This is a genomic window from Pseudomonas sp. GXZC, assembly GCF_026967615.1.
Lineage (GTDB): Bacteria > Pseudomonadota > Gammaproteobacteria > Pseudomonadales > Pseudomonadaceae > Aquipseudomonas > Aquipseudomonas azotoformans_A.
This window is the reverse complement of sequence record NZ_CP114115.1, coordinates 6,702,888-6,758,569: the sequence shown is the minus strand read 5'-3', so window position 1 is coordinate 6,758,569 and position 55,682 is coordinate 6,702,888. Positions and strand designations below refer to the sequence as shown.

The following is a 55,682-nucleotide window of genomic DNA, read 5'->3' as shown; positions in this document are numbered from 1 at the left end:
CCAGGTTACCGTTGATCGGGATCGGAATCGGCAGGCGAATCGAGTCGCGGGCCGGCGCCAGGCCACTTTGCACCACGATCAGCACGTCGGTTTCATCGACGCCGACCTTGGATTTGTCCAGATCCAGCAGGGCCTGTTCCAGCAAGGGGGTATTGGGGCGCAACTCGGCCGCCTTGCGATAGCCAGGCGCGGCCAGGTCCTTCTCGCCCAGGGCTTCGTAGACGAAACCGGCCAGGTAATGGCTGAACGCACTCTGGTAACTGTTCTTCAGACCGACCACTTCCGGCGCGTCGAGGGCTGCCACCGGGTAGCCGCGCAGGTCTTTCATCTGGGTGGTCACGCCTTCACGCTCGGCTTCGTCCTCGCGCTTGAGGTATTCCTTATCCCGCAGGTCCGCGATCACCGCTTCGCGTTCGTGGGTCTTCTTGATCTCGGTGCGTGCGCCGTCGAAGTCGTTCAAGGCCAGCAGGTTCAGCGCCATCTGCGTGGTCAGCATGACTTTTTCGTAGTCATAACCTTCGTAGCGCCGCACCTTGTCGTTGGCAAGGAAACTGCCGAACTGGGCCAGGTACTTGGCGCTGTCGAACTTGACCGCCTCTTCCCATTTGTAGACTTGCAGATCAGCACTGCGCCAGGCGGTCTGGCTGCCGCTCAGATCACCCTTGGCCCGCAGCAACTCACCCTTCTCGAAGAAATAGAGCAAGTCCTTGTCTTCACCGGTGTTGTTCTTCTCCAGCAGCGTCAACGCCGCGTCGACATTCCCGCTGGCCAACTGCTGATTGGTCGCCTGCAACTCGGTGTCATAGCTGCGAAACATCGAACAGCCCGACAACAACGTCACCGCCGAGAGCGCAAGCAAAGGTAAAGCGCGAAATGCCATGCAGCCTTCTTCCCTGAAAGTAGTAACCACTGTGGTAATTCCTCATAAAAACAAGGAACGAAATTCCCTTTCGCACTAACAGGGCGCGGCATTATAAGCACCATTACTGGCAAAACAATGGCTATTTGCCCTCCAGAAAGGCCAAAGCGCCACTAGCCCGCTTCTAAAAATGCCTCGCCGTCACCAACACCAAATCACTTTCGCCTTGAGTCAAACCCTTTAAGCCTTAACAATGTGTTACTTCGTATTTCCATTTGAGATTCGTTCATGACTGCCCCCTTCCGTTTTCTCGCCTGGCTACTGCTGCCAGCGTTGATGTCGTGCAGCGTCAACCTGTTGGCCGCAACTGCCGAGGGCGCCCCGCAAGCCCTGCATTTGCTCGACTACATTGGCGCTGACTACCCACCGACGGTGGAGGCGGGCAAGGTTATCGATGAATCCGAATACCGCGAACAGGTGGAGTTTCTCGGGGTGTTGCAAGGGCTGGTGGCAGAGTTGCCTCAGCGCCCGGAGCGCGCGGCGTTGGTCAAAGGTGTCGATGAACTGTTAGCGGCTGTAACTGCCCACCAAGACGGCGCAACGGTTGCTCGGCAAGCCCGGCAATTGGGTGCCCAACTGGCCGTGGCCTATGAAGTCAGCCAGGCTCCGGCAATCACCCCTGATCCAACCCGCGGCGCACCGCTCTACGCCCAGCATTGCTCGGTGTGTCACGGCACCGCGGGCGCCGGTGATGGCCCGGCCAGCGTCGGCATGACACCGCCACCGGCCAATCTGCGCGACCCTGTGCGCCTGGACCGCTTGAGCCTCTATGCGATCTACAACACCCTCGGCCTGGGCGTCGAAGGCACCGACATGCCGTCCTTCGCCGACCAACTGGACGACCGTCAGCGCTGGGACCTGGCCACCTATATCGCCGGTTTCACCGCAGACCCGGCCGCCGCGAAAAGCGAGCAACCGTTCAACCTCGCCGACCTGGCCCGCCAGACGCCGAACGAAGTCCTGGCCGCCAACGGTGAAGCTGCCGCCACGACGTTCCGTGCCCAGCGTGCGCAACCGCCGCAGGTCAAGCGTGGCCCGGCGCAGCTGCTCGACTACACCGCCACCACCCTGGACAAGAGCCTGGCCGCATTCCGTAACGGCGACCACGAGCAGGCCTACGACCTGTCGGTAGCCGCGTACCTGGAAGGCTTTGAGCTGGTGGAAAGCTCGCTGGATAACGTCGACGCCAACGTGCGCAAGGACACCGAGAAGGCGCTGATGGCCTATCGGCAGTCGTTGCAGGACGGTTTGCCGGTCGAGCAAGTGCAGCAACGCCTGGATCTGGCCAAAGGGAAGCTCACCGAATCCGCTGGCTTGCTGGGCAGTGATGGCCTGAGCTGGTCGCTGAGTTACATCTCCGGCTTGCTGATCCTGCTGCGTGAAGGCCTGGAAGCCATCCTGGTGCTTGCCGCGATCCTCGCGTTCCTGCGTAACACAGGCCAGCAGTCGGCGGTGCGCAGCGTCAACGTGGGTTGGGGCCTGGCGTTGCTGGCGGGTCTGGCGACCTGGGCGTTGGCCGCGTATGTGATTGACGTAAGTGGCGCGCAGCGCGAACTGCTGGAAGGCTGCACGGCGCTGTTCGCCAGTGTGATGGTGCTGTGGCTCGGCGTGTGGATGCATGACCGCCGCCACGCGGCCGCCTGGCAGGACTACATCAAGAGCAGCCTGGTAGGCGGCGGCGGACGTTTTGGTTTCGCGATGCTGGCGTTCTTCTCGGTGTACCGCGAGCTGTTCGAAGTGATCCTGTTCTACGAAACCCTGTGGCTGCAAGCCGGCCCGGCCGGGCACAACGCCGTGCTGGCGGGTGGTGCGACGGCGTTGGTGCTGTTGGTGGGCCTGGCATGGGTGATCCTGCGCGGTTCGGCGAAGCTGCCGCTGGCGTTGTTCTTCGGGATCAACGCGGCATTGCTGTGTGCGTTGTCGGTGGTGTTCGCCGGGCATGGTGTGAAGGCGTTGCAGGAAGCCGGGATATTCGGCACGCGGCCGGTGGCGTTCTTTGACTTCGATTGGTTGGGCATCCACGCCGATGCGTACTCACTGAGTGCACAGGCCGTGGCGATCCTGGCGATTGTGGTGCTGTATGGCCGCAGCCGCCTGGCCGAGAAGCGCCGAGTGGCGGCCTGACATGCGCGTGTGGATCGATGCCGACGCCTGCCCTCGGGCAGCCAAGGACCAGGTGGTGAAATTCGCCCTCAAGCGTCAGTTCGAGGTGGTGCTGGTGGCCGGGCAGAGCCAGATCAAGCCGAGCTTCGCGTGTGTGAAGCTGATCGTGGTGCCCAGCGGCCCGGATGCGGCGGATGACTACCTGGTGGAGCACGCGGTGCCGGGCGAGTTGGTGATCTGCAGCGATGTGCCGTTGGCCGACCGCCTGGTGAAAAACGGCGTCACCGCCCTCGATCCACGGGGCAAGGAGTTCAGCCCGGCGAACATGAGCGAACGCCTGGCGGTGCGTAACCTGTTCACGGATCTGCGGGAGCAAGGCCAGATGGGCGGCGGGCCACCGCCCCATGGCGAGAAGGAAAAGCAGGCGTTTGCCAATGCCCTGGATCGCATTCTCACAAAGTTGATGCGTCCGGCTTGACCCTATGGTGATCCGGTTTCTTGTGGGGAGAGGGCTTGTTGTGGTGAGCGGGCTTGCCCCGCGCTGGGCGGCGAAGCCGCCCTAATCCAGGCAATGCGGTAAGTCAGTTAGAACACGGTTGTATGTTTTAGGGCTGCTGCGCAGCCCAGCGCGGGGCAAGCCCGCTCACTACACAAGCCCGCTCACCACAGTTGGGGGTAATCAGTCGTTTTCGTGGGTGAGTTCCAACACCCGGTCCACCAGCTTGTTGATCCCCGAAGCGACCTCGCTGATGTTCTTGCCGAGCATATAGGCCGGCGTGCTCACCAACTTTCGCGCCTTGTCCTCGACGATATCTTCCACCGTGCACTCCTGGTGGGTGGCGCCCATCTTGTCCAGCGCTGCAGCCGTGTCGGCACAGTTGCCAATGGTGCAGGTCACGCCTGGGCCGTAGATTTTCGCCGCCAGGGCCGGTGAAATACAGATCAGCCCCACCGGCTTGCTCGCTTCGGCAAAGGCTTCGGCCAGTTCCAGCACCTGTGGGTTGACGCTGCAGCCGGCGCCTTCCACGGCAAAGTTCGACAGGTTCTTCGCCGCGCCAAACCCGCCGGGCACGATCAGCGCATCGAAGTCTTCGGCATTGGCTTCGCGGATGTCTTTGACCTCACCGCGGGCAATTCGGGCCGACTCCACCAGTACGTTGCGTGACTCGGGCATTTCTTCGCCGGTCAGGTGGTTGATGACATGCAGTTGCGCGATGTTGGGGGCAAAACATTGGACCTGAGCGCCGCGCTGGTCCAGGCGCAGCAAGGTGATCACGCTTTCGTGGATCTCTGCGCCGTCATACACGCCGCAGCCGGAAAGGATCACTGCAATCTTTTTGCTCATGGGCATTTCTCCTGGGGTCTTGGCGTTAAATGTCTACTAATTTGTCATCTGTTGCCAATGGGATCTCGCGTCGCTGCACCTAATCTTGATGTAACAAAAATAGACCGGACCAGACCATGGACTTCGTGCCTTACGCGGTACCGTTTTTCATCGCCTTGATCGTGGTGGAGCTGCTCGCCGACCGCTGGCGCGGCGAGCGCAACTACCGGGTGGCGGATGCCATCAACAGCCTCAGTACCGGTGTGTTGTCCACCACCACGGGGCTGCTGACCAAGGGCGTTGGGCTGTTGACCTACGCCTTTGCTCTTAAACATCTTGCATTGATTGATCTCCCGGCCCAAAGCGTCTGGACCTGGGTGTTCGCCTTTGTGTTTTACGACTTCTGCTACTACTGGCTGCACCGTATGGGCCATGAACGCAATATCCTGTGGGCCGCGCATTCGGTGCATCACCAGAGCGAGGACTACAACCTCAGCACCGCCCTGCGCCAGACCAGCACCGGCTTCCTGCTGAGCTGGATCTTCTACCTGCCCCTGGCGGTCCTTGGCGTGCCATTGGTGGTGTTTATCAGCGTGGCGTCGCTCAATCTGCTCTATCAATTCTGGGTGCATACCCGGCATGTGCCGAAGCTTGGCTGGTATGAATGGTTTTTCGTCACGCCGTCCAATCATCGGGCCCACCATGCGCAGAACGCTCTCTACATGGATCGCAACTACGGCGGGGTGTTCATTATTTGGGACCGGCTGTTCGGCACCTTCCAGGAAGAAGATGACAACGAACCAGTGATTTTCGGCGTGACCACGCCCTTGGCCAGCTGGAATCCGCTGTGGGCCAACCTGCAGTTTTATGCGCAGTTGTGGAGTGATGCGCGGCGTACCCAGCGCTGGTGGGACAAGCTGCGCATCTGGTTCATGCGCACTGGCTGGCGCCCGGCGGACGTGAAGGCCAAGTACCCGTTGGCCAAGCATGACCTGACCCAGTTCCGTAAATTTGAAGTGCCGCTGGATGTTCGCCAGCAGGTCTACATCGCCCTGCAATTTGCGGCGTATGTGGGCTTTGGCAGCTATTTGATGAATTTCGGCGAAGGCTTGCCCACGGCGGCGCTGATCCTGGGGTGGAGTGCCATGGCGCTGGGGTTGTTTACCTTGGGGGTGGCCCTGGAGAATCGCCCGTGGGCGCTGAAGGCCGAGCTGTCGCGGCTGGTGCTGAATGTGCCGCTGGTGTGGCTGGCGCCGTTAGTGGGACTTTGGCCCGCCAGCAACCTGGGTTGGCTGGGCCTGCTGAGCTACAGCCTGCTCAGTGTGATCGGCCTCTACTGCTGCAGAAGCCGGTTTACTCGACTGGTGTCTTAGGCGTTTCGACCGGGACCGGCTCGGCCGCGAGCCGGGCCTTCGCCTCGGCGCAGGCCTCGCGGGCGATGCGTGCATTCTTGATGCGGCGGCGCAGCCACAGGCCGAAGCCCAGTAGCAGCAACGCGCCCAACACCCACAGCTCGTATTTCTTGATGCTGCCCAGCATACCTTCCAGCACCGCGCCGAAGTGATAGGCCGCCGCCCCCAGGGCCAACGCCCAGATCGCGGCACCAATGCCGTTGAGGATCAGGTAGCGCAAAGGCGGATAGCCGGACAGGCCGATCGCCACCGGCATGACCGTGCGCAAGCCGTAGACGAAACGGAAGCTCAACACCCAGATATCCGGGTGCTTGCGGATATGCTCCAGGGCCTTGTCGCCCATCAATTGCCAGCGCGGCTTGCGCGCCAACAGCTTGCGGCCGTGCTTGCGGCCCATGTAATACCAAAGCTGATCGCCGGCGTAGCTGCCGAAAAAGGCAACGACCACCACCAGGTTGATATCCATGTAGCCACGGAACGCCAGGAAGCCTGCGAGGACCAGGATGGTCTCGCCTTCAAAGAAGGTGCCCAGGAAGAGCGCAAAGTAGCCGAAGTCATGCAGAAATTGTTGAAGCATGGTCTGGGGTGCTGGCGAAATGAACGCGCAGCCTACGCCTTCACGAAGATTCATGAAAGTATCGAGATGTGTCACGAAGTGAACAATTCCTACGTGGATGACGAATGCGACTACAGGTCGCATGCTTAAGCACAACTGTCATACCTTCGTCATAATGGCCGCTTATAACTGCAACGCTCGCCCGTGAACCCGGGCTCAGGAGTCTGTCGTGAGCTTTACCCCTGCCAATCGTCTGTTCCCTGCCACCCGTCTGCGTCGCAATCGTCGTGATGATTTTTCTCGCCGCCTGGTGCGTGAAAACGTACTGACGACTAACGATCTGATCCTGCCGGTGTTTGTGCTGGACGGGGAAAATCGTCGGGAAGCGGTGGCTTCGATGCCCGGTGTGGAGCGTTTGACCATTGATCTGCTGCTTGAAGAAGCTGCAGGTTGGGTTGAGCTGGGTATTCCAGCGTTGGCACTGTTCCCGGTCACACCGTCTGAACTCAAGTCCCTGGATGCTGCCGAAGCCTGGAACCCGGACGGGATCGCCCAGCGCGCCACCCGTGCCCTGCGCGAGCGCTTCCCGGAGCTTGGGGTGATCACCGACGTGGCGCTGGACCCGTTCACCACCCATGGTCAGGATGGCATTCTGGACGAAGACGGCTATGTTCAAAACGACATCACCGTCGATGCGCTGGTCAAGCAAGCCTTGTCCCACGCCGCCGCTGGCGCCCAGGTGGTTGCACCGTCGGACATGATGGACGGGCGCATCCAGGCGATTCGCGAAGCCCTGGAGCTGGCCGGTCACGTCAATGTGCGGATCATGGCCTATTCGGCCAAGTACGCCAGCGCCTACTACGGCCCGTTCCGCGATGCGGTGGGCTCGGCGTTGAACCTGGGCAAGGCCAACAAGGCTTCGTACCAGATGGACCCGGCCAACAGCCATGAAGCCCTGCACGAAGTGGCGGCCGACCTGGCCGAAGGCGCTGACATGGTGATGATCAAGCCGGGGATGCCGTACCTGGACATCCTTTACCGGGTCAAAGAAGAATTCAAAGTGCCGACGTTTGTCTATCAGGTCAGCGGCGAGTACGCGATGCACATGGCTGCAATACAGAATGGATGGCTGAGTGAAGGGGTGATCCTAGAATCCCTGACAGCCTTTAAACGCGCCGGGGCTGATGGCATTCTGACCTACTTCGCCGCCCGCGCCGCCCAATTGCTTAGAGAGCAACAATAGCCCTCACAGGAACATTCAATGAATACCGAAGGACTCTCAGAAGTTGCCGTAAAAGACGCTCACCCGGTGGTTGAACAAGTCACCGAGACCCCGCCGGAGCATGAGCCCGCCGCGCCTGCCGTGGTGGCCGAGCCGCCCGTGCCGGCCCCGGTGGCGGCGGTGACCAACCTGGATGACAGCAGCCTGTACATCCACCGCGAGCTGTCACAACTGCAATTCAACATCCGCGTGCTGGAACAGGCGCTGGATGAGTCCTACCCGCTGCTGGAGCGGCTGAAGTTCCTGCTGATCTTCTCCAGCAACCTGGACGAGTTCTTCGAGATCCGCGTCGCCGGCCTCAAGAAACAAATCACCTTCGCCCGTGAACAAGCCGGCGCCGACGGCCTGCAGCCGCACCAGGCCCTGGCGCGCATCAGCGAGCTGGTGCACGGCCATGTGGACCGCCAATACGCGATCCTCAACGACATCCTGTTACCGGAACTGGAGAAACACCAGGTCCGCTTTATCCGTCGCCGTCACTGGACCACCAAGATCAAGACCTGGGTGCGTCGTTACTTCCGTGATGAGATCTCGCCAATCATCACCCCGATCGGCCTCGACCCGACGCACCCGTTCCCGTTGCTGGTGAACAAGAGCCTCAACTTCATCGTCGAGCTGGAAGGTATCGACGCCTTCGGTCGCGATTCCGGCCTTGCCATCATCCCGGCCCCGCGCCTGTTGCCACGCATCATCAAGGTACCGGAAGAGGTGGGGGGCGCTGGCGATAACTATGTATTCCTTTCGTCGATGATCCACGCCCACGCCGATGACCTGTTCCAGGGCATGAAGGTAAAGGGTTGCTACCAGTTCCGCCTGACCCGTAACGCCGACCTGGCGCTGGACTCCGAAGACGTCGAAGACTTGGCCCGCGCCCTTCGTGGCGAGTTGTTCTCACGGCGCTACGGCGATGCGGTGCGCCTGGAAGTGGCCGATACCTGCCCGAAACACCTGTCGGACTACCTGCTCAAGCAGTTCAACCTGGCCGAATCCGAGTTGTACCAGGTCAACGGCCCGGTCAACCTGACGCGCCTGTTCAGCATCACCGGCCTGGACAGCCATCCGGAGCTGCAATACACGCCGTTCACGCCGCAGATCCCGAAACTGCTGCAAAACAGCGAGAATATTTTCAGCGTGGTGAGCAAGCAGGACATCCTGCTGTTGCACCCGTTTGAGTCCTTCACCCCGGTGGTCGACCTGCTGCGCCAGGCCGCCAAGGACCCGCATGTATTGGCGGTACGCCAGACGTTGTACCGTTCCGGCGCCAACTCGGAAATCGTCGATGCCCTGGTCGACGCTGCGCGTAACGGCAAGGAAGTCACCGCGGTGATCGAGCTGCGTGCGCGGTTTGACGAAGAATCCAACCTGCAACTGGCCAGCCGCCTGCAAGCGGCCGGTGCAGTGGTGATCTACGGCGTGGTCGGCTTCAAGACCCACGCCAAGATGATGCTGATCCTGCGCCGTGAAGCCGGTGAAATCGTGCGTTACGCCCACTTGGGCACCGGCAACTATCACGCCGGCAACGCCAAGCTCTACACCGACTACAGCCTGCTGACCTCCGACGACGCCCTGTGCGAAGACGTCGGCAAGTTGTTCAGCCAGCTGATCGGCATGGGCAAGACCTTGCGCATGAAAAAGCTGCTGCACGCGCCGTTCACCCTGAAGAAGGGCATGCTCGACATGATTGCCCGCGAGACCCAGTTCGCCCTCGACGGCAAGCCGGCACACATCATTGCCAAGTTCAACTCGCTGACCGATCCGAAGATCATCCGCGCGCTGTACAAGGCCAGCCAGTCCGGCGTGCGCATCGACCTGGTGGTGCGCGGCATGTGCTGCCTGCGTCCGGGCATTGTTGGGGTGTCGCACAACATCCATGTGCGCTCGATCATCGGTCGCTTCCTGGAACACACGCGGGTGTTCTACTTCCTCAACGGCGGCGAAGAGCAGATGTTCCTCTCCAGTGCCGACTGGATGGAGCGCAACCTCGATAAGCGTGTCGAGACGTGCTTCCCGGTGGAAGGCAAGAAGCTGATCATGCGGGTCAAGAAGGAGCTGGAAAGCTACCTCACCGACAACACCCACAGCTGGAGCCTGCAGTCGGACGGCCGCTACGTGCGCAACACACCGACCGGTAACCAGAACCCGCGCAGTGCGCAGGCGACGTTGTTGGAGAAGCTGGGTAGCCCGATTTTGACGGTGAACTAACTCAATGTGGTGAGCGGGCTCTTGTGGCGAGGGAGCTTGCTCCCGCTGGGGTGCGAAGCAGCCCTAAAACCAAACGCCGCATTCTGTCAGACAGAATGCGGCGTTTTTATTGGGGCGGCTTCGCCACCCAGCGCGGGGCAAGCCCGCTCACCACAGCAAACCCGCCGTTCGTTAGATCGCGTTAGCGCAGGTTCAGGCTGAACCCCACCCGCGTCAACCACTCGGCTTCCTGGGCAAAGTCCGCCTGGGTCAGTTGGTTTTCATCCAGCCAGCCTTTCGGGAACACCACATCCAGGCTGTCGCCATTGGCGCGCAGGGTCACCTGGGGCATTTCCTGGGTGCCACGGATGTGGTGGAACAGGATCGCAAAGCGCAGCAGCACGCACAGGCGGATCAGCTTGATACCTTCGTCACCGAACTCCGCGAACTTGTCCTTGGGGATGTTACGGCGATGACCACGCACCAGCAGGGCGAGCATTTGCTGGTCTTCGCGGGAGAAACCGGCCAGGTCCGAATGCTCGATCAGGTAGGCGCCGTGCTTGTGGTAATGATAGTGGGCGATGTCCAGGCCTACTTCATGCACCTTGGCGGCCCAGCCCAGCAGCTCGCGCCAGACGCCGTCCTCCAGGTCCCAGTCCTCGGCCACCTGGTCGAAGGCGTGCAGGGCTTTGCGCTCCACGCGGGCGGCTTGTTCCAGGTCGACGTGATAACGCTCCATCAACGACGTGAGCGTGCGCTCACGCACGTCTTCGTGATGGTGGCGACCCAGCAGGTCATAAAGCACGCCTTCGCGCAGGGCGCCGTCACAGTGGTCCATGCGTTGCAGCTCAAGGGCGTCAAAGATCGCCTCAAGAATCGCCAGGCCGGCTGGGAAAATGGTGCGGCGATCGGGCTTGATGCCATCGAAGTCGATTTTCTCGGCATCCCCCAGCTTGAACAGCTTGCGCTTGAGCCATGCCAGGCCTTCGGCGTTGACTTCGCCGGTGCCATGGCCGCCGGCTTTCAGGGCCAGGCCGATGGCGCGAATGGTGCCGGACGAGCCGATGGCTTCATCCCAGGTCAGGCGGTGCAGGGCGTGCTCGATGCTCATGATCTCCAGCCGCGCCGCCGTGTAGGCCTGGGCGTAGCGCGCCGGGGTGATCTTGCCGTCCTTGAAATAGCGTTGGGTGTAGCTGACGCAGCCCATCTGCAGGCTTTCGCGCAGCAATGGCTCGAATCGTTGCCCAATGATGAATTCGGTACTGCCGCCGCCGATGTCGGCGACCAGGCGTTTGCCGGGGGTGTCGGCCAGGGTGTGGGACACGCCCAGATAAATAAGACGGGCTTCTTCACGACCGGAGATGACTTCGACGGGATGCCCAAGAATCTCCTCGGCGCGGCGGATGAATTCGCCACGGTTGCGCGCTTCGCGCAACGCGTTGGTGCCGACGATTCGCACGGCGCCCAGGGGCATGCCGTTGATCAACTGGGCAAATCGCTTGAGACAATCGAGCCCGCGCTGCATGGATTCTTCATTGAGCTGACGCTCGTCGTCGATGCCGGCAGCCAGTTGCACTTTCTCGCCGAGCCGCTCAAGGATGCGGATTTCGCCGTTCTGGGCCTTGGCCACGACCATGTGAAAGCTGTTGGAGCCCAGGTCGATGGCGGCGATCAGGGACAGATTCTTGGCTTGGGATTGCGGCATGGTAAGGGGGTCTCGGTCGATAACCCAGCCATCGTGCCACGATCGACCTTTGGTGCCAACGCGTACGGCTTCGGTAATTTTTCTGCGGGTGTCTGTGAGGGATTCTTGTGGGAACTGTAGGGCGGTTTTCTAAGTTTAAAGAGAATGGGGTTTTATCTTTGTAGGAGTTATTAACGACTTGCGGAAGTTGTGACGTTTATGACTTTGCCTACACGGTGGAGGTTGTTGGCTTATCGGGTTTGAGTTTTAACCTACTCGGCACTTAAGTTTGGCCCACTTTTTATTTTTACGCCTCCCACATTTATTGGCGTGTTCTCTGATTCATTAATGAGGTGCCGAAGCCACAGACTGTCATTCGGCAATTTCGCCGTGGTGTTATTTATTTATGGTCGGACGTTTCGGCTGTCGTAAATGCACCTACTCATTACAGATGACAGGTTGAATATGAAAAAAATGCTTGGTGTGACAGTGGGTGCTCTTTGCTTGGCCGCAAGTATTGGGGCCCAAGCAGCCGATGTTGCTGAACTGATTGTACGAGGGACTATCAAACCGGTGGCTTGCAACCTTAGCCTCGCCGGTAGCGGCATCGTCGATTACCAGACAATTCCCGCCTCAAGCTTGTCTCCGACGAACTTCACTCCTCTTGCAGCGAAAACGGTGGGCTTGAACATCAGTTGTGGCCAATCGCCGGCGCAGTTTCGAGTGGCGCTAACCGACCTGAAAACCGCCAGCAAGGTGACAGGCATCCTCGGTGGCGGGTTCAGCGAGGCGCAGAACTACGGCCTGGGCCTCGCCAACGGCAAGCGTACCGGTGGGTACTCCGTTACGCTCAAAAACCTGCAATCGTCCAGCGGCGCCCTGAGCCCTATCATGCGTAGCAGTCAGGGGGCGTCCTGGCAGAACAGTGACGGTGTAGTCGCCCAATCGCCTGTCCAGTATTCGTGGCGAAGCGGTACCACTGCGGTACCTGCATCCATCACCAGTCTTACGGGCACCCTTGAAGTAAAAGCCGTTATCAACCGCACGCAGGACTTGGACCTGACCCGTGATGTGACGCTGGATGGTCGCACCAGTCTGTCAGTGGATTACATCTAAGTACGTCATTAATAGCCGACATAAAGCAACGGTGCTCGCCTGCCTTTGTTAAGTGTCGGCTGTTTTGACGTGTGCGTTTGTTGATGTTCGATTTTATGGCTGTGGGGAAAATCGGTGAATGCTCTATCAATAATCATGATGTCGTTGCTGCGCTATATAAGCTTGTGCCTTTTTTTGTGCGGTATGGCAGTAGCGGACGGAATGCAGCCCGAGACAACCGTTGTCATTTTGAATGAAGAAGAGGGTGAGGCGACGCTTAACGTCAAAAATACGGACCCTGGTCCTGCGTTGCTTCATTCGGTCATATTAAACCTACCCGAAGATCCGGAACCCTTGCTGATTGTAACGCCCCCGATTACGCGGGTCGAAGCGGGCGACACCCAACTTGTCCGCTTTATCAGTACCGCAAAGCAACCGCTCAAGACCCAGCGTCTGAAACGAGTGTCCTTTGAAGGTATCCCCGAAGCACGTGCACCCGGCGGTGCGACCATTGGTATCACTCTGCGCCAAAGCCTGCCATTGATCCTGCACCCCAAAGGCTTGCCCAAACATGATGCGCCCTGGCAGCTACTGACATGGAAGCATGAAGGGGGTCAGTTGAAGGTCCACAACAACAGCGCTTACGTCGTGCGCATGGGGATGGAAGTACAGCTGCACCCACAGGCAAGCGTGGCAACCTTGCCGCGAACCTACATCCTGCCGGGTGAGGTGCTGACGCTATCGTCGGCAAGCCCGGTGGCGGGAGTGGTGGCCGTGGAGATCAAGCCGGCCACGGTCTACGGGTTTACGGTGGACAGTTACCGCGCGCCCGTTACGGCTGATGCGGATTGACGGGCCTATGAAAAAGATCAGGCATACCCGTCGATCGGCCAATAGCGTGCCGAGCACTATTTCCCTGGTTCGCTCCAGAGTTCTATTGGGGCTTGCGACGCTGTGGAGCCTGCCAGGCACCAGCGCAGCGGTTGGGCTGGGGCAAGGTTTTGATCTGGTCGCGTTGAATTCCCTTGGGATTGATCCGCAGGTGTCTGAATACTTTCGCAGCGCAGCGCGCTTTCGCGAAGGTGTCCATGTGGTCGGACTGCGAGTCAATGGTACGCCGCTGGGGTTGGTTGACGCCCGTTTCGATTATCAGGGGCAGTTGTGCTTCACCCCTGCGTTGCTGGCAAAAGCCGGTCTGGTTACCCCGTCCAGGCTGCTGCGCGAGGGCATCACCCCTGACCAGGCCTGCCATGATTTTGTTGGCGAATATCCGGCGACCATGGTGCGGCTGCGCCCCAGTAGCGACGAGGTCACCCTGGTGGTGCCGACCCAGTCCCTGCGTGCGCCGGAGTGGGAGGGCGGGAGTTTTTCCGAGGGTGGCGCGGCGGCCATCTTCAACTACGACATATTGGGTTTCGATACCCAGTCGCGCAGTGGGTCAAGTCGCTTCGTATCGGCCTATACCGAGGCAGGATTCAACCTGGGTAATTGGATTGTACGCAGCCGCCAGTTTTATGTTTCCGACAATGGCAGGTCGCGCACCGAGCAGGTGAACGCCTATGCCCAGCGTGACATCGCGGCGTTGCAGTCGACCTTCCAGGTGGGGCAGATTTCCAGCAACAACCCTATCTTTGGCGGTGTACAACTGACGGGCTTGCAGTTCTTCCCGGATGGCCAGCAGCGCACCGGTGGGGGCGACAGCAATGTCGTGGTTGAAGGACTGGCTCAAAGCCAGTCACGCGTCGAAGTCCGTCAGTCGGGCGCATTGATCCACTCTACGCTGGTGCCGGAAGGCCCGTTCAGACTGACCGGTTTGCCCTTGCTGAACAGCACCAGCGACCTCGACGTGAGCGTGATTGACGTGCGTGGGGCAAAGCGCAGTTTCGTGGTGCCCGCTGCGTCCTTCCGGGGTGGGGTTCCGGTGGCGCCGGGGTACTACTTTTCCCTTGGCAAGGTGCGTGAAACGGCCATCGACAACCAGGATTCCCCGGTGGTCGCCATGGGCAGCGGCACCTGGGGGCTGGGTCAACGCTCGTCGCTGGGCTTCGGTTTGCTGAGTACCGACGAGTATCAGTCGGCAGGCGGCTCCCTGAGCAGTGTGTTTTTCCATCAGGTGAACGTGGGCGTGCGTCATAACCTGTCCCGTGATGCTCAAGATGAGGTGGCCGGCGCGCGTAGCACGCTGTCCTTGGGGACGCCGTTATTTGCCAACCTGGATATCAACCTGAGTGCCTCGGCACAGAGCCGCGGCTACCGGGAGGTACTGGATGCGGGCCAGGCGTCGCGGGGGTACAACCTCGATGCGCGTTTCAAGCGCCAGTACACGGCAGGTTTGAACTGGGCGGCCCCGTCCCTGGGCGGTTTCTCCCTCGGTTTCACCCGTAGCTCGCAATTTGACGGGCAATCCAGCGATCACCTTTTTGCCTCGTGGAACAACACGTTCAACGGCGTGGGTGTCGCACTGATCGCCGACGCTCAGGTAGGGGCGACCGAGCCTCGGCGCTTGGAGCCGGTTCGGGGCGGCCGCCGCGATGAGCGGCTGGACGAAGGCACGTCTGTCAGGCTGCAGGTCACGGTGCCCTTGGGGGCTGATCGGAGTGTGAGTTCTTACGTCAGTCGTCGAGGTGACCGGCTGGATGCCGGCACCGCCCTCAGCGAGCGGGTCAACGACTATGTGAATTACGAAGTCGGTGTTGATCGGGACGTGAAAGAGCGAGAGCAAAGCGTGCGCGGTCGTGTGGACGTCTTGCCGCTGTATACCCGCGTGAGCCTGGGCATAGACCGTGATCCGTCGAACACCAACTATTCCGGGCAACTGCAAGGTGGCATCGTGGCCCATGAGCACGGCGTGACCTTCTCGCCGTATGCGGTGCAGGACACTTTTGGCATCGTCTCGGTGGGTGATATCGGCGCGGCCAAGGTCTCGACGCCCCAAGGGCCGGTATGGACCGACTTCAGCGGCCAAGCGGTGATCCCCGGGCTGCAGGCCTACGGCAACAATCATCTGCAGGTGCAGACCCAGTCGTTGCCCAAGCGCGTCGACTTGAAAAACGGCACCAAGGTCCTCGCTGCCGGTCGGGGGTCGGTCAATATTCTCAATTTTGATGTGGTGAAAGTCCGTCGTCTGTTGCTTGAAGCCCAGGACGAAGAGGGTCGACCACTGCCGCAAGGTGCCGCGGTGTTCGGCGAAGGCAACAGCTTTGTAACCAGCGTAGTGGGTGAGGGCATGATTTTCCTGAGCAATATCGATGGGCCGCAAACCCTGAAGGTTTCACTGCCGGACTCCAAATCCTGCCTGCTGAAAGTCAACCCGGAGCAAGAGTCTGACGATGACAAACTCTACGACAGCGCACCGGTGGTGTGCCATGCACAATAAGCCTATGAGCCGCTGGCGAACCGGCAGCCTGTGCCTGTTGTTGCTCGCCCTGTTGGTGAACCAGGCGCACGCTGAAAACTGCCGGATGAGCTTGAGCGAGCCCCGCGTTGACTACGGGGTGATTCGCCCTTCGCAAGCATCGTCCGGCAGGGCGACAATGACGCTGGATACGCAACGTACGTTGCACTTGAGCGTGCTTTGCACGGACCCCTCGGCGATGGCATTGCGCTTCAGCGGTGTAGCCGCCGATGCGCAGGGCTTTCAGTTCGGGCGGCAGGGGCGTTTTACCTTGAACCTGAGGCAGGCCCAGGTCGACGGCCGGCCGGTGGCGTGGCAGCCCGATGACACCGCCAGCGGGCTGCTGTTACCGGGGCGTGTGTTATCGGCGAGCGCAGGCGGTGCGCCGGTGATGGGCCGTCGGCTGACGGCCCAGGTGGAAATAGCGGTTCAATTGCCGGCCGATGCCCTCTCGGTACGTCGGGAGGTGCTGCTGGAGGGGCGTGGCCAATTCGAACTGGTCAGCCCGGCTGTTCCGTAGAGCCGATAAAGTTGGCCAGCTCGGCGGTCTGCGGGTTGGCAAACAACACCTTGGGATCGCCCACCTCGTGCACCTTGCCCTGGTGCATGAACACCAGCTTGTCGCCGACTTCACGGGCGAAGCGCATTTCGTGGGTCACCATGATCAGGGTCATGCCGTCCTTGGCCAGTTGGCGCACCACGCTGAGCACTTCATTGACCAGTTCCGGGTCGAGGGCCGAGGTGATTTCATCGCACAACAGCACCTTGGGCGACATGGCCAGGGCGCGCGCAATCGCCACGCGTTGTTGCTGGCCGCCAGACAGGCGATCGGGGAAGGCGTCGAACTTTTCGCCCAGCCCGACGCGCTCCAGCATTTGCCTGGCCAATTGAGCCGCCTTGGCCTTCGGCACTTTTTGCACAACCTGCGGCGCAAGCATGACGTTCTCGCCCACCGTCAGGTGCGGGAACAGGTTGAACTGCTGGAACACCATGCCGACTTTCTGCCGCAGGCTGCGCAGGTCGGCGCGGGCGGCATCAAGGTATTCGCCATCGACTTCGATCACGCCGTCGTTGATCGACTCCAGGCCATTGAGGGTGCGCAGCAAGGTGGATTTGCCCGAACCGCTGCGGCCGATGATCGCCACCACCTGGCCTTCTTCAACGCTCAGGTCGATGCCCTTGAGTACATGGTGATCGCCGTAATACTTATGCAGGGCGGAAATTCTAAGCAGAGGCATGCAGTCTCCTTTCCAGGTAGCGCGCACTGAGGGACAAGGGGTAACAGAGCAAAAAGTAACCAAGGGCCACCAAGCCGTAGACCATGAAGGGCTCGAAGGTGGCGTTGGCGAGCATGCCGCCGGTCTTGGTCAGTTCGGTGAAACCGATGATCGAGGTCACGGCGGTGCCTTTGACCACCTGCACCGAAAACCCCACGGTGGGCGCGACGGCAATCCGCAGCGCTTGGGGCAGGATCACGTAGCGCAGTTGCTCAAGCGGATTGAGCGCCAGGCTGGCCGAGGCTTCCCATTGCCCGTGGGCGATGGAGTCGACACAGCCGCGCCAGATTTCGGCGAGGTAGGCGCTGGTGAACAAGGTCAGGGCAATCGCCGCCGCCAGCCAGGGCGAGATATCCACACCGAGCAGGGCAATGCCGAAAAACACCAGGAACAGCTGCATCAACAGCGGCGTGCCCTGGAACAGTTCGATATAGGTGCGCGCCAGGTTACGCGGGAAGGCCTTGCGGCTGATGCGCATCGTCATCACCAGCAAACCGATCACACCGCCGCCGACAAACGCCACCACTGATAGCAGCAAGGTCCACTGCAGGCCCGTAGCCAGGTTGCGCACAATGTCCCAGAACGAAAAATCACTCATCGGCTGTTCCTCATCACGAAGCGGCGGCCGATCCAATTAGGTAACTGGCGAATCATCAGCGCCATGCACAAGTACACCAACGTGGTCAGGGCATAGGTTTCGAACGCACGGAAGTTGCGCGACTGGATAAAGTTGGCGGCAAAACTCAACTCTTCGGTGGCGATCTGCGAACACACCGCCGAACCGAGCATCACGATGATGATCTGGCTGCTCAATGCCGGCCACACCTTGCCCAGCGCCGGCAGCAGCACCACATGGCGGAAGGCTTCGAAGCGTGTCATCGCCAGCGCGGCGGCGGCTTCCAGTTGTCCGCGCGGGATGGCTTGAATGCCGGCGCGGATGATTTCCGTGGAGTAGGCGCCCAGGTTGATCACCATCGCGAGCACGGCGGCTTGCCATTCGGTGATCTTCAGCCCCAGGGACGGCAGGCCGAAGAAGATGAAGAACAGTTGCACTAGGAACGGCGTGTTGCGGATCAACTCGACATACACACCGAAGATCCACGCAAACGGCTGGATCTTCCACGCCCGCACCACGGCGCCGACGGTGCCCAGGGCCACGCCGAGGATAGCGCCGATGGCCGTCAGCTCCAGGGTGAACAGCGCGCCGCGCAACAGCAGGTCGGTATTGGCCAGCACCGGCACGAAGTCAAATTGATACGCCATGAGTCAGCTCCGTCGTTTCAGAGATCGGCGGGCAGTGGCTCTTTCAGCCATTGCAGTGCGTTCTTCTCCAGGCTGCCATCGGCCTTGGCCGCGACCAGGATCTGGTTGACCTTGTCCAGCAGCGCCGGCTCGTTCTTGTTCACGCCCACGTACACCGGCGAGTCCTTGAGCTTCACTTTCAGCGCCGGCACGCGTTTGGGGTTGCGTTCGCTGATCGCCACCATCACCACGTTGCCGCTGGCGATCAGGTCGACCTGGCCCGCCAAGTAGGCGGCGATGGTCGAGTTGTTGTCTTCGAAACGCTTGATCGTGGCTTCCTTGGGCGCCACGGCGGTCAGCTCGATGTCTTCAATGGCGCCACGGGTCACGCTGATGGTCTTGCCCTTGAGGTCGTCGGTACTGCTGATGGCCGCTTCAGGCGGGCCGAACACGGCCAGGTAGAACGGTGCATAGGCCTTGGAGAAGTCGATGACCTTTTCCCGCTCGGCGTTCTTGCCCAGGCTGGAGATCACCAGGTCGACCTTGCCGGTGGTGAGGAAGGGAATGCGGTTGGTGCTGTTGACCGGGGTGAGTTCCAGCTTGACCTTGAGCTGGTCGGCCAGCAGCTTGGCGGTGTCGATGTCCAGGCCGCGGGGCTTCATGTCGGGGCCGACCGAGCCGAACGGCGGGAAGTCCTGGGGCACGGCGACCTTGAGGGTGCCACGGGCGACGATATCGTCCAGACCGTTGGCCTGGGCGGGTGCCTGGCCCAGCATCAGGCTGGCAAACAGGGCAGTAAGCAGGGCGCTGTAGCGCTTGGTCATGGCAACTCTCCGAGAAGGGCGAAGGAATTTTCTGGATTTGCTCAGTGCACAGCCCATGCCATCACCCTGAAGAACGCCTGCAAGCCAGGGATTTGTTGAGTTGCGGTGGTCTTACTGGTCTGAACAGTTGCAACGGTTTTCGCACCCTTTTTGAGCGCCGGTAAAACCTCGCGAGCCCCTTTGGGGCGTGGCTTGCCGCCGGCCGCGAATAGCTTTACAACTAGCCGCTCAGTTGTCTGGAACCTTGAGTTTTCTATGAATTCCATCGCCCAAGCCGTACCGGAAGCGGCCCTGCAGGCCATCCGCAAACTGATCAAGGAGCAAGGCTTCGGGCCGGGCGATGCCTTGCCGTCGCAACGGGATCTGGCGGTGCAGTTGGGGGTCAGCCGGGCGTCGTTGCGCGAGGCGTTGTCGTCCCTCAGCGCGTTGGGTGTGGTCAGCGTGCAGCCAGGCAAGGGCGTGTTCGTGCAGGCGGCCGAGGAGTCGCCGGGGTTTGCCTGGCCCTTCGCGGCCCAGGCCACGCCACTGGATATCTTCCAGTTGCGCTATGCGCTGGAAGGGTTCGCGGCGGGGTTGGCGGCGGTGACGCTGACCCTCGATGAGCTGGACAGCCTGCAAGACAACGTCGAGGCCATGCGCAAGGTACTCAAGGCCGGCGACTTCGAGGCGGCCGCACGGCTGGACTTCGAATTCCACCAGCGCATCCTGCTGGCCAGCGGTAATCAGGCGATGGTGAGCATCCTGAGTGCCAGTGCCGAGGTGTTTCTGGAGAGCCAGAAGCTACCGTTCATCCGGCCGGAGCGGGCGATGGAAACCTGGCAGGAGCACCGTCGTATCCTGCGCGCCCTGGCCCGGCGGGCCAGTGCAGCGGCGCAGAAAACCATGCAGGAGCACGTGCGCAACGCGGCGTTGCGCACAGGCATTGCCTTCGTGACTCCCGTCACGCCGTGAGTTGGGCTATACCCAAACTCATGCACCACCATAGCAAGACTCAATCAGAGGCGGCTTCCTGAACGGGGGAAGGGCGGCTATGATGGGCCACGTTTTTTTTGCTTACAATCCGGAGACATCCATGAGCAACGATCTTATCAAGCACGTCACCGACGCGACCTTTGAGGCCGAAGTACTCAAGGCTGCTGGCCCGGTGCTGGTTGACTACTGGGCTGAATGGTGTGGCCCTTGCAAAATGATCGCTCCAGTCCTGGACGACATTGCGACCACCTACGAAGGCAAGCTGACCATTGCCAAGCTGAACATCGACGACAACCAGGAAACCCCGGCCAAGCACGGCGTGCGTGGTATCCCGACCCTGATGCTGTTCAAGAACGGCAACGTCGAAGCGACCAAAGTAGGCGCGCTGTCGAAGTCTCAGCTGCAAGCTTTCCTCGACGCGAACATCTAAGCGTCGTCAGAGAGGCCCGTATATTCAGGCTGTAAAAAATACAGCCTGTGTTGTAAGCAAACGCCCCGTCTTGTCGGGGCGTTTGTTTTTGGATCTTATTTCTTAGGCCGCTATGGCTGCGCCTGAACGCGTGATCTTGCGGTTCCTCAAGCTCCTTTTTTCCTGTTCCAGAGAAGTTGCTCGGATTGCTCGTGCCGCAGTGGAGTCAATCATCCAAGTGTCCAGATCAATTAACTTGGTGCGTAGCCGCTGGAGCTTCACGCTATCATCTGTGCGTGGGCCCGCTACGGCGGGGTTCATAGATGATGTCTATAACCAATTCTCTGATCGCGTCGGGGCAGTTCGTACAAAACCTAGTTTAGAGGTTACATCGTGAAGCAAATAGCGAATTTCTTGGGTGGTTGAGATTTTTATTTCAAATTCGCATGGTGTGCTGTTATTTCTCACAGGTGTATATTTTCAAATCCTTAGTTATCTTTGAGTGCGTAAATAGCAGGGCGCGACCTTTCGCAAGGTTTAATAGACTGAGAGTCCGTCGTGTTTTTCCGAAACTGTATTTAGATAGGGATCAAAAAATGGCTGCCTCGAGTATGTTGCTTAGATATAACTTCTATTCCGACCCTAGGGGTTACGGATTTCAAGTCCTTACTGCTGATGAGAGCGCGGGGAGTTTCACAGGCAAGTATCAGACGCCGGGAGCTATTCCAGTGGGCATTTCCGGCTGGTTTCACTTCGAAAACTCAAGGCAAGTGACTCGGCTAAGTTTTACTGCAGGTCCCAATAAGTTCGAGCTGGAGGCTCCTTATAAAAATGGGGCGCCAAATTACGAGGTATGGAGCGGTAATCGAATAGTATCAGACGGTGGAGACTTTCCTCTTTCAGTGAAGTTCGTGGCAAGGGAGGAAGCTAAACATGTTACCGCCGGTCTTTATAACCTGCAGGGTCTTAACACTTAAAGCTGTTTGAGCGGAGCTGTCACGATGTTGGTGTCGAAGGACAAACGGCGACGTCGGATGGTGGCCTGGTGCTATTCCAATGTTGAGGAGTGTGCTCAGTGAAAACGTCGAAGCGTGAAAGCGGCTGCTCGGCTAAGTCCAGAACAGCGCCTAAATCCTGAGCGACAGGCATAACAAATCCGGAATCTAAAGTCAGATTCCGGATTTCTTGCTGCCTGAGGGTTAGTCAATAAGCCTTAAGTGAACAGCATGGCGTGCCAAGGCGGGGCTTTGCTTTGTGGTCGGCTCAGGTTGAGGCTTAAGGCAGTCGTAAAACGCGGGGCTTTTTCGTGAAACAGGGCTAGACGCTCTGAAACTCAGGTGGTACATTCGGCCCCGCACTGGTTTCTCCACTGCCCCCTGCATGCCGTCGCCGACGCACTCCTTTTCGATTAGTACGCGATCCTGTCGCCTTCTCCGCGGCGCGGCCTCATTAAGCCAAAAGCTTAATTTCCCCCCTCCATAAATGATTACGTCATTCCTATATGAATCTGACTGAACTCAAGCAAAAGCCGATTACCGACCTGCTCCAGCTGGCCGAAGAAATGGGCATAGAAAATATGGCCCGTTCGCGCAAGCAGGACGTGATTTTCTCCCTGCTGAAAAAGCACGCGAAAAGCGGCGAGGAAATCTCCGGTGATGGCGTGCTGGAGATTCTCCAGGACGGCTTCGGCTTCCTCCGCTCTGCTGACGCCTCCTATCTTGCCGGCCCAGACGATATCTACGTCTCGCCGAGCCAGATCCGTCGCTTCAACTTGCGCACCGGTGACACCATCGTTGGCAAGATCCGCCCTCCGAAGGAAGGCGAGCGTTATTTCGCCCTGCTCAAGGTCGACACGATCAACTTCGATCGTCCCGAGAACGCGAAAAACAAGATTCTCTTCGAGAACCTGACGCCGCTGTTCCCGACCGTGCGCATGAAGATGGAAGCCGGTAACGGTTCCACCGAAGACTTGACCGGTCGTGTGATCGACCTGTGCGCCCCGATCGGCAAAGGCCAGCGTGGCCTGATCGTCGCACCGCCGAAAGCCGGTAAGACCATCATGCTGCAGAACATTGCAGCGAACATCGCGCGTAACAATCCTGAAGTTCACCTGATCGTGCTGTTGATCGATGAGCGTCCGGAAGAAGTGACCGAAATGCAGCGCACCGTGCGCGGCGAAGTGGTTGCCTCCACGTTCGATGAGCCGCCAACCCGCCACGTGCAGGTTGCCGAAATGGTGATCGAGAAGGCCAAGCGCCTGGTCGAACACAAAAAGGACGTGGTGATCCTGCTCGACTCCATCACCCGTCTGGCCCGTGCCTACAACACCGTGATCCCGAGCTCCGGCAAGGTATTGACCGGTGGTGTCGATGCCCACGCCCTGGAGAAACCGAAGCGTTTCTTCGGTGCTGCGCGGAACATCGAAGAAGGCGGCTCGCTGACCATTATCGCCACCGCACTGGTTGAAACCGGTTCGAAGATGGACGAAGTGATCTACGAAGAGTTCAAGGGTACCGGCAACATGGAACTGCCCCTGGACCGTCGCATCGCGGAAAAACGCGTGTTCCCGGCGATCAACATCAACCGTTCCGGCACCCGCCGTGAAGAGTTGCTGACCGCCGACGACGAACTGCAGCGCATGTGGATCCTGCGCAAGCTGCTGCACCCGATGGACGAAGTCGCTGCCATCGAGTTCCTGGTCGACAAGCTGAAAACCACCAAGACCAACGACGAGTTCTTCTTGTCGATGAAGCGTAAGTAATACGACGCTTCAGGTCCGAAAGAATGGCGCCCTCAGGGGCGCCATTTTTTTTGTGCCGGTTTTTTAAGCATTCTCTGTACCCAAATGCACCGCGATAAGCTGCCAGCGGCCGCCATAGCAGGTAGGATGTACGCCTATTTTACGGGTGGCATGGTTAATGAAATTCAAGGATCTTCGGGATTTCGTGCAGCAACTTGAGCAGCGCGGAGAGTTGAAACGTATCCAGATGCCGATTTCCCCGGTGCTGGAAATGACTGAGATTTGCGACCGTACCCTGCGCAACAAGGGCCCGGCGCTGCTGTTCGAGAACCCGACCGGCTTTGATATCCCGGTGCTTGGCAACCTGTTCGGTACGCCCGAGCGCGTGGCCTTTGGCATGGGCGCCGAGTCAGTCAGCGAATTGCGCGAGATCGGCAAGTTGCTGGCCTTCCTCAAGGAACCCGAGCCGCCCAAGGGGCTGAAGGATGCCTGGTCGAAGCTGCCGATCTTCCGCAAGATCATTGCCATGGCCCCCAAAGTGGTCAAGGACGCGGTGTGCCAAGAGGTCGTCATCGAAGGCGACGATGTCGACTTGGCCATGCTGCCGGTGCAAACCTGCTGGCCAGGCGATGTCGGCCCGCTGATCACCTGGGGCCTGACCGTCACCAAGGGCCCGAACAAAGACCGCCAGAACCTCGGTATCTACCGCCAGCAAGTGATCGGCCGTAACAAGGTGATCATGCGTTGGCTGAGCCACCGTGGCGGCGCGTTGGACTTCCGCGAGTGGTGCGAAAAACACCCCGGCAAGCCGTTCCCGGTTTCCGTGGCCCTGGGCGCCGACCCGGCCACCATCCTCGGTGCCGTGACCCCGGTGCCCGACAGCCTGTCCGAATACGCCTTCGCCGGCCTGTTGCGCGGTAATCGCACCGAACTGGTGAAGTGCCGTGGCAACGACCTGCAAGTGCCGGCCACGGCTGAAATCATCCTCGAAGGCGTGATTCATCCGGGTGAAATGGCCGATGAAGGCCCTTACGGCGACCACACCGGCTACTACAACGAAGTCGATAGCTTCCCGGTGTTCACCGTCGAGCGCATCACCCATCGCATCAAGCCGATTTATCACAGTACCTACACCGGCCGTCCACCGGATGAGCCGGCCATTCTGGGCGTGGCGCTCAACGAAGTGTTTGTGCCGATCCTGCAGAAGCAATTCCCGGAGATCACTGACTTCTACCTGCCGCCGGAAGGTTGCTCGTACCGCATGGCCATCGTGACCATGAAGAAGTCGTACCCAGGCCATGCCAAGCGGGTAATGCTCGGTGTGTGGTCGTTTTTGCGACAGTTCATGTACACCAAGTTCGTTATTGTCACCGACGACGACATCAATGCCCGGGACTGGAACGACGTGATCTGGGCCATCACCACGCGCATGGACCCCAAGCGCGACACCGTGATGATCGACAACACGCCGATCGACTACCTCGACTTCGCCTCGCCGGTTTCAGGCCTGGGTTCAAAGATGGGCCTGGACGCCACTCACAAATGGCCGGGTGAAACCACCCGCGAGTGGGGCCGGGTGATCGTCAAGGATGAAGCCGTCACCGCCCGTGTCGATGCGATCTGGAAAGAATTGGGAATAGATTGATGCGTGTAACCCTGCAACCTTCTGGCGCCGTGCTGGAGCTGGTCCCCGGCGAGCGAATCCTCGAAGGCGCGCGCCGCTTGGGCTACGAATGCCCCCAGGCCTGTCGCAACGGCGTGTGCCATGTGTGCGCCGCGCTGTTGGTGGAAGGCCGGGTTCAGCAGGCCGGTGAAGTGCGTGATCACGGCGAGTTCTACACCTGTATCGCCGAGCCGCTGGAAGATTGCATTGTGTTGTGGGATGGCGTGCTGGCGCCGGGAGAGTTGCCGTTGCGCAAGTTGTCGTGCCAATTGAGTGAATGCGTCGAGGTGGGTGGCGATGTGTGGCGCGTGCGCCTGCGTGCGCCGGCTGGCAAGGCGGTCCGTTACCACGCCGGGCAATACTTGATGATCGAACGTGAGAACGGCGAGAAGTCAGCGTTTTCCCTGGCCTCCGCGCCCCACGCCGGGCGCGAGCTGGAGCTGCATGTGCTGGCCCGCGAGGACAGCGCGCGCACCTTGCTTGAGCAGCTGCAACGCAACCAGATGGCGCGCGTCGAGCTGCCTTTTGGTGATACCCACCTGGCCGAGCTGCCGGATGGGCCGCTGGTGTTGATCGCCGCCGGCACCGGCATGGCGCAGATGCACAGCCTGATCGAACACTGCCGCGCTTCCGGCTTCAAACACCCGGTGCACCTGTACTGGGGCGTGCGCCGTCCGGAAGATTTCTACGAGATTGAGCATTGGGACCAGTGGCTGCAACTGCCCAACCTGTTCCTGCACAAAGTCGTCAGCGACCTGTGCGGCTGGGAAGGGCGCTGCGGGCTGTTGCATGAAGCGGTGTGCGAAGACATCACCGACCTCAAGGCTGTGCACGTCTACGCCAGCGGTTCACCGGCCATGATCTACGGCACGCTGGATGCGCTGGTCGAAGCTGGCATGGATGCGCACCAGATGCGTGCCGATGTGTTTGCCTACGCGCCACGCCCCTAAAAGCGTACGCCAGTGGTGACCATCGCCGCATTGAACCCCAGCAACACCACCTCCGCCGCCACCGGCCCGTAATGGGTGCCCACGGACGGAATGATCACCGGCGCCACGCCGAATCGGTTCAACGGGATCTTGTCGCGGTACTTGCCGCGATAACCCTGGATCGCCCCGCCTGTCAGCTTCAAATACACCGGATAGTCGGCCATGTCGTAGCGCTTGCCCGCATACGCGTAGTACGAACGCTGCCGAAACGAGTTGCGAAACGTCGCCCCGCCATACACAAAACCTGAGGCTTCATTGCGCTCCAGGCCGATCAGGTCCTGGTTGTTATTGTGCTCGGGGTCGGGCGCGAAGTGCCGGGTGTAGACGCTGGTCTGCGCGTACCAGAAGCCCTTGTCGTCTTCAGTGGCCGGCGCTTCGCCCGCCAACGCGGTGGTGGCCTGGGCTAGGAACAGCAGGCCAGGCAATCGGAATTTTTTCATGGGTGCGACCTCGGTAGTCGGTTTGATGGGCGGCTAGGTGGGTCGTGATCTGTGTCCTATTTTGACGGCTTGGCACGTTTTCAGGCTGAACCGGGGCTGAAAGTAGCGGGATTGGCCCCTGCAATCCTGACGAATGGGCCGTTTTGCTTATGCATTCGCTTATGCTTTAAAGGTATTTAATTTGTTACATAAATATCCTTAAGCTATATCGCAACGGACTACCGACTCAATCACAACCACCAATAACTGACCGCCACCGCCCGCCAGCCGGATCGATCGTATGAACTCAGAGCACGACGTTCTGGTTTTTGATTCAAGGGGAGCGGTATGGGGAGCTACAAGCAACACGCGCTGTACTCGGCGATTTTGTCGGCCAATTTGCTGACCGCCGTGGGTTTCAATCCAGTCTTCGCGGCCGAAACGTCCGCCACCGATGCACCCAAGCTCGACACCGTGATCGTCACCGGCACCCGCGCCCAAGAGCGCACGGCCAGTGCGTCGCTGTCGCCGATCGATGTGATTTCCGGCGACACCTTGCGCAGCACCGATTCCGATGAGCTGGGGGCGGTGTTGGCGCGGCTGATTCCATCAATCAACTTCCCGCGCCCAAGCCTGGTGGACGGCGCCGAACTGGTGCGCCCTGCGCAGTTGCGCGGGCTGTCGCCGGATCAGGTGCTGGTGCTGGTCAATGGCAAGCGCCGCCACACCAGTGCTTTCGTCAACTTGGGTGGGGCGGTGGGCCGCGGCTCGGCGCCGGCGGATTTGAATGCGATTCCGCTGTCGGCGGTCGACCATATCGAAGTGCTGCGCGACGGCGCCTCCGCGCGCTACGGCTCGGACGCGATTGCCGGGGTGATCAACGTGATCCTCAAGCACGCCGACCATGGCGGCTCGATCTCCTCCAAGTTCGGCGAGTACAAGAAGGGTGACGGCATCCAGCGCAATCTGAGTGGCAACACCGGCGTGGCATTGGGTGATAACGGCTTTATCAACCTCTCGGCCGAAGGCGCCGACAACGATTACACCAACCGCGCCGGCAAGGATTTCCGCTCAGCCAGCGTAGGCTCCACGACCTACGGCCAGCAGGTGTTTCGCCAGGGCGAGCCGGCCACTAATGAAGGCAAATTCCAGTTCAACTCGGAATATTCCTTCAACGATGCAGCCGAGTTCTACACCTTCGGCGGCTACAGCAAGCGTCGCGGCGAGACCGCGGCGTTCTACCGGGCGAGCAACGCCTCCAACAATATTCCGGCGCTCAATCCCAATGGCTACCTGCCGCTGATCAAGGGCAACCTGGAAGACACGTCGTTGGTGGTGGGCCTGCGCGGGCTGCTGGCCTATGACTGGCATTACGACCTGTCGGCCAACTACGGCAAGAACCAGTACGAGTTGAGCACCGAAACCATCAACACGTCCCTGGGCCTGGCCACGCCACGCAAGTTCGACAACGGCACCCTGAGCAACGACCAGAAGCAAGTCAGCCTGGACCTGTCCCGTGAATTCGACGTGGGCTTCCTGCCGTATCCGGTCTCCGTGGCCTTTGGTGGCGAATACCTGCGCCAGGGTTATGAGATTGAAGCAGGTGAGCCAGCGTCCTACTACCAGACCGGCAGTTCGGGCCTCGGCGGTTTCCGTGATGCCGACGCCGGCAGCAGTTCGCGCCACAACTGGGCGCAGTACCTGGACCTGGAAACCAACTTCACCGAAAAACTCAGCGCCTCGGCTGCCGTACGGCATGAGGATTACAGTGACTTCGGTTCCAACGTCAGCGGCTCGTTGTCGGCCCGCTACGACTTCACTCCACAAGTGGCCCTGCGCGGCAGCATTTCCAACGGTTTCCGCGCGCCGTCCCTGGCTCAGCAGAACTTTGCGTTCACCTCATCGCAGTTGATCGGCAGCGACATCCGCGAGGCCGGTACTTTCCCGGCCTCCAGCCAGGTCGCGCGCCTGCTGGGCGCGGAGGACCTGAAGGCCGAGAAGTCGCGTAACTACAGCCTTGGCCTGGTACTGGAGCCCGCCGATGACCTGACCGTGACGGTGGACGTATACCGCATCGATATTCGTGACCGTATCAGCCTGTCGTCGAACCTCAACCTGGACCCGGCCACCCAGGCTTATCTGCGCGCCAATGGCGTGGGCAACATCAACTACACCACCGCCCGCTACTTCACCAACGCCACCGACACCAGCACCGACGGCGTCGATCTGGTGGCCAACTACCGCTACCAGTTCGATAACGGCATCCGCTGGAACAGCACCGTGGGCTACAACTACAACCACACCAAGGTCACGGATGTGAAGCCCAACCCGGCCATCCTCGACAGCCTGGGTGCCAATCTGGTGCGGGTGGATCGTCGCGAGAAAAGCGGTTTGCTGGGCGATACCACGCCTGAACACAAGTTGAGCCTGGGTAACGACTTCACCTTCGGCAATTGGGCGCTGCACAGCAACCTGGTGCGCTATGGTGAATTCACCAGCTACCAGGCCGACAAGGTCAACGACCAGACCTTCAAGGCGGCTTGGGTGTTGGATTTGTCGGCGGACTACAAGCTGAAGAACTGGACCTTCACCCTCGGCGGCGACAACGTCACCGATAAATACCCGGAAAAGGTCAATGCCTTCGCCAGCAGTGGCGGCAACCTCGCCTACACCACTTTTTCGCCGTACGGTTACAGCGGCGCGTTTTATTACGGTAAAGTTGCTTACAACTGGTAACACACAGGAGGCGTCCCGCTATTCGCCATGACCGCCATTGAAACCGATCTTCTGCAATTGGCTTACCCTCCGCGGCTCGATCTTGGGCCGCAACTCACTCACGAACAATTGATGAGCTCGATGCAGGCCACCATGGCCCGGCATAAGGGTGGGCCGGTCTGGCTGTTTGCGTATGGTTCGCTGATCTGGCGCCCTGAGTGCTCGTCCACCGAGCGCATGCGGGCACGGGTCCACGGTTATCACCGGGGCCTGTACCTGTGGTCCCACGAGCACCGGGGCACACCGGAAATTCCAGGGTTGGTCTTTGGGCTGGATCGCGGCGGTTCCTGCAGCGGGTTTGCCTACCGTTTGCCGGAAGATCAGCTGGAGGCCTCGCTCTATGCCTTGTGGCAGCGCGAGATGCCTTATCCCTCCTACCGGCCGCATTGGCTCAGTTGCCGTCTCGAAGATGGCAGCACGGTGCAGGCGTTGGGATTTGTCTTGGAGCGGCACTTGCCCAGCTACGCCGGTAACCTGCCCGACATCGTGCTGAACCACGTGTTGCAGAGCGCTTGCGGGCGTTACGGCACCACTCGCGATTATGTCGAGCAGACCGTCAACGCCCTGCGTAGCCACGCCATGCCAGATAAGAACCTGGAGGCGCGGCTCAAGCGTTGTGCAAAGGGTTGCTCAGGCGTTTAACGCGCCGAGCTGACGCTGTTGGTGTGCCACAGCGTTGGGATCAGGAAGGCGATGGCCAAGATACATGCGCCAATCAGCAGCACGAAACCACCGTCCCAGCCGAAATGGTCCACGGTGTAGCCCATGGCCGCACTCGCAGCCACCGAACCACCCAGGTAACCGAACAAACCGGTGAAACCCGCAGCGGTGCCGGCGGCTTTCTTCGGTGCCAGTTCCAGCGCCTGCAGGCCGATCAGCATCACCGGGCCGTAGATCAGGAAGCCGATGGAGAACAGCGCGATCATGTCGATCATCGGGTTGCCCGGCGGGTTGAGCCAGTACACCAGGGTCGCCACGGTCACCAATGCCATGAACACAATGCCGGTCAGGCCACGGTTGCCACGGAAGATCTTGTCCGACATCCAGCCGCACAGCAGCGTGCCCGGAATACCGGCCCACTCATAGAAGAAGTACGCCCACGAGGATTTATCCACGGTGAAGTGCTTGGCTTCTTTCAAGTAGGTCGGTGCCCAGTCCAGCACACCGTAGCGCAGCAGGTAGACGAACACGTTGGCGAAAGCGATGTACCACAGCATTTTGTTGCGCAGCACGTACTTGACGAAGATTTCCTTGGCGCTGAATTCGTCTTCGTGGCTGGCGTCGTAGCCTTCCGGGTAGTCGTTCTTGTACTGCTCGATAGGCGGCAGGCCCACCGATTGCGGGGTGTCGCGCATGGTGATGAAGGCAAAGGCCGCCACCAGCAAGGCCACGGTGGCCGGTACGTAGAAGGCTGCATGCCAGTCGTTGAACCAGGCCATACCCAGCAGGAACAGCGGGCCGATCAGGCCGCCGCCGACGTTATGCGCCACGTTCCACACGGACACCACGCCGCCGCGTTCTTTCTGCGACCACCAGTGCACCATGGTGCGTCCACTCGGCGGCCAGCCCATGCCTTGGGCCCAGCCGTTGATGAACAGCAAAATGAACATCATGGTCACGCTGGACGTCGCCCAAGGTGCGAAACCGAAAATGAACATCACACCCGCTGAAACCAGCAGGCCGAAGGGCAGGAAGTAGCGCGGGTTGGAGCGGTCGGACACCAGGCCCATAAGGAACTTGGACAGGCCGTAGGCAATCGCGATGGCCGACATCGCCAGGCCCAGTTCGCCACGGGTGTAACCCTCGTCGATCAAGTAGGGCATGGCCAGGGAGAAGTTTTTGCGCAGCAGGTAGTAACCGGCGTAACCGAAGAAAATACCGGCGAAGATCTGCCAGCGCAGGCGTCGGTAGGTACTGTCTATTTTTTCTTCAGGCAGGGGCGCCTGGTGGGCGGCAGGACGAAAGAAAGCAAACATTCAAGAGCTCCAAATTTCTTGTTTTGACTGCGGATGCGAATGTTACAGTTTCGTTACCGAAAATAGCATCGCCTCTTATCTGCAAACACAGGAAATGAGAGCAATTGCATGTTCTCTTACGAACATGTCGCGAATAGATAAGTGGTGGTCGTTTTGAGTTCTCGAGAGTGTTGGAGATCAAATGTGGGAGCTGGCTTGCCTGCGATAGCGGCCTATCAGCGACAGATGTGTTAGCTGACCCACCGCTATCGCAGGCAAGCCAGCTCCCACAGGGATTGCATTCCAGGTCTGTTAGCGGGTTTGGACTACAACCTTGCCCACAGCCCGGCGCTGCCCCAGGTCATTGATCGCCTGGGCGGCCTGCTCCAGCGGGTACACCTGCGACACCAGCGGCTTGAGCTTGCCTTCACCATACCAACTGAACAACTGCTGGAAATTCGCCGCATTGTCCTGCGGCTGGCGCTGGGCAAACGAACCCCAGAATACCCCGACCACCGCCGCACCCTTGAGCAGCGCCAGGTTCACCGGCAGCTCCGGGATGCGCCCGCTGGCAAAACCCACCACCAGCAGGCGGCCGTTCCAGGCGATGGCGCGGATGGCCTGGTCAAACAGATCGCCACCCACCGGGTCGTAAATCACGTCGGCGCCGTTGCCGTCGGTGAGACGCTTGATCTCGTCTTTCAGGCTGGCTTCGCTGTAGTTGATCAGCTCATCGGCGCCGGCGGCCTTGGCCACGGCGAGTTTGTCGGCGCTGCTGGCGGCGGCGATCACCCGCGCGCCCATGGCCTTGCCGATTTCCACGGCGGCCAGGCCCACGCCACCTGAGGCGCCGAGCACCAGCAGGGTTTCGCCGGGTTGCAGGTTGGCGCGTTGTTTCAGCGCGTGCATGGACGTGCCGTAGGTCATGCTGAAGGCGGCGGCGGTGTTGAAGTCCATGCTCGGCGGAATCGGCAGCACGTTGTAGCCGGGCACCGCGACCTGCTCGGCAAAGCTGCCCCAGCCGGTCAGTGCCATCACCCGGTCACCGACTTTGAGGTGGCTGACCTTTTCCCCGACTTCACTGACCACGCCCGCTGCCTCGCCACCCGGCGAAAACGGGAAGGGCGGCTTGAACTGGTACTTGCCCTCGATGATCAGCGTGTCCGGGAAGTTGACCCCGGCGGCATGCACGTCCAGCAGGATTTCGTTCTTCTTGATCGCCGGGCTGGCGATCTCTTCCAGCACCAGGGTTTCGGCAGGGCCGAAGGCTTTGCACAGCACAGCTTTCATCGGACTATTCCTTTTGGCGTCGTGGCCGATAAGTGTAGGAGGGTACGCCCGTGGGTCAACGAGCATGCCCCGGCCTGATAAGCCGCCATAAGCTTGTGCTCTGCCTTGCTAGCGTTATGCTACCCGGCAACCGAATGTGAGGAATGAACTGTGAAAGCGTGGATCCTGTTGATGCTGGCCCTGACGTTGCCCATGGCAGCCCAGGCCGAAGAAGCCAAAGAAGGCGAGGCGCCGAAGGTCAGCTATATCAGCCTGAGCCCGCCGTTCGTTGGCAACTACGGCCTGGATGGCACGGCGAAACTCAAGGTGTTCAAGGCCGACATCGCCCTGCGCGTGACCGGCCCCGAAGCGGCTGCTGCCGTCAAAGCCAACGACGCGTTGATCCGTAATCAGTTGGTGGCGCTGTTCACCCAGCAGACCAACGAGGCCATGAGTACCGTTGAAGGCAAGGAAAAACTGCGTCAGGAGGCCCTGAAGCAAACCCAGCAAGTGATGAATGACGAGACCGGCAAGCCGGTGGTGGAAGACCTGTTGTTTAACAACCTGATCATCCAGTAGTCGCTTTAGGGTACGGTTCAGGAAGCCAGGCTCTTCCTGAACCGCGCCAGTGCCACCGCAAAAAAAACCAACCCAATCCCCGCCAGCGCCAGCAAATCCGGCCACACCACGCTCACTCCCGCATCCCGAAACAGAATCGCCGCACTCAAACTCACAAAATGCGTCGACGGCGACCCTTGCATCACCCACTGCAACCACTCGGGCATGCTGTCCAACGGCGTACTGCCGCCGGAGAGCAGCAGCATTGGAATGATCACCGGGATTGCCAGCAGGCCGAACTGTGGCGTCGATCGTGCGAGCGTCGCCAGGAAAATCCCCAAGGCCGTACTGGCAAACAAGTACAGCGCCGTCACGAACAGAAACAGGCTCAACGACCCCGCCAGCGGCACGCCGAGCAACCCTTTGACCACCACTTCCAACGACAGCCAGGTACAGAGCACCACCACCAGCATGTTGCTCCAGATTTTCGCCAGCATGATTTCCAGCGCCGTCAGCGGCAGCACCAGCAGATGGTCGAGGGTGCCGTGTTCGCGTTCGCGCAGCAGGGCGGTGCCGGTCAGGATAATGGCGAGGATGGTGATGTTGTTGACGATCTGGATCACCGCCAAAAACCATCCACCCTCCAGGTTGGTGTTGAACAGCGCGCGCGTCGTGAGCAGGGCGGGCGCCTGGTTGGCGGCGGCTTGCCCGCTGTAGGTCAGCAATTCGCGCTGGAAAATCCGCCCGATGTAGCCCGCGCCCATGAACGCTTGGCTCATGGCCGTGGCGTCTACGTTCACCTGCACGCCGGGTTGGCGGCCGGCCAGCAGGTCAGCCTGGAAGTTCGCCGGCACATTGATCACGAAGGTGTATTCGCCGCTGTCCATGACCTTGTCCAACTGGTCATAGGCCAACGGCGTTGGGGCCTGAAACTCGGGCGGCTGCAGCGCCTCGGCCAGTTGTCGCGACAGCGAACTGTGGTCTTCATCGACAAACGCCACGCTGGCGTTGTGCACACCGATCACCGAGCCGGCGGCGGGCATATAGATGGCGACGGTGAAGGCGTAGAACAGAAACAGCAGCAACACGCTGTCATGGCGCAGGCTGGTCAGCTCCTTGATTCCCAGGCGCAGGATGTGCGCGAACTTATGCATCAGGCCTCCTGCTTCTTGAGCATGACCAGGCTCAGCCCGGTAAACCCGACAAAGAACCCGAACAGCGCCAGGCACTGCGGCCATAACTGGCGCAGGTCCAGGGCCTTGGTGAAGGTGCCCACGGCGACATCCAGGAAGTGCCCCGCCGGAAACAGCATGCCCATCAACGCCGCCGCGCCTTCCAGGGACGAGCGTGGCACGATCAGCCCGGAGAATTGAATGGTCGGCAGGCTGGTGATGATCATGGTGCCGAGGATCGCCGCGATCTGAGTGCGGGTGAACGCCGAAATCAGCAGGCCCATGCTGGTGGTCGCCAGCACATAGAGCAGGCCGCCGAACGCCAGCGTCAGGCCGCTGCCCTTGAACGGCACGCCGAACAGCCAGCGGTTCATCGCCACCAGCACTGCCAGGTTGACCAGGCTCACGGCCAGGTACGGCGCCTGTTTGCCGAGCAGGAACTCCAGGCGGGTCAGGGGCGTGGCGTAGAAGTTGGTGATCGAGCCCAGTTCCTTCTCGCGCACGATGCCGAGGGCGGTGAGCATCGCTGGGATAAACGCCAGGATCAGCGCCATCACACCGGGGCCGATGGCGTTGACGCTGACCACGTCCTGGTTATAGCGAAAGCGCGTTTCCAGCTTGGCGGCCGCTGGGTTGTTGCGCGGCAGGCTGCTCAGTTCGGCCAGTTGCTGAAGGTTCTCCTGGTGCACGGCCTCGACATAATTGCGGCTGGTTTCCGCGCGAAACGGCATGCCGCCATCGAGCCAGGCGGCCACGCTGGGCTGGCGGCCGGCGTAGAGATCGCGGCCAAAGCCCGGTGGGATCTCCAGGGCCAATTTGATTTCCGAACGTTGCAGGCGCCGGTGCAATTCAGTTGAGTCCTGAATCGGCGGTTGCTCGGCGAAGTAGCGTGAGCTTCGGAACGCCTCCAGGTAGGCGCGGCTTTGCGGCGTCTGGTCCTGGTCGTAGACGGCGAAAGCGAGTTTCTCCACATCCAGGGAAATGCCGTAGCCGAAGATCACCATCATGAACATCGCGCCCAGCAACGCGAAGGCCATGCGTACCTTGTCGCGCAGCAGTTCTTTGCCTTCGCGGCTGGCCACCGCCAACAGGCGGGCCAGGCTGAAACCGCGTTTGCTCACCGGCGGCGCGCTGGTTTCGCTGACGGTTGCGGCGGGCGCCGTGGGCTCAGGTTCGCCTTGGGCCTGTTCCAGGCAGGTGACGAACGCCGCTTCCAAGGTGTCGCCCTGGAATTGTCGTTGCAGCGCTTGCGGCGTATCGCAGGCGAGCACTTTACCCGCGTGCATCAGGGAAATGCGGTCGCAGCGCTGGGCCTCGTTCATAAAGTGCGTGGACAGGAAAATCGTCACACCTTGTTCGCGGGACAGCTCGATCAGCAATCGCCAGAAATCATCTCGCGCCGCCGGGTCGACGCCCGACGTGGGTTCATCGAGGATCAGCACTTCCGGGCGATGCAGCACTGCCACGGCCAATGACAAACGTTGACGCAAGCCGAGGGGCAGTTCGCCGGAGGGCTGTTCGGCCACGTCACCGAGATCGAAACGCTGGATCAGCTCATCGATGCGCGGGCCGCTGTCAGCCTTGGGCAGGTCGAACAATTGCGCATGCAGCACCAGGTTCTGGCGCACGCTGAGTTCGCCATACAGCGAGAAGCTTTGCGACATGAAACCCACGCGCTTGCGGGTGGCCAGGTCCTTGGCGTTTACCGGATTGCCCAGCAGCGTCGCACTGCCTTCGGTGGCCGGCATCAGCCCGGTGAGCACCTTCATAGTGGTGGTCTTGCCGCAGCCGTTGGAGCCGAGGAAGCCGAAGATCTCGCCGCGGCCAATGGCGAAGCTGACCTTGTTCACGGCGGTAAAATCGCCGAAGCGCAGGGTCAGGTCGTGGGCTTCGATGGCGATATCGGTGTTGTTGCTTTCCCTGGGCGGAATCACCAGCGGCTGGTTGTTGTGGGCGCTGTCGCCCTGGAAGTGGGTGAAGGCGTCATCCAGTTTGCCGCTGGCGGTTGCGCCCGCCAATTCACGGCTTAGGCCGTCTGCGATCAGCTTGCCGCGATCAAGCATCAAGCAATGTTCGAATTGCTCGGCTTCTTCCATGTAGGCCGTGGCCACCAGCAGCGTCAGTTGCGGGCGTTCTTGGCGGACGCTTTCGACCAGCTCCCAGAAGCGCCGGCGTGACAGTGGGTCGACGCCGGTGGTGGGCTCGTCGAGGATCAACAGGTCCGGGTCGTGGATCAGCGCGCAACACAGGCCGAGTTTCTGCTTCATCCCGCCGGAGAGCTTGCCGGCCGGGCGTTCAGCGAAGCGCGCAAGGTCGGTGGCCAGCAGCAGGTTGTGCATGCGCTGGTCGCAGTCGGCTTTCGACAGGCCAAACAACGTGGCAAAGAAACGGATGTTCTCGCTGATGGACAACTCGGGATACAAGTTGCCGCCCAGCCCTTGAGGCATAAAGGCGATGCGCGGGTACAGGCTGTTGCGGTGGCGGCGGTCTTCAATCGCACCGCCCAGCACTTGCAGTTGACCGTCCTGGAGCTTTTTGACCCCGGCGATCAAGCCCAGCAGGCTCGACTTGCCCGCGCCATCCGGCCCGATCAACCCGCAACGCGTCCCGGCTGGCAGGCTGAACGTAATGTCGAGCAGGGCCTGTTGCTTGCCGTAGCGATGGTTGATCGCCGTGGCTTGCAGCGCCAGGCCGGTCATTGCAGGTTGGCCGGCCAGTCGATATCAGCCGTGCGCACGTAGCCGGCGCCGGGCATGCCGGGTTTGGCTTGGGGCACGGCGCTGGGTTGAGTCAGGCGCAGTTTGACGCGGAACACCAGTTTCTGGCGTTCGTCGCGGGTTTCCACTTCCTTGGGGGTGAACTGGGATTTGGCGGCGACAAAGCTGATCTTCGCCGGCAGCGGTTGGTCGGGCAGGGCGTCGAGCAGAATGCGCGCGTCGCTGCCGACGGTGAGGCGGCCGGTGACGGAGGCCGGCAGGTAGAGATTCATGTATTGGTCGTTGGGGTCGATCAGCAACAGGACGCGCCCGCCCGCGCCGAGCACTTCGCCCGGCTCGGCCAGGCGCAGTTGGATAATCCCGTCGATGGGCGCGCGCAGGCTGCTGTCATCGATCTCACTGGTGAGCTGGGCGACCTGGGCTTCGGCGGCGCCAATCGCCGCCTTCACCGAATTGACTTGGGCTTGCGCGGCAATCACGGCGGCGTTGCCGGTGTTCTGCCGTGCCTGCTGTTGGTCAATCAACTGGCTGCTGGCGAAGCCGCGCTTGTACAGCTCCTGGGTGCGCTTGAGTTCCTGTTTGGCCAGCAGTTGCTCGCTCTGGCGCAATTGCACGTTGGCCTCGGCGGCCGCGAAGTTTTCCTTGGCGCGTAGCACTTCGGCTTCGGCCTGGGCGCGCTGGGCTTCCAGCGTGCGGGTGTCCATGCGTGCGAGCAGTTGGCCTTTGAGGACCTTGTCGCCTTCGTCCACGCGTACTTCGGCCAGGCGGCCGGGGATCTTGGCGGCGATCTGCACTTCGGTGGATTCCAGGCGGCCATTGCCCATGCTCAGGCCTTCGGGCAGGCGGTCCTGGGTGGAGCGCCAGTAACCGAAGCCGCCGGCGCCCAGCAACAGGGCAATGAGGGCGATGGCGAAAAGGCGTGAGGCGTGGTGGTTCGTCGACATGGCTGCTTCCTGCGGCATTAGCGTCCTAGTTTGAGCGGTTTGCCCCGGTGGGGCTTTGATACCGGTCAGTTAAAGCAAATTGATCACGGCGGCCCATTGCTCGGGCGTGACGGCCATCACTGAAAGGCGGCTGCCTTTTTGCACCAGGGGCAGTTCGGCAAGGGCGGCTTGTTGTTTGAGGTAGCCCAGGCCAAGCACGTTGGGGAAGGTCTGGACGTGGGCGACGTTGATCGCGCTCCACGGATTTTTTTCCGGAGTGGCCTTGGCGTCGAAGTAGTGGCTTTCGGGCTCCAGCGCGGTGGGGTCCGGGTAGGCCGCCTCGACGATTTTGCCGATGCCGGCAATGCCCGGCTCCGGGCAACTGGAGTGGTAGAAGAAAAATTGGTCACCCACCGCCATGGCACGCAGGAAGTTGCGCGCCTGGTAGTTGCGCACCCCGTCCCAGCGCGCTTCGCCGAGCTTTTCCAGGCCTTTGATAGAGAGTTCGTCGGGCTCGGATTTCATCAGCCAATAGGCCATTTTGGGGCTCCTGAAAAAAGCAGTGGGCAAGTTGTCAGGCAATTTGATGACAAACCGACAGTCGGTTGGCGCCAAGGTTTGCGTGTTGGTTCACGTTACCGCAGAATGCCGGCTTTTAAAGCTTGACGCAGCTGCAACGGACTACTTTGGAACGTTGTTGTCATCGTGTACGAGGTGCCTGCAGGGGGGCAATCGATGCAACGTAAACCGGATTTACTATGGATTTTGGTGATTTTGTTTGGTCTGGGCGTCGTGACCACCGGGTATGCCCAAAGCTTATGGTCGAACAAGACCGATGCGCCCGTCGAACTGGCTCAGCAGCAGCCGCAACCGTTCAAACGCTGACTCTTCTTCAAGGCGCCGCTGATTCCAGTGGCGTCTTCGCACTATACCAATGCTTATCGGTAACGGTGCCCGCCAACGGCACATCCCAGCTTGCCTGTATCAATCGATCGACCTTTTGACATTCATGGGCCAGCCCCAACAGCGTCGGCTTGCGCCAGCTTTGGCGGCGCGCCAGGTAAGCCAGGCTGCGATCGTAGAACCCGCCGCCCATGCCCAGGCGTCCACCGGCATCATCGAACCCCACCAACGGCAGTAGCACCAGGTCCAAGGCCCAGACTTTGCGCTGGCGGCTGATATTCACCCGTGGCTCCAGGATGCGAAAGCGATTGTGCAGCAGCTTTTCCCCAGGCCTGACGCGCTGGAACACCATCTTGGTCCGTGGCCAGGCGCTGAGCACCGGCAGGTAAGTGGCCTTGCCCCGGCGCTGGGCAGCGCGCAGCAGCAGGCGCGGATCGATTTCACCGTCCGTCGGTAGATACAAAGAGATATGTTTGGCCCGGCGAAACAGCGGGTGCTGTGCCAGTTGCCGATACAGGCCCTGGGCGGCCTTGCGCTGCTCGCTCGGCGTGAGGGCGCGGCGGGCTTTGCGCAACATGCGTCGAAGTTGCGGACGGGAAAGCGGCGCAGGTTCGGTCATGGTTTCCGGCTCATAAAACAATGCCAGTCCGAGGACTGGCATTGAGTTTGGGAATTCAGGCTCCCCGACAGAGCCGCTGTCGACTTAGCCCTTGAACCCGAAAGTTCAAGGTGGAAGATGCAGTAGGCTTTAAGGCTTTCCGTCTAGCGGACATGCACACCAGCCCAACGTGCAACTTCCAGGGTAGTGCGAATCGGCTCAGGGACATCGCCGACTGGCAAACACGCCAGGGAGTGGGGCGAGTATACCTTAAACAGTCGCGGCAATCAGCCCTTGGGTGCGTCTGAATCGCTGGAAAGCACCAGATCGACACGCTCCAGCAGGTCACGCACCTGCTCACGCGTCGAGCCGCTGGCCTGCACGTCAGGGCGTTCCTGCTTATGCAGCAGATCGTGGGTAATGTTCAGCGCGGCCATCACGGCGATACGGTCGGCGCCGATCACTTTGCCGCTGCTGCGGATTTCACGCATCTTGCCATCCAGGTAGCGGGCGGCGCTCACCAGGTTGTTGCGCTCTTCCTGGGGGCAGATGATCGAATATTCTTTATCCAGGATCTGCACGGTGACGCTATTGCTTGAACTCATGAGTCTTGCTCCAGGGCCTTCAGGCGCGAAATCATCGATTCGACCTTACGCCGGGCGATTTCGTTTTTTTCAATGAGGTGAGCGCGTTCCTCGCGCCAGGTCTTTTCCTGAGCTAATAGGAGTCCGTTTTGACTCTTTAGTTGCTCGACCCGGGTAATTAGCAATTCGAGTCTGGCCATCAGCGCTTGCAGGTCGGTGTCTTCCATTGGGTTCCACTGGATTTGTCTGATGAATGGCAACTGCAGGATAAACGATCTGACGCCCTTGATAGTCTTGGTACGTCTGCCGGTGCTAGGATACAGCGCTCCATTCTAGACATTGCGCCGTCTGGCGCCTAGCTCACCATGCCTATTCAGAACTCCCCGTACGACGCTTTTTCCAAACTGCTGAGCACCAGCGGCCACCCTTGCTCGCCTGCTGAACTGCACGGCGTATTGCTGGGCCGCAGCTGCACCGGCGTTGGCTTTGATGCCGACAACTGGCTGGCTGACGTGGCCGAGCTGCTTGAGACCGAGCCGACCGACAACGTGCGTAACGCGCTGATCGGCCTGCAAGAGATGGTCAAGGGCGAGCTGACCGGTGATGACGTCACCGTGGTCCTGCTGCTGCCGACCGACGATGCGCCGCTCGCCGAACGCGCCGCTGCCCTGGGCCAATGGTGCCAAGGCTTCCTCCACGGTTTCGGCGTCAACGCCGGCGGCCTGGAACTGAGCACCGACGCCAAGGAAGTGTTGCAGGATTTGGCAGCGATCTCCCAGGTGCAAGACGCTCTGGAAGAGTCCGAAGACGGCGAAGGCGACTACATGGAAGTCATGGAATACCTGCGCGTCGCGCCGCTGCTGCTGTTCACCGAGACCAAGAAGTCCGCTGAGCCCGCTGCGCCCAAGCCTTCGCTGCACTAAGAAAGGAAGCCCATCTGCCCATGATCCATATCCCCCGAGCGGAATACACCCGACGCCGCAAGGCGCTCATGGCGCAGATGGAACCCAACAGCATCGCGATCCTGCCGGCCGCCGCCGTGGCGATCCGCAATCGCGATGTCGAGCACGTATACCGCCAGGACAGCGACTTCCAGTACCTGAGCGGTTTCCCCGAGCCGGAAGCGGTGATCGTGCTGATGCCCGGTCGCCAGCACGGCGAGTACGTGCTGTTCTGCCGCGAGCGCAACGCCGAACGCGAACTGTGGGACGGCCTGCGCGCCGGCACCGAAGGCGCGATCCGTGACTTTGGCGCCGACGACGCGTTCCCCATCACCGATATCGACGACATCCTGCCCGGCCTCATCGAAGGTCGCGATCGGGTGTACTCGGCCATGGGCAGCAATGCCGAGTTCGACCGGCACCTGATGGAATGGATCAACGTGATCCGCTCCAAGGCCCACCTGGGCGCCCAGCCGCCGAACGAATTCGTTGCCCTGGATCATCTGCTCCACGACATGCGCCTGTATAAATCGGCGGCAGAAGTGAAGGTGATGCGCGAGGCCGCGCGAATCTCCTGCGCGGCCCACGTGAAGGCGATGCAAGCCAGCCGCGCCGGCCTGTATGAGTTCAGCCTGGAAGCCGAACTGGATTATGAGTTCCGCAAAGGCGGCGCGAAAATGCCGGCCTACGGCTCCATAGTCGCCGCCGGGCGCAACAGCTGCATCCTGCATTACCAGCAGAATGACGCGCTGCTCAAGGACGGCGACCTGGTGCTGATTGACGCCGGTTGCGAGATTGACTGCTACGCGAGCGACATCACCCGCACCTGGCCGGTCAATGGCAAATTTTCGCCGGAACAGAAGGCGATCTACGAAATTGTGCTGGCTTCCCAGGAGGCCGCGTTTGCCGAGATCGCTCCGGATAAACATTGGAACCAGGCGCATGAGGCCACCGTGCAGGTGATTACTGCCGGTCTGGTGAAGCTGGGGTTGCTGCAGGGTGACGTCGACGAGCTGATCGCCAGCGAAGCCTATAAAGCCTTCTATATGCACCGCGCTGGCCACTGGCTGGGCATGGATGTGCATGATGTGGGCGAGTACAAAGTGGGCGGTGAGTGGCGGGTGCTGGAAGTCGGCATGGCGCTGACCGTAGAGCCGGGCATTTATATTTCGCCGGACAACCCGAATGTGGCAAAGAAATGGCGTGGCATTGGCGTACGCATCGAGGACGACGTGGTAGTGACCAAGCAAGGCTGTGAAATCCTGACCGGCGGCGTGCCTAAGACCGTCGCTGAAATTGAAGCGCTGATGGCGGCTGCCCGATGAGCCGGGTCAACCTGGCAATCATTGGCGGCGGCCTGGTCGGCGCCAGCCTGGCGCTGGCGTTGCAGGCCGGGGCCAAGGCGCGGGGCTGGAAGATCGTGCTGATCGAACCCTTCGCGCCGGGCGACAGCTACCAGCCGAGCTACGATGCGCGCTCTTCGGCGCTGTCCTACGGCGCCCGGCAGATCTATCAGCGCCTGGGTTTGTGGCAAGAGATTTCGCGCCGCGCCGAGCCGATCAAGCAGATTCATGTGTCCGACCGTGGGCGTTTCTCCACCGCGCGCCTGTCCGCCATGGAAGAGGGCGTGCCGGCCCTCGGCTATGTGGTGGAAAACGCCTGGTTGGGCCAATGCCTGTGGCAAGGCCTGGACAAAGAGGTGGTCAGCTGGCGTTGCCCGGCCGAAGTCACACGCATGGAACCGCTGCCCGATGGCTACCGCCTGACCCTCAATGATGAAACCGTGTTGGAGTGCGACCTCGCCGTGCTGGCTGACGGTGGCCGTTCCGGCTTGCGCGAGCAATTGGGCATCGGCGTGAAAACCCGCCCGTACAACCAGAGCGCACTGATCGCCAACATCACCCCCAGCGAATCCCATAACGGCGAAGCCTTCGAGCGTTTCACCGATGAAGGCCCGATGGCCTTGCTGCCGCTGCCGGACAACCGCTGCGCACTGGTGTGGACGCGCATCGGCATGGACGCGCAACGCCTGGCCAATCTCGACGAGCGCAGCTTTTTGAGCGAGTTGCAGGGCGTGTTCGGCTACCGCCTGGGCACGCTGAAGCAAGTCGGCGCCCGTCATCTGTACCCGCTGACACTGGTTGAAGCCGAGGAGCAAGTGCGCTCCCACCTGGCGATCCTCGGCAACGCGGCCCACAGCCTGCACCCGATTGCGGGGCAGGGCTTCAACCTGTCCCTGCGTGATGCAAATGCATTGGCTGAAGCCTTGTTGGCGGGACCGCAAGTGCCGGGCGACCTGGCCACCTTGCAGGGTTATCGCGAGCGCCAGCGCCTGGATCAGAAGCTCACCGTGGGTTTCTCCGACCAGGTCACGCGCCTGTTTGGCAGCGCCCAGCCGTTGGTCGCCCTGGGGCGCAACATGGGCCTGCTGGGCCTGGACTTGCTGCCGCCGGCCAAACGCTGGTTCGCGCGTCAGGCCATGGGCCTGGGTACACGTCCCGATGCGTAACTGGTTGATTGAGCGCCTGGGCAAGGCGCGGTTATTGCGCTGGTTCCTGAGCCTGTACCCGCCGTACCTCGGCGCGGGTGTACGGGTGCAAGAACTGAGCGCGGACTTCCGGCATGTCAAAGTGCGCATGGGCCTGGGCTGGTACAACCGCAATTACGTCGGTACGCAGTTTGGCGGCAGCCTGTATTCGATGGTCGACCCGTTCTACATGCTGCTGTTGATGGAGAACCTGGGCCGCGACTACATCGTGTGGGACAAGGCGGCGAGTATCGATTTCATTTCGCCGGGCAAAGGCCCGGTGTATGCCGAGTTTTCCATCGATGATGCCTTGCTCGATGAGATCCGACGGCAGACCGAAGGGGGCGAGAAGTACCTGCCCCACCTCAAGGTCCAGATTCATGATGGCTCCGGCACCCTGGTGGCGCGAGTCGACAAAACCCTTTACGTGCGGCGCAAGCCGCCAGCGAGACAGGCTTAAAGCATGGACATGCGCGCAGATGTGCTGATTGTCGGGGCCGGAATGGTCGGAAGCGCCCTGGCGCTGGCGTTGCAGGGCAGTGGCCTGCAGGTGCTGCTGCTCGACGGCAGCCCGCTGAGCGTCAAGCCGTTCGACCGCGAGGCCGCATTCGAACCCCGCGTGAGCGCCTTGTCGGCCGCCAGCCAGCGCATCCTCGAGCGCCTGGGCGTTTGGGACGGCATCGTCTCGCGCCGTGCCAGCCCTTATGGCGAGATGCAAGTGTGGGACGGCAGCGGCACCGGGCAGATCCACTTTTCGGCCGCCAGTGTGCATGCCGAGGTGCTGGGGCATATCGTCGAGAACCGCGTGGTGCAGGATGCGCTGCTCGACCGCCTGCACGACTGCGACCTGGGCCTGCTGGCCAATGCACGTCTGGAACAGATGCGCCGCTCCGGCGATGACTGGCTGCTGACCCTGGCCGACGGCCGCACGTTGCGTGCGCCGTTGGTGGTGGCTGCCGATGGCGCCAATTCCGCCGTGCGCCGCCTGACCGGCACCGCGACCCGCGAATGGGATTACCTGCATAACGCCATCGTCACCAGCGTACGCAGCAGCCAGCCGCACCAACGTACGGCGTGGCAACGCTTTACCGACACCGGCCCGCTGGCATTCTTGCCGCTGGTGCGGGACGGGCAGGAAGATTGGTGTTCGATCGTCTGGTCGACCACGCCGGCTGAATCCGAGCGCTTGATGGCGCTGGATGATGAAAGTTTCTGCCGTGAGCTGGAGCGCGCCTTCGAAGGGCGGCTCGGCACGGTGTTGAGCGCCGACCCGCGCGTCTGCGTGCCACTGCGCCAGCGTCACGCCAAGCGCTATGTGGCCGAAGGCCTGGCGTTGATTGGCGACGCGGCGCACGTCATCCATCCCTTGGCGGGACAGGGCGTGAACCTGGGTTTCCTGGATGCGGCGACACTGGCTGAAGTCTTGTTGTCTGCGACCGAGCGCGGCGAGCGCCTGGCCGATGTGAAGGTGCTGAGCCGCTACGAGCGTCGACGCATGCCGCACAACCTGGCGTTGATGGCGGCGATGGAGGGTTTTGAGCGACTGTTCCAGGCCGATCAACTGCCGCTGCGCTGGTTGCGCAACGCTGGTTTGAAAATGGTCGACCAGATGCCCGAGGCCAAGGCCGTCTTTGTGCGCCAGGCGCTGGGTCTGAGCGGGGATCTGCCGGAGCTGGCCCAGCCCTGAAACAGTCGTGCAACATCTGGTAACGCCTCCACCAAGCGCTACCAAATGTGAGTCCTTATCATTTGCCCTCTTTTTGCAAATGAGAGACCGCACCCATGTTGGCACCCAAGCGCCTCCTGACTGCCCTGGCACTCACCCTGATCGGCAGCACCACCGTGCAGGCCGCCGACGAAGTGGTGGTCTACTCCTCGCGCATCGACGAACTGATCAAACCGGTGTTCGACGCCTACACCAAGAAAACCGGCGTGCAGGTGAAGTTCATCACCGACAAGGAAGCCCCGCTGATGCAGCGCATCAAGGCCGAGGGCGAAAACGCCACCGCCGACCTGCTGCTCACCGTCGATGCCGGCAACCTCTGGCAGGCTGAGCAAATGGGCATCCTGCAACCGTTCACCTCTGAGGTGATCGACAAGAACATTCCCCTGCAATACCGCTCTTCCAAACACACCTGGACCGGCCTGAGCCTGCGCGCGCGGACCATCGCCTATTCCACCGACCGGGTAAAACCGGGCGACCTCACCACCTACGAAGCCCTGGCCGACAAACAGTGGGAAGGCCGCCTGTGCCTGCGCACGGCGAAAAAGGTCTACAACCAGTCGCTGACCGCCACCCTGATCGAAACCCACGGTGCGGCCAAGACCGAAGAAATCGTCAAGGGCTGGGTGAACAACCTGTCCACCGACGTGTTCTCCGATGACATCGCCGTGCTGGAAGCCATCAACGCCGGGCAGTGCGACGTGGGCATCGTCAACACCTACTACTATGGCCGCCTGCACAAACAGAAGCCGGACCTGGCGGTAAAACTGTTCTGGCCGAACCAGGGCGACCGTGGTGTGCACGTGAACCTGTCGGGCATCGGCCTGACCCAACACGCTCCGCACCCGGAAGCCGCCAAGGCACTGGTGGAGTGGATGACCACGCCTGAGGCGCAGAAGATTTTTGCCGACGTGAACCAGGAGTTCCCGGCCAACCCGGCCGTGCCGCCGTCGGCGGAAGTGGCGACCTGGGGCAAGTTCGTGGCGGACACCTTGCCGGTGGAAGTGGCGGGCAAGCGCCAGGCTGAGGCGATCCGGTTGATGGATCGGGCTGGCTGGAACTAAGTACACTCTGTAGGACACCGCAGTCCTAAATGTGGGAGCGGGCTTGCTGTGGTGAGCGGGCTTGCCCTGCGCTGGGCTGCGAAGCAGCCCCATAGGATCTCCAGTCAACCCATCGAGGAACAAGCCCGCTCCCACATTGGTTAGCGGCGCCTTGAAAATCTTTATTATTCTGAGAGTTTCTCATTGGCCCACCCCGCCCAACGCCGCTGGTACCTGCCGGTCTTCACCGTCGCTGCCCTGGTGCTGCTGCCGCTGAGCGTGCTGTTGCTGTCCTGGCAAAGCATCGATGCACAAATCTGGTCCCACCTCTGGGAAACCCAGATGCCGCGCCTGCTGGGCAACACCCTGACCCTAGTGTTGGGTGTCGGCGTCGGCGTGACCCTGCTGGGCGTGAGCCTGGCCTGGCTGACCAGCCTCTGCGAGTTCCCCGGCCGGCGCTGGCTCGATTGGGCGTTGATGCTGCCGTTCGCCATTCCCGCCTACGTTCTGGCTTTTGTGTTTGTCGGCTTGCTGGATTTCTCCGGCCCGGTGCAAACCCTGCTGCGCGAATGGTTTGGCAGTGGCTTGAGGCTGCCTCGGGTGCGTTCCACCAGCGGTGTGATCATCGTGTTGGTGCTGGTGTTCTATCCCTACGTTTATCTGCTGGCGCGCAGCGCATTCCTGGCCCAGGGCAAAGGCCTGATGGAAGCGGCGCGGGTGTTGGGGCAATCGCCGTGGCGCGCGTTCTGGCATGTGGCGCTGCCCATGGCACGGCCGGCGATTGGCGCCGGGGTGGCGTTGGCATTGATGGAGACCCTGGCGGATTTCGGCGCGGTCTCGGTATTTAACTTCGATACTTTCACCACCGCCATCTACAAGACCTGGTACGGCTTTTTCAGCCTGTCCAGCGCGGCCCAGTTGGCCAGCCTGTTGCTGTTGGTGGTGATGTTGGTGCTGTATGGCGAGCGGCGAGCACGGGGCGCCAGCCGACCGAGCAACGAACGGCCACGGGGCAAGGCGCTGTATCACCTGCGCGGGTTCAAAGCGGCAGCGGCGAGTAGTTGGTGTGGGCTGGTGTTCGCCTGTGCCTTTGTGATCCCGATGCTGCAACTGGTTGCCTGGTTCTGGCAGCGCGGTCGCTTCGATCTGGATGAGCGCTACTCCGGCCTGATTGTTCACACGCTTTATCTGGGCGGGATCGCTGCCCTGATCACAGTCAGCGTGGCGCTGGTGCTGGCCTTCGCCAACCGGCTGGCGCCGACGCGAGCGATTCGCTCCGGCATCAGCCTGGCCAATGTCGGTTATGCCTTGCCGGGTTCGGTGTTGGCGGTGTCGATCATGTTGGCGTTCAGCTATCTGGACCGTGAACTGGTGGTGCCGCTGTCCGGCTGGCTCGGCGGCGCGGGCAAGCCATTGCTGTTGGGCAGCCTGTCGGCGTTGGTGCTGGCGTATCTGGTGCGTTTCCTGGCGGTGGCCTATGGGCCGTTGGAAAACAGCCTGGCGCGCATCCGGCCCTCCCTGCCGGAAGCAGCACGCAGTCTTGGCGTCAGTGGCCCACGACTGTTTTGCAAAGTGTATCTGCCGCTGTTGCTGCCGGGGACCTTGAGTGCGGCACTGCTGGTGTTTGTCGATGTGCTCAAGGAAATGCCCGCGACCCTGCTGATGCGCCCGTTCGGCTGGGACACGCTGGCCGTGCGCATCTTTGAAATGACCAGTGAAGGCGAATGGGCACGGGCTTCTTTGCCCGCGTTGACACTGGTGCTGGTCGGCCTGTTGCCGGTGATCGGGCTGATTCGACGCTCCGCCCGGCAAATCGGTTAGGTGCCAGTCCTACGGCTTGCGGCTACAATGCGCGGCATTCGGTGCGCTTCGTCTTTCGGAGCGGGTCGCTGGGCGTGGCTGCAGGCCTTGTAATTCAAGGTGTTCAGCACGAACAGTAGCTCCGCGCACCTTCGCCACGCCCGGAAGGAGAAACCCATGGGACAGCGTACGCCTCTGTATGACCTGCATCTCGCCCTCGGCGCGAAAATGGTCGATTTTGGCGGTTGGGATATGCCTCTGCACTACGGCTCGCAGGTTGAAGAACACCACCAGGTGCGACGCGATTGCGGGGTGTTCGATGTATCTCATATGACCGTGATTGATGTCACCGGCCCCCAGGCCAAGGAATGGCTCCAGTACCTGCTGGCCAATGATGTCGAACGCCTGCACGGCTGCGGCCGTGCGTTGTACAGCGCCATGCTCAACGAAAAGGGCGGCGTGGTGGACGACATGATCGTCTACCGCACCGAGTCCGCTTATCGGCTGGTGGTGAATGCCGCCACCCGTGACCAGGACATGGCCTGGATGCACGCGCAACTGGGCAGTTACCAGGTGCAGCTGCATGAACGCCCTGAGCTGGCCATGCTCGCCATCCAAGGCCCCCACGCCCGGCAGAAGATTGCCGAGCTGGTGACCCAGTCGCGCGGCGCGCTGATTCACCAGCTCAAACCCTTCGAAGGCCAGGCCGACGGCGATTGGTTTATCGCGCGTACGGGTTACACCGGCGAAGATGGCCTGGAGATTGTCCTGCCGGCCGAGCAGGCGCCGGGCTTTTTCAACGACCTGGTAGGTGCCGGTATTTCCCCCATCGGCCTTGGCGCCCGCGATACCCTGCGCCTGGAAGCGGGTATGAACCTCTACGGTCAGGACATCCATCAGGACGTTTCACCGTTGGCGTCGAACATGGCCTGGAGCATTGCCTGGGAGCCGGCCGAGCGCAATTTCATCGGCCGCGCCGCGCTGGAAGCAGAAAAAGCTACGGGTGTGCAGTTCAAACTGGTCGGGCTGGTACTGGAAGAACGTGGAGTTTTACGTGCTCACCAGGTGGTTCGTATCGCCAATATTGGCGAAGGGGAGATCACCAGTGGTAGTTTCTCTCCTACGCTGAGCAAATCCATTGCCCTGGCGCGAGTACCGACGGCAACGGCTGATCGGGCCGAAGTGGAAATCCGCGGCAAGTGGTACCCGGTTCGAGTGGTCAAACCGACCTTCGTGCGCCATGGCAAAACCTTGATCTAACCTATTTCCGGCAGGCCAATGGCCGCTGACATTACTTCTTGAGGACACAGATTATGAGCGATATCCCTGCCGACCTGCGTTTTGCCGAAAGCCACGAATGGGCACGCCTGGAAGCTGACGGCACAGTGACCGTCGGTATTTCCGACCATGCTCAGGAAGCGTTGGGTGATGTGGTGTTTGTCGAGTTGGCCGAAGTGGGCGCGCAGTTCGACGCTGCCGGCCAAGCGGGTGTGGTTGAGTCGGTGAAGGCCGCCTCGGACATCTACGCTCCGGTTGCAGGCGAAGTGATTGCCGTCAATGAAGAGCTGAGCGGTAGCCCTGAGTTGCTGAACTCCGACCCGTACGGCGCGTGGATCTTCAAGCTCAAGCCGAGCAACCCGGCTGATCTGGAAAAACTGCTGGATGCTGCTGGCTACAAAGCCGCCATCGGCGAGTGATCCTGTTGCGGGAGCCGGTTATCCGGCTCCCGCAATGTGTTTTCAGCGCTGTAGAACCGCTTTCACTGCCGCTACCGACCGCTCCACATCCGCCTCCGTCATCGCCGTGAACATCGGCAACGACACGATCAAACGACCGACCTTTTCTGCCACCGGGAACATACCTTCCTTGAAGCCCTGTGCCCGATAAAGACTCAGCAGGTGGATCGGCGGGTAGTGATAGCCAATGCCGACGCCGTGGGCCTGCATCTGCTCCATGAAGGTGGCGCGGGCCGGCAGGCCGTCCTGGCGCTCAGGCAGCACCAGTTGGAACAGGTGCCAGTTGCTGTTTTCGAAGTCGGCCGGTGGCAGTTGTGCGCCGTACAACGCTTCAAAATCACTGCCAAAGCACTTGAAGTAGTGCCGCGCCAGGTTCTGGCGATGCGCGGTGATCTTCTCGATATGAGCAAACTGCCCCAGGCCAATGGCGGCGGCGATGTCGGTCATATTGAACTTGCCGCCCAGCACATCTACATCCAAGCCATCGAAGCCGGTGCGGGTGACGCCTTGCAGGCGATACTTCTCGGCCAGACGCGCTTCTTCGGCGTTGTTCAAGACCAGGCAACCGCCCTCTGAAGAGGTGATGTTCTTGTTGGCCTGGAAGCTGAACGACACGAAATCACCGGTGGCGCCGATGCGCTCGCCATCCCAGCTTGAACCCAATGCCTGGGCAGCGTCCTCGACGATACGCAGGTTGTACTTGTTTGCCAGTGCGTACAGCATCGGCATGTCCAGGGGCAGGCCGGCCAGGTAAACCGGGATGATCGCCTTGGTGCGCGGGGTAATCGCCGCCTCCACCTGAGCCAGGTCGATGTTGCGGGTGACCGGGTCGATATCGGCAAACACCGGCGTGGCGCCGACTTCCAGGATCACGTTGGCCGTGGCCACCCAGGAGATCGGTGTGGTGATGACTTCATCACCCGGCCCGATGCCGGCAATGCGCAGGGCAATCTCCATGGTGCAAGTGCCCGAGTTAAAGGTGCGCACCGGCCGGCCGCCAAAGTATTCCGACAACTGAGCTTCGAATGCCTGCACTTTCGGCCCGCTGGTAATCCAGCCCGAGCGCAGTACATCGCCGACCGCCGAGATGGTGGCTTCATCGATGGTGGGTTTGGAGAACGGCAGGAAGGGCTGTTGGCTCATGACGACGAAGGCATCCGTTTCAGATTGGCGATGAGTAAGCGATCAGTACCGGTATGGTTACACGGTGTGACTGAATATAGCCTGTCGCCTGTGAATGAATCGTCAGTGTTTAAGTAAAAAATGCCGCTTCACCAGCGGCATTCTCCACGGGTTTTAGAAGGTGTAGCGCGCTTCCAGGAACACGTTTTGTTCCTTGAGCTTGCCTTTGAGTTGTTCATCCCTGGCGTTCACACGGTTTGCGAAGGTGTTGTAGCCGGTTTCAACATCGCCCATGGCGATATAACGATAACCAGCCCCCAGTGTGATTTGCTCACTGACCTTGGCTTCCAGCCCCAGGCCTACGCTGTAGGCAAAGTTGTGTTGGCGATTATTGGCAAAGCGGCGGGTCTCGTTGGTTTGATAGCCTTCGGCTTCAATGCGAGCGACACCCACACCGGCCATACCGTAAAACGACAGCCACTGGTTTATAGGGATGTCTTTATAGCCATTGAGCATCAAGCGTTGGCTCTGGACCTGCATGCTGTTGACGTTGGCATTGAAGGGAGCCCAGTAGGATTTGAATGTCGAGTTGTTCGGCATTGTGTATTCCCCTTCCAGGCGCCAGCCATTCTCAAAGGCGTAACCTGCCGCGAAAGAGGCTACGAATGACTTGGCGCTATCTGGGGCGTCCACTCGTTCAGTCACACGAGGGCTGGTGAGCAGCGAGCTGGAAAGGTTCTGGCGGGCGTTGTTGAATTTTGCTGATCCGTACCAGCTTTCTGCCTGGGCGTAGGAGGTCGAAAATGCAGAGAGCAGCAGTACGTAGGCAATCTTGTGCATGGGCAGTGATTCGCTTTATTTAAAAAGGAACCCTTAGCTTGTTGCCCAGCAGGATGAGGCTCGACAGGACTTCTCTGTACTCCACATTGAAAGCAGGAACCTATGCGTAGTACTGGGCGGGTATAACCGTAGGAAATGAAGGCAAAAAAATGCCGCTGTTCAAAGCGGCATTTTTTATCGAGCCCGAGTTACTCGGTAACGGCGTTTTTCGCGAGGATGGCGTTGGCCAGCTCCATATCCGTGGCTTGCAGGCCAGGGTTATCGGCGCGGACTTTCTGCATCGCCGCTTCCAGGTACGGGCCACGGATGCCGCCATCGCTGGCAACAAAGCTGCCTGCGTCGTCTTGCGCGGCGACCACCAGCTTATGGTCCTTGAACGTCAGGTACGTCGAGCCGGTAGTGGCGCCGGACGAGATGACGTTGCGCCAGAAACTGTCGGCCATGGCTGAACCGACAGGGAGGGAAAGCACAGCAAGGGTTGCGACAGCATATTTAAGACGCATGATGGGTGACTCCGGGTGGGTTATCTGTACTTTATGATTGTAGTTAGTCCAACCGAGTTCCATCACTGACTAAACAGTTTCAACCCTTAACACCACACCTTCCTGGCCAACTACCCGGACTTGAGCGCCTACGGGGCTGTCCGGGCCAGTGACCATCCACACGCCGTCACCCACCTTTACCTTGCCCCGGCCGTCCACAATCGCCTGATGCACCACGAAGGTGCGGCCGATCAGCTCCGAGCCGCGCTCGTTCAGCCCCGGCTGGTCGCTGGCTTTGGCACTGCTGCGCTGGCGCTTCCACCAATACACGGCTGTCAGGATCGACAACACGGCAAACAACAGAAGTTGCCACTCCAGCCCCAAAGGCGGCACCAGGAACTTGATCACGCCCACGGCTGCCGCGGCGATGCCCATCCACAGCAGGTAACCACCGGCGCCGAATACCTCAAGGATCAACAACACCGTACCTAGCGCCAGCCAATCCCAAAACGACAGATGCTGCAGGAAATCCCACATGGCGCTGGCCTCAGCCTTTCTTGTTGTCGAACGTTGCCTTGACGATCTCGCCGATACCACCAACCGCACCGATCACCTGGCTGGCTTCCAGCGGCATCAGGATGACCTTGCTGTTGTTGGCCGATGCCAGCTTGCCCAGCGCATCGATGTATTTCTGCGCGACGAAGTAATTGACCGCCTGCACGTTGCCAGACGCAATCGCTTCCGACACCACCTGGGTCGCGCGGGCTTCTGCTTCGGCCTGACGCTCACGGGCTTCGGACTCAAGGAATGCAGCCTGTCGGCTACCTTCTGCCTCAAGGATCTGCGCCTGCTTCTTGCCTTCGGCGGTCAGGATCGCGGAGGCGCGCAAGCCTTCAGCTTCAAGGATTTGCGCACGCTTGATCCGTTCGGCTTTCATCTGGCCCGACATGGCGGCCATCAGGTCGGCAGGTGGGCTGATGTCCTTGATCTCGATACGGGTGATCTTGATGCCCCATGGCGCGGTGGCTTCGTCCACGGTTTTCAGCAGTTTCTCGTTGATGCCGTCACGCTGGCTGAGCATGGCATCCAGCTCCATGGACCCGAGCACGGTACGGATGTTGGTTTGCAGCAGGTTGCGGATGGCGTGTTCGAGGTTGTTGACCTCGTACGCGGCCTGGGCGGTGTTGACCACCTGGAAGAAGCACACGGCGTCGATCTGCACGGTGGCGTTGTCGGCGGTGATGACTTCCTGGGGCGGGATATCCAGCACGCTTTCCATCACGTTGATCTTGCGACCGATGCGGTCCATGACTGGGATGATGATGTTCAGGCCAGGCTTGAGGGTGTTGGTGTAGCGGCCGAAACGCTCGACTGTCCACTGGTAACCCTGGGGGACGACCTTGAAGCCCATGAACAGGATGGCGATGGCCAAGCCCACGAAAAGAAGCAGTACGGTTCCGATCTGCATAGTGATTCCCTATCTGAATGTGTCAGTGAAACGACGTTGGGCCGATTGTAACGGTGTTGTCACCGATAAGAACGGTTTCACTGCTGATCAAACAAAGGATTTGTTACCGAATCCCCAGGCGTTACTCGTAATACTTCCGCCATCGTGGTCTGCCCCGCCTCGACCTTTTGCAGGCCGGCCATGCGCAGGCTGCACATGCCTTGGGCAATCGCCGCCTGGCGCAGCGCCTGCACATCGGCGCCGGGCGTGATCAGCGTCTTGAGCGCTTGATTCAGCAGCATGATTTCGTACACACCGGCTCGGCCCCGATAGCCGCTGTGTCGACATTCCACGCATCCGACCGCCTCATGGACCCCACCCAGCGTCCGCTTGCAGTGAGGACATAAAACCCGTACCAACCGCTGTGCCATCACCCCCAATAATGTGGCCTTGATCAAATAGTGAGCAATGCCCAGTTCCTGCAAGCGGCTGATGGCGCTGGGCGCGTCGTTGGTATGCAAGGTCGACAGCACCAGATGCCCGGTCAGTGCGGCCTGGATCGCCATCTCGGCGGTCTCCTGGTCGCGGATCTCGCCAATCATGATGATGTCCGGATCCTGGCGCAGCAGGGCGCGGATGCCGCTGGCGAAGGTCAGGTCGATGTTGTGCTGCACCTGCATCTGGTTGAACGCCGGTTCGACCATCTCGACGGGATCTTCCACGGTGCACAGGTTGACCTCCCGGGTCGCCAGTTGCCTGAGCGTGGTGTAGAGCGTGCTGGTCTTGCCTGAACCGGTCGGGCCGGTCACCAGGATGATGCCGTGGGTCTGGCGCGTCATGGACTGCCAGCGTTGCTGGTCATCAGCCGACAAACCCAGCTGGTCAAAGCCCTTGAGCAGGACCTGCGGGTCGAAAATCCGCATCACCAGCTTCTCGCCAAACGCCGTGGGCAAGGTGGAAAGGCGCAGTTCAACTTCCGCGCCCGCCGGGCTTTTGGTCTTGACCCGGCCGTCCTGGGGCCTGCGTTTTTCTGCCACGTTCATGCGACCCAGGCTTTTCAGGCGGCTGACCACCGCCATCGTTACCTGGGCCGGGAACTGATAGACGTCGTGCAGCAGCCCGTCGATGCGAAAGCGCACACGCCCCTGTTCACGGCAGGGCTCGATATGGATATCGCTGGCGCGCTGGGCGAACGCGTATTGCAGTAGCCAATCGACGATATTGACGATGTGTGCGTCGTTGGCATCCGGCTCCTGGTCGCTGGCGCCCAGGTTGAGCAGGTCGACATTGCCAGGTGCCGCGACCTTTTGATCGGCGCCGCTGACGGACTTCGCCAGCCGGTAGAACTCACCGATGCAGCGCGTAATGTCCTGGGGATTGGCGACCACGCGCGTGATCGAACGCTTGAGCACCTGCGAGAGCCCGGCTTCCCAACTGGTGACATGGGGCTGGGCGCTGGCGACCGTGACGGTTTGCGCATCCACCGCCACCGCGAGGATGGCGTGACGCTGGGCGAAAGCGTGGGACATCAGCGGCACCACCGTCGCCACGTCGATCTTTAACGGGTCGATGCGCAGATAGGGTTGTCCGGCCTGTTGGGCGAGCCATTCGGTCAGGGTTTCCAGGCACGGGCCTTGGGCTGCGATGCTCTCCAAGGGGTGCTGGGTGTTGCTGGCCGGCAGTGCCGACAAGCGTTGGGCGAGTTCAGGCGTGATCAGCCGCCCTTCGACCAAAGCCGGCAACAGCTGATGCAGTTCCAATCGTTGATCAACCGGCATGAAGGTTTTCCTGGGGGACAGTGGATGTAAATCCCAGGCTAGCCAGCCGATGAGTATCTGCCTCCCAGCGTGTATTGCAGGCTTTTACTGGGCGACCGCCACCACGGCTTGAGGCCCCATGGAGTCAGCCGACCACATATCCAGCGTGCACACGCTGATCAGGTTTCGAATCTTTTCACCGATCACTTGGGCGCGGTGCCAGCTCAGGCCGTCCATCACGATGTCGATGTGCAGCAGGTCATCTTCCCGGTTCACCGTGACCTGTCGCGGCGTGAGGAATTGCAGCGCGAAATAGTTGAGGACC

The 55,682-nt window shown here is 60.7% G+C and carries 52 protein-coding genes, 1 other RNA gene and 1 pseudogene (2 of these 54 cut by a window edge); 27 read left to right on the top strand and 27 right to left on the bottom strand.

Translation table 11 applies throughout. From position 1 onward, the window contains the following. On the bottom strand, positions 1-880 hold the 5' portion of the coding sequence (locus tag OZ428_RS32020; protein ID WP_269132278.1) for a COG3014 family protein. Its footprint begins 515 nt before the window's first position; only the first 880 of its 1,395 coding nucleotides appear in the window; the start codon lies at positions 878-880; its stop codon lies off the left edge, out of view. Between the two features lie 267 nt (positions 881-1,147). Between OZ428_RS32020 and OZ428_RS32015 the strand changes: the two genes are divergently transcribed. Then, positions 1,148-3,043 carry an FTR1 family protein gene (locus OZ428_RS32015; protein WP_269132277.1) on the top strand — a complete coding sequence of 632 codons (1,896 nt, stop codon included), beginning with the start codon at positions 1,148-1,150 and terminating at the stop codon, positions 3,041-3,043. Between the two features lies 1 nt (position 3,044). After that, positions 3,045-3,500 carry a YaiI/YqxD family protein gene (locus OZ428_RS32010; protein ID WP_133075532.1) on the top strand — a complete coding sequence of 152 codons (456 nt, stop codon included), beginning with the start codon at positions 3,045-3,047 and terminating at the stop codon, positions 3,498-3,500. 201 nt (positions 3,501-3,701) lie between these two features. Here OZ428_RS32010 and elbB read toward each other — a convergent pair whose 3' ends face one another. Further along, complete coding sequence (gene elbB, locus OZ428_RS32005) at positions 3,702-4,367, bottom strand: isoprenoid biosynthesis glyoxalase ElbB (protein WP_133075531.1); 666 nt, start codon at positions 4,365-4,367, stop codon at positions 3,702-3,704. Positions 4,368-4,483: 116 nt separating this feature from the next. On the opposite strand from elbB, the gene OZ428_RS32000 reads away from it, so the two are divergent. Continuing rightward, the gene (locus tag OZ428_RS32000) at positions 4,484-5,719 is read left to right on the top strand and encodes a sterol desaturase family protein (protein WP_269132276.1); all 1,236 of its coding nucleotides are present in this window, start codon (positions 4,484-4,486) and stop codon (positions 5,717-5,719) included. On the opposite strand, the gene OZ428_RS31995 is transcribed toward OZ428_RS32000, so the two are convergent. Beyond that, the gene (locus OZ428_RS31995; RefSeq protein WP_033897595.1) at positions 5,700-6,335 is read right to left on the bottom strand and encodes a DedA family protein; all 636 of its coding nucleotides are present in this window, start codon (positions 6,333-6,335) and stop codon (positions 5,700-5,702) included. The genes OZ428_RS32000 and OZ428_RS31995 overlap by 20 nt on opposite strands. Before the next feature lie 208 nt (positions 6,336-6,543). Here OZ428_RS31995 and hemB point away from each other — a divergent pair, with 208 nt between their 5' ends. Together hemB and ppk1 are read left to right on the top strand one after the other, a co-directional pair. Further along, positions 6,544-7,557 (top strand): porphobilinogen synthase, encoded by a 1,014-nt coding sequence (hemB, locus tag OZ428_RS31990; protein WP_269132275.1) that lies wholly within the window; start codon positions 6,544-6,546, stop codon positions 7,555-7,557. A gap of 18 nt (positions 7,558-7,575) precedes the next feature. Beyond that, positions 7,576-9,798, top strand: a complete 2,223-nt coding sequence (ppk1, locus tag OZ428_RS31985; RefSeq protein ID WP_028618415.1) for a polyphosphate kinase 1 — start codon at positions 7,576-7,578, stop codon at positions 9,796-9,798. Between the two features lie 181 nt (positions 9,799-9,979). Here the strand turns inward: ppk1 and ppx are convergent, their stop codons facing one another. Then, positions 9,980-11,482: an exopolyphosphatase gene (ppx, locus tag OZ428_RS31980; protein WP_033897523.1), complete on the bottom strand. Its 1,503-nt coding sequence runs from the start codon at positions 11,480-11,482 to the stop codon at positions 9,980-9,982. A 444-nt stretch (positions 11,483-11,926) separates the two neighbouring features. Here ppx and OZ428_RS31975 point away from each other — a divergent pair, with 444 nt between their 5' ends. From OZ428_RS31975 to OZ428_RS31960, 4 genes are all read left to right on the top strand, one after another. Then, complete coding sequence (locus OZ428_RS31975; RefSeq protein ID WP_269134242.1) at positions 11,927-12,577, top strand: DUF1120 domain-containing protein; 651 nt, start codon at positions 11,927-11,929, stop codon at positions 12,575-12,577. Between the two features lie 138 nt (positions 12,578-12,715). Further along, positions 12,716-13,408: a fimbria/pilus chaperone family protein gene (locus OZ428_RS31970; protein WP_269134241.1), complete on the top strand. Its 693-nt coding sequence runs from the start codon at positions 12,716-12,718 to the stop codon at positions 13,406-13,408. Positions 13,409-13,415: 7 nt separating this feature from the next. Continuing rightward, entirely contained in the window at positions 13,416-15,932 is a 2,517-nt protein-coding gene (locus OZ428_RS31965) for a fimbria/pilus outer membrane usher protein (RefSeq protein ID WP_269132274.1), read from the top strand. After that, positions 15,922-16,470 carry a hypothetical protein gene (locus OZ428_RS31960; RefSeq protein ID WP_269132273.1) on the top strand — a complete coding sequence of 183 codons (549 nt, stop codon included), beginning with the start codon at positions 15,922-15,924 and terminating at the stop codon, positions 16,468-16,470. The genes OZ428_RS31965 and OZ428_RS31960 overlap by 11 nt, the downstream gene beginning before the upstream one ends. On the opposite strand, the gene OZ428_RS31955 is transcribed toward OZ428_RS31960, so the two are convergent. The 4 genes from OZ428_RS31955 to OZ428_RS31940 are packed head-to-tail and all read right to left on the bottom strand — an operon-like array spanning position 16,451 to position 19,293. Continuing rightward, a complete protein-coding gene (locus tag OZ428_RS31955; protein ID WP_033897526.1) occupies positions 16,451-17,188 on the bottom strand; it encodes an amino acid ABC transporter ATP-binding protein in 738 nt (245 codons plus the stop codon). The two genes, OZ428_RS31960 and OZ428_RS31955, sit on opposite strands and share 20 nt — an antisense overlap. Beyond that, a complete protein-coding gene (locus OZ428_RS31950) occupies positions 17,175-17,825 on the bottom strand; it encodes an amino acid ABC transporter permease (protein ID WP_269132272.1) in 651 nt (216 codons plus the stop codon). Before OZ428_RS31950 ends, OZ428_RS31955 begins: the two co-directional genes overlap by 14 nt. Then, positions 17,822-18,490, bottom strand: coding sequence for an amino acid ABC transporter permease (locus tag OZ428_RS31945; RefSeq protein WP_269132271.1), 669 nt, complete (start codon positions 18,488-18,490; stop codon positions 17,822-17,824). The genes OZ428_RS31950 and OZ428_RS31945 overlap by 4 nt, the downstream gene beginning before the upstream one ends. A gap of 17 nt (positions 18,491-18,507) precedes the next feature. Further along, a complete protein-coding gene (locus OZ428_RS31940) occupies positions 18,508-19,293 on the bottom strand; it encodes a transporter substrate-binding domain-containing protein (protein ID WP_269132270.1) in 786 nt (261 codons plus the stop codon). Positions 19,294-19,548: 255 nt separating this feature from the next. On the opposite strand from OZ428_RS31940, the gene OZ428_RS31935 reads away from it, so the two are divergent. Both OZ428_RS31935 and trxA read left to right on the top strand, forming a co-directional pair. Next, positions 19,549-20,244 (top strand): FadR/GntR family transcriptional regulator, encoded by a 696-nt coding sequence (locus OZ428_RS31935; protein WP_269132269.1) that lies wholly within the window; start codon positions 19,549-19,551, stop codon positions 20,242-20,244. Between the two features lie 121 nt (positions 20,245-20,365). Further along, a complete protein-coding gene (trxA, locus tag OZ428_RS31930; RefSeq protein ID WP_015886460.1) occupies positions 20,366-20,695 on the top strand; it encodes a thioredoxin TrxA in 330 nt (109 codons plus the stop codon). Between the two features lie 91 nt (positions 20,696-20,786). Here trxA and OZ428_RS31925 read toward each other — a convergent pair. Continuing rightward, positions 20,787-20,929 (bottom strand): annotated as a pseudogene (locus OZ428_RS31925) (IS5/IS1182 family transposase); the annotation flags it as partial. Positions 20,930-22,175: 1,246 nt separating this feature from the next. Here OZ428_RS31925 and rho point away from each other — a divergent pair. From rho to OZ428_RS31910, 3 genes are all read left to right on the top strand, one after another. Continuing rightward, positions 22,176-23,435, top strand: coding sequence for a transcription termination factor Rho (rho, locus tag OZ428_RS31920; protein ID WP_016973082.1), 1,260 nt, complete (start codon positions 22,176-22,178; stop codon positions 23,433-23,435). A 157-nt stretch (positions 23,436-23,592) separates the two neighbouring features. Then, a complete protein-coding gene (gene ubiD / locus OZ428_RS31915) occupies positions 23,593-25,059 on the top strand; it encodes a 4-hydroxy-3-polyprenylbenzoate decarboxylase (protein ID WP_003176824.1) in 1,467 nt (488 codons plus the stop codon). Next, positions 25,059-26,027 carry a CDP-6-deoxy-delta-3,4-glucoseen reductase gene (locus OZ428_RS31910; RefSeq protein ID WP_033897532.1) on the top strand — a complete coding sequence of 323 codons (969 nt, stop codon included), beginning with the start codon at positions 25,059-25,061 and terminating at the stop codon, positions 26,025-26,027. The genes ubiD and OZ428_RS31910 overlap by 1 nt, the downstream gene beginning before the upstream one ends. On the opposite strand, the gene OZ428_RS31905 is transcribed toward OZ428_RS31910, so the two are convergent. After that, on the bottom strand, positions 26,024-26,506 hold the full coding sequence (locus tag OZ428_RS31905) for a sn-glycerol-3-phosphate transporter (protein ID WP_133075526.1): 483 nt from the start codon (positions 26,504-26,506) through the stop codon (positions 26,024-26,026). The genes OZ428_RS31910 and OZ428_RS31905 overlap by 4 nt on opposite strands. A 327-nt stretch (positions 26,507-26,833) precedes the next feature. On the opposite strand from OZ428_RS31905, the gene OZ428_RS31900 reads away from it, so the two are divergent. Beyond that, positions 26,834-29,221, top strand: coding sequence for a TonB-dependent receptor plug domain-containing protein (locus OZ428_RS31900; RefSeq protein ID WP_269132268.1), 2,388 nt, complete (start codon positions 26,834-26,836; stop codon positions 29,219-29,221). Positions 29,222-29,248: 27 nt separating this feature from the next. Beyond that, entirely contained in the window at positions 29,249-29,902 is a 654-nt protein-coding gene (locus OZ428_RS31895; protein ID WP_133075524.1) for a gamma-glutamylcyclotransferase, read from the top strand. Here OZ428_RS31895 and glpT read toward each other — a convergent pair. Together glpT and OZ428_RS31885 are read right to left on the bottom strand one after the other, a co-directional pair. Further along, positions 29,899-31,236 (bottom strand): glycerol-3-phosphate transporter, encoded by a 1,338-nt coding sequence (gene glpT / locus OZ428_RS31890; protein WP_133075523.1) that lies wholly within the window; start codon positions 31,234-31,236, stop codon positions 29,899-29,901. The genes OZ428_RS31895 and glpT overlap by 4 nt on opposite strands. A 291-nt stretch (positions 31,237-31,527) precedes the next feature. Further along, positions 31,528-32,505, bottom strand: coding sequence for an NADPH:quinone oxidoreductase family protein (locus tag OZ428_RS31885; RefSeq protein WP_068935477.1), 978 nt, complete (start codon positions 32,503-32,505; stop codon positions 31,528-31,530). Positions 32,506-32,655: 150 nt separating this feature from the next. Between OZ428_RS31885 and OZ428_RS31880 the strand changes: the two genes are divergently transcribed. Beyond that, entirely contained in the window at positions 32,656-33,063 is a 408-nt protein-coding gene (locus OZ428_RS31880; RefSeq protein WP_016978962.1) for a flagellar basal body-associated protein FliL, read from the top strand. 17 nt (positions 33,064-33,080) lie between these two features. Here the strand turns inward: OZ428_RS31880 and OZ428_RS31875 are convergent, their stop codons facing one another. The 4 genes from OZ428_RS31875 to OZ428_RS31860 all read right to left on the bottom strand — a co-directional run bounded on the left by OZ428_RS31875 (position 33,081) and on the right by OZ428_RS31860 (position 38,394). Beyond that, a complete protein-coding gene (locus OZ428_RS31875) occupies positions 33,081-34,196 on the bottom strand; it encodes an ABC transporter permease (protein WP_133075521.1) in 1,116 nt (371 codons plus the stop codon). Next, positions 34,196-36,913: a ribosome-associated ATPase/putative transporter RbbA gene (gene rbbA, locus OZ428_RS31870; RefSeq protein WP_269132267.1), complete on the bottom strand. Its 2,718-nt coding sequence runs from the start codon at positions 36,911-36,913 to the stop codon at positions 34,196-34,198. The genes OZ428_RS31875 and rbbA overlap by 1 nt, the downstream gene beginning before the upstream one ends. Next, on the bottom strand, positions 36,910-37,875 hold the full coding sequence (locus tag OZ428_RS31865; protein WP_133075519.1) for an HlyD family secretion protein: 966 nt from the start codon (positions 37,873-37,875) through the stop codon (positions 36,910-36,912). Before OZ428_RS31865 ends, rbbA begins: the two co-directional genes overlap by 4 nt. A 69-nt stretch (positions 37,876-37,944) precedes the next feature. After that, a complete protein-coding gene (locus OZ428_RS31860; protein WP_038843174.1) occupies positions 37,945-38,394 on the bottom strand; it encodes an EVE domain-containing protein in 450 nt (149 codons plus the stop codon). A gap of 195 nt (positions 38,395-38,589) precedes the next feature. Between OZ428_RS31860 and OZ428_RS31855 the strand changes: the two genes are divergently transcribed. Next, positions 38,590-38,739: a hypothetical protein gene (locus tag OZ428_RS31855; RefSeq protein WP_010207387.1), complete on the top strand. Its 150-nt coding sequence runs from the start codon at positions 38,590-38,592 to the stop codon at positions 38,737-38,739. A 7-nt stretch (positions 38,740-38,746) separates the two neighbouring features. On the opposite strand, the gene OZ428_RS31850 is transcribed toward OZ428_RS31855, so the two are convergent. From OZ428_RS31850 to OZ428_RS31835, 4 genes are all read right to left on the bottom strand, one after another. Continuing rightward, complete coding sequence (locus OZ428_RS31850; RefSeq protein ID WP_269132266.1) at positions 38,747-39,376, bottom strand: 5-formyltetrahydrofolate cyclo-ligase; 630 nt, start codon at positions 39,374-39,376, stop codon at positions 38,747-38,749. Positions 39,377-39,433: 57 nt separating this feature from the next. Beyond that, positions 39,434-39,612, bottom strand: a non-coding RNA gene (ssrS, locus tag OZ428_RS31845) — 6S RNA. Positions 39,613-39,642: 30 nt separating this feature from the next. Beyond that, on the bottom strand, positions 39,643-39,960 hold the full coding sequence (locus OZ428_RS31840; RefSeq protein WP_003176812.1) for a cell division protein ZapA: 318 nt from the start codon (positions 39,958-39,960) through the stop codon (positions 39,643-39,645). Next, positions 39,957-40,166 (bottom strand): TIGR02449 family protein, encoded by a 210-nt coding sequence (locus tag OZ428_RS31835; protein WP_007982902.1) that lies wholly within the window; start codon positions 40,164-40,166, stop codon positions 39,957-39,959. Before OZ428_RS31835 ends, OZ428_RS31840 begins: the two co-directional genes overlap by 4 nt. Before the next feature lie 138 nt (positions 40,167-40,304). Here OZ428_RS31835 and OZ428_RS31830 point away from each other — a divergent pair, with 138 nt between their 5' ends. The 9 genes from OZ428_RS31830 (at position 40,305) to gcvH (ending at position 49,670) form a co-directional block, all read left to right on the top strand. Continuing rightward, on the top strand, positions 40,305-40,862 hold the full coding sequence (locus OZ428_RS31830; RefSeq protein ID WP_021492630.1) for a YecA/YgfB family protein: 558 nt from the start codon (positions 40,305-40,307) through the stop codon (positions 40,860-40,862). Between the two features lie 20 nt (positions 40,863-40,882). After that, the gene (gene pepP, locus OZ428_RS31825) at positions 40,883-42,205 is read left to right on the top strand and encodes a Xaa-Pro aminopeptidase (RefSeq protein ID WP_133075518.1); all 1,323 of its coding nucleotides are present in this window, start codon (positions 40,883-40,885) and stop codon (positions 42,203-42,205) included. Beyond that, on the top strand, positions 42,202-43,389 hold the full coding sequence (gene ubiH / locus OZ428_RS31820) for a 2-octaprenyl-6-methoxyphenyl hydroxylase (protein WP_269132265.1): 1,188 nt from the start codon (positions 42,202-42,204) through the stop codon (positions 43,387-43,389). The genes pepP and ubiH overlap by 4 nt, the downstream gene beginning before the upstream one ends. Beyond that, positions 43,382-43,867 carry a DUF4442 domain-containing protein gene (locus OZ428_RS31815; RefSeq protein ID WP_016978971.1) on the top strand — a complete coding sequence of 162 codons (486 nt, stop codon included), beginning with the start codon at positions 43,382-43,384 and terminating at the stop codon, positions 43,865-43,867. The genes ubiH and OZ428_RS31815 overlap by 8 nt, the downstream gene beginning before the upstream one ends. A 9-nt stretch (positions 43,868-43,876) precedes the next feature. Continuing rightward, the gene (locus tag OZ428_RS31810; protein WP_167351277.1) at positions 43,877-45,094 is read left to right on the top strand and encodes a 2-octaprenyl-3-methyl-6-methoxy-1,4-benzoquinol hydroxylase; all 1,218 of its coding nucleotides are present in this window, start codon (positions 43,877-43,879) and stop codon (positions 45,092-45,094) included. A gap of 95 nt (positions 45,095-45,189) precedes the next feature. Continuing rightward, positions 45,190-46,194 (top strand): extracellular solute-binding protein, encoded by a 1,005-nt coding sequence (locus OZ428_RS31805; RefSeq protein WP_133075516.1) that lies wholly within the window; start codon positions 45,190-45,192, stop codon positions 46,192-46,194. Between the two features lie 183 nt (positions 46,195-46,377). Continuing rightward, positions 46,378-47,994, top strand: a complete 1,617-nt coding sequence (locus OZ428_RS31800) for an ABC transporter permease (RefSeq protein ID WP_269132264.1) — start codon at positions 46,378-46,380, stop codon at positions 47,992-47,994. Between the two features lie 156 nt (positions 47,995-48,150). Next, positions 48,151-49,233, top strand: a complete 1,083-nt coding sequence (gcvT, locus tag OZ428_RS31795; RefSeq protein WP_269132263.1) for a glycine cleavage system aminomethyltransferase GcvT — start codon at positions 48,151-48,153, stop codon at positions 49,231-49,233. A gap of 53 nt (positions 49,234-49,286) precedes the next feature. Then, a complete protein-coding gene (gene gcvH, locus OZ428_RS31790; RefSeq protein WP_033897550.1) occupies positions 49,287-49,670 on the top strand; it encodes a glycine cleavage system protein GcvH in 384 nt (127 codons plus the stop codon). A 42-nt stretch (positions 49,671-49,712) separates the two neighbouring features. Here gcvH and OZ428_RS31785 read toward each other — a convergent pair whose 3' ends face one another. The 7 genes from OZ428_RS31785 to OZ428_RS31755 form a co-directional block, all read right to left on the bottom strand. Then, positions 49,713-50,852, bottom strand: a complete 1,140-nt coding sequence (locus OZ428_RS31785; protein WP_061434545.1) for a DegT/DnrJ/EryC1/StrS family aminotransferase — start codon at positions 50,850-50,852, stop codon at positions 49,713-49,715. A 153-nt stretch (positions 50,853-51,005) separates the two neighbouring features. After that, positions 51,006-51,671 carry an outer membrane protein gene (locus tag OZ428_RS31780; protein ID WP_133075512.1) on the bottom strand — a complete coding sequence of 222 codons (666 nt, stop codon included), beginning with the start codon at positions 51,669-51,671 and terminating at the stop codon, positions 51,006-51,008. Between the two features lie 188 nt (positions 51,672-51,859). Beyond that, a complete protein-coding gene (locus tag OZ428_RS31775; RefSeq protein WP_003176799.1) occupies positions 51,860-52,174 on the bottom strand; it encodes a DUF2388 domain-containing protein in 315 nt (104 codons plus the stop codon). 69 nt (positions 52,175-52,243) lie between these two features. After that, the gene (locus OZ428_RS31770; RefSeq protein WP_133075511.1) at positions 52,244-52,690 is read right to left on the bottom strand and encodes an NfeD family protein; all 447 of its coding nucleotides are present in this window, start codon (positions 52,688-52,690) and stop codon (positions 52,244-52,246) included. A gap of 10 nt (positions 52,691-52,700) precedes the next feature. Beyond that, positions 52,701-53,621: an SPFH domain-containing protein gene (locus OZ428_RS31765; protein WP_010207363.1), complete on the bottom strand. Its 921-nt coding sequence runs from the start codon at positions 53,619-53,621 to the stop codon at positions 52,701-52,703. Between the two features lie 77 nt (positions 53,622-53,698). Continuing rightward, entirely contained in the window at positions 53,699-55,378 is a 1,680-nt protein-coding gene (locus OZ428_RS31760; protein WP_269132262.1) for a GspE/PulE family protein, read from the bottom strand. 84 nt (positions 55,379-55,462) lie between these two features. Continuing rightward, on the bottom strand, positions 55,463-55,682 hold the 3' portion of the coding sequence (locus OZ428_RS31755; RefSeq protein ID WP_133075509.1) for a hypothetical protein. The gene runs 119 nt beyond the window's last position; only the last 220 of its 339 coding nucleotides appear in the window; its start codon lies off the right edge, out of view; its stop codon occupies positions 55,463-55,465.

What these genes read in the sequence shown, in the direction of transcription:
- OZ428_RS31810 (WP_167351277.1), top strand. Translation starts at nt 43,877, where the DNA reads ATGCGCGCAGATGTGCTGATTGTCGGGGCCGGAATGGTCGGAAGCGCC.
- OZ428_RS31945 (WP_269132271.1), bottom strand. Translation starts at nt 18,490, where the DNA reads ATGGCGTATCAATTTGACTTCGTGCCGGTGCTGGCCAATACCGACCTG.
- pepP (WP_133075518.1), top strand. Translation starts at nt 40,883, where the DNA reads ATGATCCATATCCCCCGAGCGGAATACACCCGACGCCGCAAGGCGCTC.
- ppk1 (WP_028618415.1), top strand. Translation starts at nt 7,576, where the DNA reads ATGAATACCGAAGGACTCTCAGAAGTTGCCGTAAAAGACGCTCACCCG.
- OZ428_RS31765 (WP_010207363.1), bottom strand. Translation starts at nt 53,621, where the DNA reads ATGCAGATCGGAACCGTACTGCTTCTTTTCGTGGGCTTGGCCATCGCC.
- OZ428_RS31885 (WP_068935477.1), bottom strand. Translation starts at nt 32,505, where the DNA reads ATGAAAGCTGTGCTGTGCAAAGCCTTCGGCCCTGCCGAAACCCTGGTG.
- OZ428_RS31835 (WP_007982902.1), bottom strand. Translation starts at nt 40,166, where the DNA reads ATGGAAGACACCGACCTGCAAGCGCTGATGGCCAGACTCGAATTGCTA.
- ubiH (WP_269132265.1), top strand. Translation starts at nt 42,202, where the DNA reads ATGAGCCGGGTCAACCTGGCAATCATTGGCGGCGGCCTGGTCGGCGCC.
- OZ428_RS31910 (WP_033897532.1), top strand. Translation starts at nt 25,059, where the DNA reads ATGCGTGTAACCCTGCAACCTTCTGGCGCCGTGCTGGAGCTGGTCCCC.
- OZ428_RS31975 (WP_269134242.1), top strand. Translation starts at nt 11,927, where the DNA reads ATGAAAAAAATGCTTGGTGTGACAGTGGGTGCTCTTTGCTTGGCCGCA.
- gcvT (WP_269132263.1), top strand. Translation starts at nt 48,151, where the DNA reads ATGGGACAGCGTACGCCTCTGTATGACCTGCATCTCGCCCTCGGCGCG.
- OZ428_RS31785 (WP_061434545.1), bottom strand. Translation starts at nt 50,852, where the DNA reads ATGAGCCAACAGCCCTTCCTGCCGTTCTCCAAACCCACCATCGATGAA.
- OZ428_RS32010 (WP_133075532.1), top strand. Translation starts at nt 3,045, where the DNA reads ATGCGCGTGTGGATCGATGCCGACGCCTGCCCTCGGGCAGCCAAGGAC.
- elbB (WP_133075531.1), bottom strand. Translation starts at nt 4,367, where the DNA reads ATGAGCAAAAAGATTGCAGTGATCCTTTCCGGCTGCGGCGTGTATGAC.
- OZ428_RS31865 (WP_133075519.1), bottom strand. Translation starts at nt 37,875, where the DNA reads ATGTCGACGAACCACCACGCCTCACGCCTTTTCGCCATCGCCCTCATT.
- OZ428_RS31935 (WP_269132269.1), top strand. Translation starts at nt 19,549, where the DNA reads ATGAATTCCATCGCCCAAGCCGTACCGGAAGCGGCCCTGCAGGCCATC.
- ubiD (WP_003176824.1), top strand. Translation starts at nt 23,593, where the DNA reads ATGAAATTCAAGGATCTTCGGGATTTCGTGCAGCAACTTGAGCAGCGC.
- rho (WP_016973082.1), top strand. Translation starts at nt 22,176, where the DNA reads ATGAATCTGACTGAACTCAAGCAAAAGCCGATTACCGACCTGCTCCAG.
- ppx (WP_033897523.1), bottom strand. Translation starts at nt 11,482, where the DNA reads ATGCCGCAATCCCAAGCCAAGAATCTGTCCCTGATCGCCGCCATCGAC.
- OZ428_RS31960 (WP_269132273.1), top strand. Translation starts at nt 15,922, where the DNA reads ATGCACAATAAGCCTATGAGCCGCTGGCGAACCGGCAGCCTGTGCCTG.
- OZ428_RS31805 (WP_133075516.1), top strand. Translation starts at nt 45,190, where the DNA reads ATGTTGGCACCCAAGCGCCTCCTGACTGCCCTGGCACTCACCCTGATC.
- gcvH (WP_033897550.1), top strand. Translation starts at nt 49,287, where the DNA reads ATGAGCGATATCCCTGCCGACCTGCGTTTTGCCGAAAGCCACGAATGG.
- rbbA (WP_269132267.1), bottom strand. Translation starts at nt 36,913, where the DNA reads ATGACCGGCCTGGCGCTGCAAGCCACGGCGATCAACCATCGCTACGGC.
- trxA (WP_015886460.1), top strand. Translation starts at nt 20,366, where the DNA reads ATGAGCAACGATCTTATCAAGCACGTCACCGACGCGACCTTTGAGGCC.
- glpT (WP_133075523.1), bottom strand. Translation starts at nt 31,236, where the DNA reads ATGTTTGCTTTCTTTCGTCCTGCCGCCCACCAGGCGCCCCTGCCTGAA.
- OZ428_RS31905 (WP_133075526.1), bottom strand. Translation starts at nt 26,506, where the DNA reads ATGAAAAAATTCCGATTGCCTGGCCTGCTGTTCCTAGCCCAGGCCACC.
- OZ428_RS31850 (WP_269132266.1), bottom strand. Translation starts at nt 39,376, where the DNA reads ATGACCGAACCTGCGCCGCTTTCCCGTCCGCAACTTCGACGCATGTTG.
- OZ428_RS31950 (WP_269132272.1), bottom strand. Translation starts at nt 17,825, where the DNA reads ATGAGTGATTTTTCGTTCTGGGACATTGTGCGCAACCTGGCTACGGGC.
- OZ428_RS31815 (WP_016978971.1), top strand. Translation starts at nt 43,382, where the DNA reads ATGCGTAACTGGTTGATTGAGCGCCTGGGCAAGGCGCGGTTATTGCGC.
- OZ428_RS31775 (WP_003176799.1), bottom strand. Translation starts at nt 52,174, where the DNA reads ATGCGTCTTAAATATGCTGTCGCAACCCTTGCTGTGCTTTCCCTCCCT.
- OZ428_RS32015 (WP_269132277.1), top strand. Translation starts at nt 1,148, where the DNA reads ATGACTGCCCCCTTCCGTTTTCTCGCCTGGCTACTGCTGCCAGCGTTG.
- OZ428_RS31940 (WP_269132270.1), bottom strand. Translation starts at nt 19,293, where the DNA reads ATGACCAAGCGCTACAGCGCCCTGCTTACTGCCCTGTTTGCCAGCCTG.
- OZ428_RS31760 (WP_269132262.1), bottom strand. Translation starts at nt 55,378, where the DNA reads ATGCCGGTTGATCAACGATTGGAACTGCATCAGCTGTTGCCGGCTTTG.
- OZ428_RS31860 (WP_038843174.1), bottom strand. Translation starts at nt 38,394, where the DNA reads ATGGCCTATTGGCTGATGAAATCCGAGCCCGACGAACTCTCTATCAAA.
- OZ428_RS31840 (WP_003176812.1), bottom strand. Translation starts at nt 39,960, where the DNA reads ATGAGTTCAAGCAATAGCGTCACCGTGCAGATCCTGGATAAAGAATAT.
- OZ428_RS31875 (WP_133075521.1), bottom strand. Translation starts at nt 34,196, where the DNA reads ATGCATAAGTTCGCGCACATCCTGCGCCTGGGAATCAAGGAGCTGACC.
- OZ428_RS32000 (WP_269132276.1), top strand. Translation starts at nt 4,484, where the DNA reads ATGGACTTCGTGCCTTACGCGGTACCGTTTTTCATCGCCTTGATCGTG.
- OZ428_RS31970 (WP_269134241.1), top strand. Translation starts at nt 12,716, where the DNA reads ATGTCGTTGCTGCGCTATATAAGCTTGTGCCTTTTTTTGTGCGGTATG.
- OZ428_RS31900 (WP_269132268.1), top strand. Translation starts at nt 26,834, where the DNA reads ATGGGGAGCTACAAGCAACACGCGCTGTACTCGGCGATTTTGTCGGCC.
- OZ428_RS31995 (WP_033897595.1), bottom strand. Translation starts at nt 6,335, where the DNA reads ATGCTTCAACAATTTCTGCATGACTTCGGCTACTTTGCGCTCTTCCTG.
- OZ428_RS31955 (WP_033897526.1), bottom strand. Translation starts at nt 17,188, where the DNA reads ATGCCTCTGCTTAGAATTTCCGCCCTGCATAAGTATTACGGCGATCAC.
- OZ428_RS31830 (WP_021492630.1), top strand. Translation starts at nt 40,305, where the DNA reads ATGCCTATTCAGAACTCCCCGTACGACGCTTTTTCCAAACTGCTGAGC.
- OZ428_RS31895 (WP_133075524.1), top strand. Translation starts at nt 29,249, where the DNA reads ATGACCGCCATTGAAACCGATCTTCTGCAATTGGCTTACCCTCCGCGG.
- OZ428_RS31770 (WP_133075511.1), bottom strand. Translation starts at nt 52,690, where the DNA reads ATGTGGGATTTCCTGCAGCATCTGTCGTTTTGGGATTGGCTGGCGCTA.
- OZ428_RS31965 (WP_269132274.1), top strand. Translation starts at nt 13,416, where the DNA reads ATGAAAAAGATCAGGCATACCCGTCGATCGGCCAATAGCGTGCCGAGC.
- OZ428_RS31780 (WP_133075512.1), bottom strand. Translation starts at nt 51,671, where the DNA reads ATGCACAAGATTGCCTACGTACTGCTGCTCTCTGCATTTTCGACCTCC.
- OZ428_RS31855 (WP_010207387.1), top strand. Translation starts at nt 38,590, where the DNA reads ATGCAACGTAAACCGGATTTACTATGGATTTTGGTGATTTTGTTTGGT.